This is a genomic window from Hymenobacter norwichensis DSM 15439, assembly GCF_000420705.1.
In the GTDB taxonomy this organism is placed as follows: domain Bacteria; phylum Bacteroidota; class Bacteroidia; order Cytophagales; family Hymenobacteraceae; genus Hymenobacter; species Hymenobacter norwichensis.
Genome location: NZ_ATVL01000009.1, coordinates 633,341 through 691,011, shown reverse-complemented (window position 1 = coordinate 691,011; position 57,671 = coordinate 633,341). Strand labels below are relative to the sequence as shown.

Below are 57,671 nucleotides of genomic sequence, written 5' to 3'. Positions count from 1 at the left end.
AAGAACTAGCCGCGCTGGCGGCAGTTGATGACCGGCCCAAACCCACTAACTGGAAACTCTCGCCGTGGGCGGTGGTGACCTACCTGCTGGGCGGCAAGCTGGATAACGGGTTTGAAATCGAGCCGAAGTACATCGGGCAGCGGCGGCTGATGGAAATTGCGGTAGCCACCCTCGCCACCGACCGGGCGCTGTTGCTGCTAGGAGTGCCAGGTACGGCCAAAAGCTGGGTTTCCGAGCATCTGGTGGCAGCCATCAGCGGCCATTCCAACCTGCTGGTGCAAGGCACGGCGGGCACTTCCGAAGACGCCATTCGCTACTCCTGGAACTATGCTCGCCTCATTGCCGAGGGTCCGTCGTTGGGCGCCTTGGTACCCTCGCCGCTGTTCAAAGGCATGCAGGAAGGCAGCCTCGTGCGCCTCGAAGAACTCACCCGCATCCCCTCCGACGTGCAGGATACGCTCATCACTATGCTCTCGGAAAAGGTGCTGCCCATCCCCGAGCTATCCACCGAAGTACAGGCCACGCGCGGCTTCAACGTCATTGCCACCGCCAACGACCGGGATAAGGGCGTAAACGAGCTAAGCAGCGCCCTGCGCCGCCGCTTCAACACCGTGGTGCTGCCCCTGCCCACTGATTTGGCTGAGGAAGTACGCATCGTCCAAACCCGGGTAGCCAAGCAGGGCAAGTCGCTGCAACTGCCGGTAGAAGCGCCCGCCGTCGAGCAGATCAACCGCCTCGTGACCATCTTCCGGGAGCTACGCAGCGGTGTGACCGAGAACGGCAAAACCAAGCTCAAAAGCCCCAGCGGCACGCTTAGCACCGGCGAAGCCATATCCGTCATGAACAGCGGCCTGGCCCTGGCCGCCTACTTCGGCGACGGCAGCCTCCGCGCCCACGACCTAGCCGCCGGCCTCACCGGCGCCGTACTCAAAGACCCCGTGCAGGACCGCGTGGTGTGGCTGGAATACCTGGAAACCGTAGTGAAAGAGCGCGACGGCTGGAAAGATTTGTACCGCGCCTGCCGGGAAGTAGTGGAGTAGTATATGGAATTTTACTCCTAAACGCATCTTACCCGCAAGGCTGTACTATCGCCCTCATCGAATTATGCACGCTAAGGCTTCTGTACCCTCATTGCGCTGGCTGGTCCTTGTTGGATACCTCTTATTCATCTATACCCCTTATACCAGGGCACAGCTACTTTCGGATGGTTATCGTGACCTAATTGTAGTCAAAAATCAAGTATGGGGGTTGACTGAAAGCGGCCACATAAAAGTCTATAAATCAACTGGGGAAGAAGTGAAAGTTGACTCAGTGTCAGATGCCTCAGCAGAGCTTATCACAAATGCTGGCAATGATGTAGTAGTCCAGACAGGAACAAAGATTCAACAGTGGAGTAGCACAGATTCCACTTGGCGCGTCATTGGTAGCTTACGCTCCAAAGCGTTTGCCTTAGTGGTCAATAGCAAGCATCATGTTTTTGCTATTACAGACAAAGGCGTTCTTGATGTGGCTACGAATAAAACATTACTGCCTGCCTCATCCCCAAATGATCAGCTTACTAAGCTCACGTCTTTAAGGAAGCCAACGACTTGGTTTCTTGATAGACAAGATAACCTCTGGCTTGGCTTCGGTTACGGTGAATGGGGTGGTAACGTCTTCACTTACGACACTCAAAATCACAGGTTTATTGATCTAAAATTCCACGACTTTCAGATCAACCTGCATCCGATCAAGTCGTTCTTTCACCTCAAATCTAGTGTGGGGTTCTCTTCGGGCATGCAACACATGATGAATTCAGGAGCAATTGGTGAATTCAATAATTTCAATGCACGTACCCTTTATGATACGCGGGCTGATAGGGATACCAGCACAACTAAACAACCATTTGTCATACATCCAGTTCCTTACATTGGACCAGCGGTCTACGAACCAGAGACGGACCACATATATTTTTATTCAAGCTTGGGCGTGTTTGAGGGCAAGTATAGTGGTGATCTTAGCAGACTTACGAATTGGAAGAAGTTGTTCGAACCTAAGCTTCATTGGCGAATTGGGCAGCCTGACGCTGTAGGCTCACCAATGAACGTGCTGAAGATGCTTTCCCTTGGCAATGGTAAACTAGTCTTGCTAACTCAGAATGACGGAGTAGGCATCTGGGATGGACAAGCATTCAAACTACTTTAAGCCAATACCTTCTGCCTCTTAGGTGTCCGCCACCACAGGCCCGCCAGCACCACTAGTCTCACTCCCACCGCCAGCCATGCAATTCCAGGACTTACTTCATCGTCTCGATACGCTGCTCCAACAGCACCGGCCCGACTACTATGCTGCCCTCAACCCACCCGCTACGGCCGCCGAAATAGCCGCGTTTGAAGCGGAAGTCGGGTTGCAGCTGCCGCCGGAGCTGCGCGCGTGGTACCACTGGCACAATGGCCAAAACGCCGGGTGCTTCGATACCCTGGAAGCCAACCACGAATGCGCCAGCCTGCGCGATATGGCCGACACCATGCGCATCAACCGGGAGCTACTCGAAGCCGGCGACTTTGTGGCGAACTGGTGGCGGCCCCGCTGGCTGCCGTTCCTCACTAACGGCAACGGCGACCAAGTGTGTCTAGACCTGGAAGGCACCTTCACCGGCCAGCCAGGGCAGCTGATTGAGCACTGGCACGACTGGGAACAGCGCGACGTCCTGTTTCCCGACCTGACCGCCTGGCTGGCCGCCGTGGTGCAGGCCTACGAAACGGCCCTCACCGCAACCCCCAACCTGACCGCCGAGCAGGTATTCGACCTGGAGCTGGAAGCCCCAGCCGGCTTTCCTCTCGAATTTCAGGCGGGCTAACACCTGGCTTTCTGCCGTTACTTAGTAACTCATTTATTTGCCCCACTGTATGGATTCGACCTTACGCGCCATCGAGGCACATTTCCGAGTGCCTTTGCCGGCGCTCTACGTGCAGCTTTATCAGGACGGCATGCTGGATTGGTTTCTGGATGGCGGGCTTCCAAACCCCAACTGGTACCGCGACATTTACCCGCAGCTTCGGCAGCGCCCACCCGTGCTGCTCTACGCCCAGGATTTCGAGCTAATTGCGCCATCGGAACTACTGGAGCAAGACCTCATTTGTGAGCCCTCGCCCGAACGCCTGTTCATCCCGTTTGGCACAACCGGGGCGGGCGACTTGTACTGCTTCTACCCAACGCTAGCTGAAAACGGCCAGTACCCCGTCACGCTGACCTGGCACGACGAAGACAAAACCGAAGTCCTGGCCCCTAGCCTTGAGACCTTTATTTTCCGGGAAATGCTGGCCAAAGTCACCGCCATCGACGAATATTCTCTGGAAGGCTACCCCGACTTTGAAGCCCTGCGGCAGGATTTGTTACTCGCTGCCGACTCCATCCGGCCCTACCTGAAACCCGCTTGGAACAACATTCTGGACACGGTATACCGCCTGCCCTTGCGCACCGAAACCGTGGTACTGCCCCGCACGCAATACACCATTCAGTGCCTGCTTACCACAACCGAACTACAGGAAATTCTAACCAAGGAAATGCCTTTCTCCTACGGCAGCCACACCTTTTCCTGCCATCCGGAGTAGCGCGGGCTTGCGTTGCTGCCTAGGTTTTTAGTTGACGTATTTCACTTATTTCCGCCAGTATGCCCCACGATTCTCTGACCCGTATCACGCAATGGCTAGCCGCCCACGCGCCACGCATCTTGCACGAGTCGCTGAACCCCGGCGCTACCGACGAGCAGTTAGAGGAGCTAGAGGCAGCGGTGGGCAAGCCCTTGCCGGACGACTATAAGGCCCTGTATCGGTGGCACAATGGGTTGAACGAGGAGGCCGAGAATTGGGGCAGCTTGTTCTATGGCATGAGTCTTTTGCCGTTGGCTGAAGTGCTGGATGCCTACCTCTACCAAGCCCCACAAACCCTGACCTCGCCCTTACTACAGGCGGCCCCCACCCTGAAAAGCGCGGTAATGCAGAATCCGTATTGGCTGCGGCTCGGCTTTGATGGCTCGCATAGCTGGCTGCTCCTTGATCTTGACCCTGCGGAAACCGGCAGCTATGGGCAGGTGCTTTACGTGTACGAACTAGATGAAATCGGCTTTCGGGTGGCCAGCTCGGTAACGGAGCTTTTACGCACTTTCGCCCACGACCTAGAACACGACTTATACACGCTCGACGAAGGAGCGGCCGACGACGGAAACGAGTTTCTGGTGCCGGCTGCGCCCATCGACCCCGGCAATTACAACCAGCCCGGCCGCTGGCAACACGCCCTTTCCCACACCGCCTAATCTTCGCCATGCTGACGCATCCTTTTTGGGGAGCTGTAGAAGAAAGTTGGGCGGGCCTCTCGGCCGAGCACCCGGTTTCGGTACCTGGCTTCGAGAAGCAAGTCGAGGTTTTCTTGGGCGACGAACTCTTCGAGGAAGACGAGGAGTACGACCTCACGCCTACGCAACTCGACGAGTACGCCGCTACTTTCCAGAATTTTGTGGCCGACGCTCCGCGCGTGCTGGCCCAGCTAAAGCAGCGCGCTTTCGAGCAATACCAGGAGCTTTACGCCGCTTTCTACGACGACCCCGCCCAGTCGGGGGCGCCGCCTCTGCACCTGACCACCCCCGACCAGCACTTCGCCTACATGCAGAACCTGGGCTACCTCCGCATTTCCGATAGCCACACGCTCCGCCTCATCATCCACTACGACCTCGACCCGGAACACGGCCTGGAAATCAAGTTCGTGGACAATGCGCTGGCTGACTTGGGAGGCATTGCCGAAACCTAAGCTGTAACGTTGCCATTGAGCCCGTTGCTGCGCTACCTACTTACTGGCTCAGGGCCGGCCGCCGGCAGAGCCCGGTCCCTGCTGATTTTTCGCTTATCTAAAATTCGGGTTTTGGAGCTTATTTTTCAAAAAGCAAAATATAAGCTCCAAAATCAGTAGCCTATTTTTCGCAAGTAAAAAGTAGGCTACCGCCATCTATACCGCCGCTCCTATGCCCACGCCTGACCTCCGCCTCTTCGGTATCCGCCACCACGGGCCCGGCAGTGCCGCCAGCCTGCGCCACGCTCTTAGCGAGTATCAGCCCGACATCGTGCTGCTGGAGTGCCCTGCTGATGGCGAAGCGGCCGTGCAAACCATCATTCAGCACCCCGATTTGCGGCTGCCGGTGGCGCTGCTGCTCTACAACCCCAAGCAGTATCAGCAGGCCTCATTTCTACCCTTCGCCACGTTCTCGCCCGAAACGCAGGTGCTCCGCTACTGCCACGAGCACGGCACCCACCTACGTTGCATGGATTTGCCGGCCGCGCTACGATTCGCCCTGCCCGATGCAGTAGAGAATGTGCCGGCAAGCGCCGTACCTCCCATTATTCCAACGGAAGAGGATTCGGTTGTTGGCACCAACGCTGAATTGGAGGCGCAAGAAGAAGTAGCGGCACTCGTAGCGCCCGAACAACAGCCAGAAACCAGTTCCTCCCCTCTTTTAGACGAGCCGCAGGAAGTGCCTCCCGTTGAGCAAGTCCGCCGCGACCCTATTTCCTACCTCGCGGAGCTGGATGGCTACGACGACGGGGAACGGTGGTGGGAGCTGCGCTTCGAGCACAGCGCCGGCCACGCCGATACGTTTGGGGCGGTCCTCCACATGATGACGGCCCTACGGGAAGAGTTGGCGCTGCCGGAAAGTCCGGAAACCTTGCTCCGCGAGGCCTTCATGCGTGAAACCCTGCGCAATACACTCAAGCAGGGCTACCAGCGCGTGGCAGTGGTATGCGGCGCCTGGCACGCGCCCGTGCTGCAACCCGACCTACTCAAGCGAGAGGACAAAGCTCTACTCAAGGGCCTGAAGAAAGTACCCATCGAAGCTACCTGGATTCCGTGGACCTACGAGCGGCTGTCGTACAGTTCGGGCTACGGGGCGGGCGTGTTGTCGCCGGCCTGGTACGAGCTACTGTTCACCGAGTCGCACACCGAAGTGGTAACGCATTGGATGGTACGGGCGGCGCGGCTGTTGCGCGGGCAGGACCTGGATGCGTCGTCGGCGCATGCTATTGAGGGCGTGCGGCTGGCCGAAACGTTGGCGGCTGTGCGGGGCCGGGCGCTGCCGGGCATCGAGGAGTTGCAGGAAGCGGCCGTGGCTATTTTGGGGGGCGGCTACGAGGAAGCACTGAGTTTGGTGCATCGGGAGCTGGTGATTGGGGTGTGCATGGGCGAAGTGCCGGCTGAGCTGCCCGCCACGCCCTTGCAGCAGGATCTCACGCATCAGCAGCGCCTCACCCGCCTCAAGCCCGAAGCCGCCGCCCGCACCCTCGACCTGGATTTACGCAAAGAGCTGGACCTCAGCCGCAGCCACCTACTGCACCGCCTGCGCCTACTGGACGTGCCGTGGGGCCAGCCGCGCCGCGCCCAGGGCAAGGCTGGCACTTTCCATGAGCTATGGGAGCTGCAATGGCAGCCCGACTACGCCCTACCCGTGCTCGACGCCGGCCGTTGGGGCAACACCGTGCTGGATGCCGCCGTAGGCCGCGCCCGCCAGCGCGCCACCGACGCTCCCGACCTGGAAACCGTCAGTACACTGCTGGAAGAAGCCCTGCAAGCCGACCTCGGCCCCGTCATAGCCGCGCTGGTAGCCCGCTTGGAAACCCTTTCGGCCGGCACCCGCGACGTGACGCACCTACTGGCTGCCCTGCCGCCGCTGGTGAACGTGCTGCGCTACGGCAACGTGCGCCGCACCGAAACCGCCCAAGTAGTCCAGGTAGTGCACCACCTTGTACCGCGCATCTGCATCGGACTACCCCAAGCCTGCACCGGCCTCGACTATGATGCCGCCCGCCAGTTCTTGCCCCGCCTCGAGGGCACGCACCAAGCTATTCGGCTGCTCCAGAACGATGCCCAGGAAGCGGATTGGTACGCGGCGCTGGCTGTGGTATTGCGCAACCCGGCCAGTTCGGGCCTACTGGCCGGAGCTGCCGGGCGCCTGCTTTTCGATGCCCATCAGCTTTCCTCGGAAGATGCCGGCACTGCCCTTGGCCTAGCCCTAGCGCCCGCCCAGCCCACCGCCTATGCCACCGCCTGGATAGAAGGTTTCCTGAGCGGCAGCGGCCAGCTTTTGCTACATCATCGCCCTCTCTTCGCTCTACTCGACCAGTGGCTAGGCGAATTGAACGAAGACACTTTCCGCGAAATCGTGCCCCTGTTACGCCGCGCCTTCACCGACTTCAGCCACCCGGAACGTCGCCAATTACTGGACTTGGCTGTGCAAGGCGGCCAACCGGTAGCTGCCGTGGCAGTAGCGGAAGATTTCGACCTAGAACGAGGCCAGCGGGTGCTGCCGTTGCTGCGCGAGCTGCTGGGGTTTGCGGTATAAGCTGTTTAGAAAGCCCTCGGGCCGTCATGCGTTGCGGGGCTTGGCATGCTGGTTCGGTCACATTCTCACCAATTTCGCCTGCCCTTTACTTGACCAGCTTTTCGGCCCGAAACAAATCGTCGGCGGCTTGTAGGAGCTTGGCGCGCAGCTTGGGGTTGTAGTGCGGGTGCGCAGCCAGAAACTCCCGCACGGTGCGGGCGGCGGCGGGCGTTTGGTAAGCGCCTAGGGTGGCTTGCAGCCAGGAAGAGGGAAAGAAAATGTCGCCGGTCTGCTGGATTTCTTCGAGTAGCGCCAGGCTTTCGGGTAGGTATTTCTCGGAAGTAGCGGCGCGTAGCGGATGGTGCAGATAGCCCAGCGCCGACACCACCCAGGCTTCTTTCTCGCGGTTCTCTTCGGCTTTCAAGCCCGCAAAAAAGGCGTCACGGGTGGCTGCGTCGGGGGCCAGGGCGGGCAGCAGGAACTGCATGCGCTTTTGACGGTCGGGGTTCTGGATGCGGGCGAGCTGCCGGGGCAGAATGGGCTGCGTGGCCGGATAGTCGCGCACGGCCAAGGCCAGGGCCAAGTCGGTGTAGTCGTCTTCAGTGAGCTTGACGCGGGCGGGCGCTTTCTGCGTTTCCCAGATGCGGTAGAGCCGGGCTTGCGCCGCGCTGGTCAGGGCCACCGACTGATAGGTTTTGAACAGTAGCTTTTGGGAGTTAGGCGCCGACGTTTTCTGCATCGCAGCCCATAGGTCCGCCTCCAGCGTCGGGCCCACGGCCAGACGCTGAGCGGGGCTAAGAAAATGCCAGAAGATGGCGCTGGCCTGTCCTGTGAGTAGCTTCAGGTTCAACTCCTCGGGCTCCCGGGTGAGGGCTGGGCGGTAGGCATTGAGTAGCGCCAGAGGCGTAATGGCCTGCCCGTTGAGCATGTTCTCGTACAGATTGACGTAAGTGGCCGCCCGAGCTACCGAACTCTTCAGACTCGTTACACTAGTAAGCAGCTCCGGCGCAGTTGGGAACACGCCGTAGCCAATTCCGGTGACATTGAACACGATGCGCTTGGGCAGAAACGCTATCCGGGTTCCCTTCTCTTGGCCGTCCATCTTCACCGTCACCTGCTGCTGCTCGCCGCTGGCCGACTCTACCAGCACATCGAATTCCTGGGGCCACAGGCGGTCGGAGCCGTCCTCGGCCGTTTGGGTGACGTAGATGCCGTAGCGTTGGTCGTGGCCGCCGCTGATACGGTAGCTGAACACCGGCCGGCCGGGCTGGTTCACCCACACCTGGTTCCAAGCTTGCAGGTCGGCGGGGGTGCGGGCGTCGAGAATGGCAATGAGGTCGGGCCAGGTGGCGTTGCCGAAGCTGTATTTTTTCAGATACTCCTGCAACCCCTGGCGGAAAGCCTCTTCCCCCATCAGGCGCTCCAGCTGCCGCATCATAATGGGTGCCTTGTGGTAGATGATGTTGCCGTAGAGCGAGCCGGCATCTTTCAAGTTGTCAAGGTTTTGCCGAATGGGGTTGGCGCCCGCGGTGCGGTCCACGCCGTAGGCGGCCGGGTAGTGGTCCACCACGAATTTGAGGTCGTAGTTGGAATTGGGCACGGCTACCTGGGTGATTTTGTCGGCCATGAAGTTGGCAAACACCTCTTTCATCCACACATCATTAAACCACTGCATGGTCACCAGGTCGCCGAACCACATGTGGGCGGTTTCGTGGCTGATGAGGTTGGAGCGAGCAATTTTCTGGTCCTGGGTGGCGCCCTCGTCCAGAAACAGAGTGCTGGCTTTGTAGTCGATGGCCCCAACGTGCTCCATGCCACCGTACTGAAAATCGGGCAGCGCCACGAAATCAAACTTGCGGAAAGGGTACGGAATGCCGGTGTACTCCTCCAGAAACTTCAGCGCGTCGGCGTGAACTTGGAAGATGGGGTTTAGACTGAGCTTCAGCTTGTCCTGGTCGGTTTCGCGGTGCAGAAATTGCATGTTGCGGCCAGCCAGGGGGCGGGATATCCGCGTGAACCGGCCAGCCGCAAACGAGAACAGGTAGGTGCTGATGGTGTCGGAGGGCGCGAAGCGGAGCGTCTTGCTTTCGCCCACAACGGTGGAATCCTGCAACGGGCCGTTGGCCAGGGCCTGCCAAGCTTTCGGGAGCGTGAGGCTGAGCGTGAACGAGGCCTTGAGGTTGGGCTGGTCGAACACCGGGAACACCGTGCGGGCGCGGTCAGGCACCAGCAACGTGTACAGGTAATCGTCGTTACGGTTAAGGCTCTGGTTGCCGGCCACAAATTCGATGCGTACCTCATTGGGGCCGGTTTTCAGGCTGGCGGCCGGCAGAACTAGGTGCTCTTCCCGAAAATCAGGTGCCGCGAGCTTGCCATTAATAGTGAGACTTTTGAGGTGGTCGGCCTGTTCCTTGAAATCGAGCTGCACGGGCTGGCCGGCATCCGTCAGATGAAATCTGATAGTTTCGGTGGCAGCAATAGGGTCGGCCTTGCGGGGCGGCACGGTTAACGCCAGCTGATAGCCCAGCCGAGAGATACGCCGGGCCCGGTCTTCGGCCAGCGCTTGGCTCACGCCCGGCACCACCGCTACGGCAGCCACGGGCGGGGCAGGCGGCACGCTGTCGGGGGTAAGTGCCAGCGGTTTGGAGCAGGCCAGCAGCGCCAGCAACAAGGAAAAACGGGCGCCGTGTGCGCAAATGGCCGAAGTAGTCATGCCCCGGCAAGGTCGGGCGAAAAACGTCCCTGGCCAACTAACGGCGGCCGCAGGCTACACTAAAAAGTTGAATACTTTGGAGGGAGCGGCGGGAAATTCTTTCCGGTAAATATTCAGTTCTTCAGTTCTACTTCTGTATTTTTGAGGGTTAACCCGGCCAAACTAAACCGTTGCGCGGCTTATACCATCCGTTGGCGTTTTGCTGTCCAGCTTTCGATTACTTGTTTTCTTTTTGTGCACTTTTTCCAGACGAGGATTCTGTTAGGCGTATTACTGCTGGCTGGCGGGCTGCTGGGCAGCCGTTCAGCGCAGGCCCTTCCTCGCAACTACTGGAACACCAACTACGACTCGCTACGCCGCACTCTGCCGCAGCAGCCAACTGATACGGCCCGCCTCCGCACCCTGGTCCAGCTGCTCGATATCACCGAACTCAGCGACGCCCAGCGCCGGGAGCAGGCTTTGCCCTTGCTGGATGAGCTGCTGGCCCTCAACCAGCAACTGCCGCTCCTTGATGCGCGGCCACACCGCCACCTGCGTACCGGCCTCGGCCTATGGATGCAGGGCGGAGCTGATGAGCAGGCCCTGAAGGAGTTACACCGCGCTATTGTACTCTTCGACCAGGCCCATCACCCCGTGCCGAAGCTGCTCATCGACCTGGCCCCGCTCTATAACCGCATGCACCAGTCGGCAGCCCGGCTAACGTATTTCCGGCGGCAGCTCGCCTACTACCGCCTGCACGACTACCGCGAAAATGCGGCGGCCTGCTACCTGGTGCTAGGTGGCAGCTACCGCCACCTCGGCGACTTCAACCAGGCCATCAGCTGCTTTCTGCACGCCGCCGACTTATTCCAGCACTTCGACCGGCGGCTGTATGCCAATGAGCTGATGGTAGCCGGCAACACGTATGCCGAATGGGGTAACCACACTAAGGCCGTCTACTACCTCCAAAAGGCCGGCCGGCTACTGCGCCATTACCAGTTCAAGGGCTTGCAGGAAGTTTACATTCTCAATGCCCTGTCCCGGCTGTACCGGCAGCTAGAGCAGCCAGCTCAGGCCCTGCGTTACGCCGAACTGGCGGTCCAGGCCGCCCGCCACGACTCCACCAACCGCCCCACCTACACGGCCTACGCGCTGCTACTGAAAGGTGCCGCCCTGTTGCAGCAGGGACAACCGGCGCAGGCGTATCCGCTGCTACGGCGCAGTCAGCAGCTCGCCGATTCGCTGCACATGGACATTTCGGGGCGGCCTGGCGAGTTTATGCTCGATGAAGCCTGGGCCCGCTACTACGTGGTGCGGCAACAGTACGGGCAGGCCGAAGTGCATTGGCGCACCGCACTCCAAAAAGCCACGGTCAGCCAGTTGAACATGTTGCGTCCCAGGCTGCTACAAGAGCTTATCCGGTTCTATGACGCCCACCAACAGCCCGAGCAGGCGCAGCAGTACACCCGAGTGTATCTGGCCCTCACCGACTCGCTGGTACGCACTCAGGGGCGTTTCTCAGTGGCGCAGTACGAAGGCGAGCGACTAGAACAAGCTCAAAACACCCAGATTGCCAACCTGCGGCAAGCTCAGTTGGTACAAACCTTACGCTTGCGCCAACGCAACCTGCTGCTGGGAGTGGCGGTGGGGGCGCTGCTATTGCTGGTGGGCCTTGGGGCGGTGCTTTACAGGCAGCTACGCCGCAACCGGCGTACGTTGGCGCAGTTGCGGGCCACGCAGCAGCAGCTGGTAGCCGCCGAAAAATGGGCGTTTGTGGGGGAAGTGTCAGCCGGTATTGCGCACGAATTGCAAAATCCACTGCACTTCATGAAACGCTTTGCCGATGTCAGTACCACTATGCTGGAGCAGATGAAGCAGCAGAACCAATACAGCCACGCCCCCGCCGGATTGGAGCACGATATAATGGCGGGGCTAAAGCAGAACTTGCAGGAAATTAGCCAGCACGGTACCCGCGCCTCGTCCATTATCCGCGACATGTTGGCCCACTCACGCGCCGGCACCGGCCCCCGCCACCCCACCGACCTAAACACGCTGGTAGCCGAGCAGGCCTACCTGGCGTATCAAGGTTTGCAGGCGCAGGACTCCGCTGCCCAGGTTTCCCTCACCCTCGACCTGGCCCCTGAACTGCCTCTCCTGGAGCTGGCGCCCCAGGACATGGGCCGGGCCCTCCTGAATTTGCTTACCAATGCCTTCTACGCGGTACAGCAGCGCGCCCAAACCGCCGAGTTGGGCTACCAGCCACAGGTGCTGGTCCGGACCCAGCAGCTGGGACGCACCGTCGAAATCAGCATCCGCGACAACGGCCTGGGTATAAATGAGGAAGTCCAACAGCAAGTTTTTCAGCCCTTCTTCACCACCAAGCCTGCCGGCGAAGGTACCGGCCTCGGCCTTTCGCTCAGCCACGACATCATAGAGAAAGGCCATGGCGGGTTGTTACAAGTGAAAAGCCAACCGGGCGAATTCACCGAATTCGTGGTGATGCTGAAAGCATAATCAGCCCTACCAGCGGGTATTTTGCGCTACCTTGTCCGCATGAGTTCTACCTTTCCTTTCGTCGTTTTCAACGTACCAGAGCCCACGCCCGAACGCCAGTACCGTATTGTAGTGGACCTATCGGAGATGGACGACTACTACAACGTGTTTGAAAAGCACGGCTACAGCGGCAGCGGCGCCTCCTGGGTGGAGCACATCGAAACCATCCTGGAAGAGCACGCCCCCGAAATATTGGACCATATAGAGCTGGCCGGCGAGGGCGAAATCTTCCGGGCCTACACCGACAGCCGCGCCACTACCGAGCACTTCCTGCGTCTCATCCACCCCATATTCGGCAACCTCGGCAGCCTCAACAAGTACCTCAGCCAAACTGACCCCGGCGACTTTTTCGAGTAGGAGATTAGCTGTACCTACCTACGTAGTCTTGAACTATCCAGAGCAATAGGTCTGGATGTTGCGGCTTCTTCTGCGGCTGGTTTTGCTCATCGCCCACACTGACGAAAAACAAAGAATTGCTTTTGCCCTGCAAAGTCGCCCGCAGTTGGCCACGCTTCGGTATCTCGTTGAATTACAGTCAGGCCTTCCTGCCACGGCTCGTTATTTAGCATGCACTCTCCAATGAATTCTCCATCAGGCAACTTGCTGGCGTACACCTTCAGCCACTGAATAGGCTGAGAAGTTAGATGCTGGAGTAGATAAGGCTTAAGCAGGGTTAGAAAATGATGGTCATCTGTTTGGTCTATTTGTCGAGCCCAGACACCTTGTAGCTGTAGCTCACTTACTAATGGATGCCACAGCACCTCGTTGGTAGCTGAGACAATATCTAAATTAGGTATATGGCATCCTTCTAACGCCTCTATTACTACGTGCAGCACACTATGTAAGTAGTTTTGAACGCCCCTGTTTATGGCGTCAAAATCATTTTCTCCAATGCCAGCCAAGCATTCCACTATAGCTCCCGGGAAAAATTCTGGGTGCCTTAGCCGCATATCTAGCCCCAGCACGATGATATCAGGATGCTCCGTTCGCTCTATTACGCTGGCTTCTAGCGTCAGCATATAAGGCCTGAGGACAAACTCGTCGCCCTGTTTTTCTATTTGCAGGTCTGGGAAAAGGACAGGCAGTTGAGTGAAGATTTGTTCATGCAGTAGATTATCCAGTGTAGGTGCATCTGGTTCTGGATTGGCTACAACAGGGGCACTAGGAGCATCACTACGGAGTACTTGACGCAATTTTCTTAAGAATTTCATTAGGATAAGCTTATGTAATTATAGGTTTCCTTTAAAACCCTTCACAGCCGGTGTCGCCGATGGGGGCGCCGTCGGGCATGGGGAGGGCGGGTGCGGGCTGGAACTTGTCGGGGGCGGCTTCAAACTGATTGATGGTGCGCAGCGCGGCGAAAAGGGTGGCTTTGCGGGCTTCGTCTTTGGTGCGCTTTTCTTCTTTTTGCAACCAGGTTTTCAGCTCCTCTACTTTCAGAGAGGTTAGAGCCCGCACGTTGGCGGGAGCTTGCGGGGCAGCGGCCAGCGCCAGCATATTGCGCAGCGTGAGCGTGTTCACAAGCAGTTGCAGCTGAGCAGTATATCCGGCTTCAGGCTTGCTCTGCCAGGTGCGTTGCACCAGCTTATCTAGCACTTCGGCCAAGCCGGGCTGGGCGGCATGGCGGGCGTGGTATTCTTCCAAGCGGGCCGCCCGCTGCGGATTCAGCAGAAACTCCAAGGTGGTAGCCGCCGCCGATTCGGCCGCGCCAGTAGGGTCGAAGGTGAGGCCAGTGCGGGTGGGAAAGGTTTCGCGGCTGCGGTTGTAGTTGACGGGGCGCGGCGGAATCTTGGCTAGCAGTTCCTCGGAAAGTGCCAGCTCCTGCGGCGAAATCGTGCGCATGAGGGCTTCGAAGGCCTTCCATTGCTCGGCGGGCTCGACTAGCTGCGTGATGGTTTGGCCGTCGCCTTTCACGGCATAGGTGTAGTAGAGGCCGCCTATTTCCTTGGACGCCGCCTCCACTTGGTAGCGCTGGAGCAGGTAAATCGGGACCAGCACTTCTTCCAGCATGGCCATCGGCTGGCCCGGCGCCAGGGCTTTTTCCGAGAACCGAGCCAGCAGCTTCTGGCGGATATCCATCAGGCGGTTCAGCTCATCGGCGGCGTTGGCGCCTTCGTCCCAGAGGTGCGCGGCGGGGTGCGCCCCGCCGGCCGCACGGGCATCGGCATCCGACATGAATACGTAGCCTTCCTTGAGCGTCTGGTTGATAATAGCCTTCAAGCCAGCCACTTCGTCGGCTTGCGGACCGAAATCCTGGTAGCCGTAGAGGATGGCGCGCTTGTCCCAGCTGCCGATGCCCACGGCGTAGGCGTCGCTCAGGTCGATGGTGCCATCGGGGCGCAGCTTGATGCGGGGCATGGGGTAGTCCATCACCGACGACCGGTCTTTGCTGCTCGCCGAGTAGTTGTGGTAGAGGCCCAGGGTGTGGCCGACTTCGTGCGCCGCCAGTTGGCGCAGGCGCGCCACGCCCATTTGCAGCATTTCGGGGCTGGTGGGCTTGCCGTCTTCGTAGGGCTGCAACAACCCCTCGGCAATCAGGAAGTCTTGCCGCACCCGCAATGAGCCCAACGACACCTGCCCTTTGATGATTTCGCCGGTGCGCGGGTCCACGATGGACGAGCCGTATGACCAGCCCCGGGTGGAGCGGTGCACCCACTGAATGAGGTTGTAGCGGATGTCCATGGGGTCGGCGTCTTCGGGCAACAGCTTCACCTGAAAGGCGTTGCGGTAGCCGGCCGCCTCAAAGGCCTGGTTCCACCATGCGGCCCCTTCCATTAGGGCCGAGCGCACGGGCTCGGGCGCGCCCCGGTCGAGGTAGTAGATGATGGGCTCCACCGGGTCACTCACGGCGGCGGTAGGGTCCTTTTTCCGGAGCCGGTGCCGTTCGAGTTGCCGCTTCATGATGGGCTGGTCGATGGGCGTGGCGTAATCCATGTACTCGTTGGCGTAATAGCCGGCGCGCGGGTCGAAGGCGCGGGGCTTATACTGCGCGTCGGGCAGCTGAATTAGGGAGTGGTGCATGTGCACCGTCACAGCATTCGGATCGGGCGTTACCGAGCTGATTTCCCGTCCTTTGGCTTTGCCAATCAGCGTAATAATGGCTTCAAACTCGGTGTTTTGCGGAAACGCCTTGGTGTTGGGCATGAATACTGCCGAGCGACTTTCTTCGGCTTTGAAGCTGCCTTGGTTGAGGGCTTCCAACTTGTCGCCGATTTGGTGACTATCGCGCAGCAGAAATGGGGTCAGGTCCACCAGCACGCGGTTACCTTCCTGCGCTTCCGCCTTGAAACCCCAAAGTACCGACTGCGCAAACGCCTGCTCCACCGATTTCCGCTCGTCGGTGTTGTCGCTCACCGCGCGGTAGCGGTAGTTAGGTTGCAGCAGCAGAATCTTCGGGCCGCTACGCACGAATTTCACAATGCGCGTCTGCCCGATCTGGCCCCGGTCCAGGCCTAAATCGTTGGAGCCAACCCCGTTGGGCAACGTGCTAACGTACAGCACCTCTTGGTCGAGCTTGTCGATTTCCAGCAGAATCCTCCCGCCTTTTTCGTCCCAGTAAAACGGAAAGAAGCCTGCGTATTTCTGGAGGCCCTTGGTTTTTTCAGCCAGGGTTTGGGCGGAAGCCAGCTGAGCGCTGAACGTCAGAAGCAAAAGAAGCCAGTAGTATTTTTTCATGCACAGAAAGGATTACAGAAAGCCAAGGTAGAAAGCTAACCGAGTACTTCAGCAACGGACGGCTCTTGTTATTCATGAGGCGGGGTGAAAAATGATAAAAGGCCGTCAGGCAGAGGCGCAGCCGAAGCATCTCGCTTGCTGACGCGGAATCACTAACCTGCCATCAGCAGGCGAGATGCTTCGCGGCGCTCTGCATGACAGCCTTATTTGCTTGGCGGCGGCTCACTCCTCAAATAGCGCACCCAGCCTGACGTTAGCCAGAACACCCGGCAGCAAGTCGGCACCTTGGGTAATTGCCAATTATGCCGTTACTTGACCACCTATCCTGCTCCCTCACTTATGCTTGAATCTGCTGCTGCTCGCTGGAAACTGGTACTCGGTTCCGCCGCCGACGCCGACAACCACACGCCCTTCTCGCCCGACTACCAGGGCATGGACCAAGTGCTAACCGCCCTCTACGACGAGCAGGAAGGCAAAGAGCGCCGAGCCGGCCTCGGCGGCTCAGCCCCGCGTGTGAGCCGCTGGCTCGGCGACATCCGCACCTACTTTCCTGCCGACGTGGTGGCCGTGATGCAACGCGACGCCATGGACCGCCTGGGGTTACAGCAGCTCCTGATGGAGCCCGAAATCCTGCGCACCGTGCAAGCCGACGTGCAATTAGTGGGTACGCTGCTGTCGTTGAGCCGGGTGATGCCGCAGAAAGTCAAGCACACGGCCCGCGAGGTGGTGCGCAAAGTGGTGCAGGAGTTAGAGCAGAAACTCTCGAATCCGCTGCGGCAAGCCGTGCAGGGCGCCCTTAGCCGCGCTGTGCGCAACCCCCGCCCCCGCTACCGGGAAATCGACTGGGGCGCGACTATTCGGGTGAACCTGAAGCACTACCAGCCGGCGCAGCGCACGATTATTCCGGAGCGGCTAGTGGGTTTCGGGCGGCGCGGGCAGGCGCTCAAAGAAATCGTACTGTGCCTCGACCAAAGCGGCTCGATGGCCTCGTCGGTGGTGTATGCGGGTGTGTTTGGGGCGGTGCTGGCGTCCATCAAGGCGGTGAAAACGCACATGGTGGTGTTTGATACGGCGGTAGTCAACCTGAGTGAAAACCTGCAAGACCCGGTGGATTTGCTGTTTGGCGTGCAACTTGGCGGCGGCACCGACATCAACCTAGCCCTCACCTACTGCCAGCAGCTCATCACCCGCCCCACCGATACTATCCTAGTCTTGGTTAGCGACTTATACGAAGGCGGCAATGAAGCCGAGATGATTAAGCGCGCCGCTGCCTTGCGCGCTGCTGGCGTCACTATAGTGGCGCTACTCGCCCTCTCCGACGAAGGCGCCCCCAGCTTCGACCGGCGCGTAGCCGAAAAGCTCGCCGCCCTTGACATCCCCAGCTTCGCCTGCACCCCCGCCCAGTTTCCGGAGCTGATGGCCGCGGCTATTCAGGGGAGGACATTGGCTGTTAGCTCTTAGTTGCTAGCTATTAGCTTTACCGTTGAACAGAAAGCCAATAGCCAGCAGCTAAGAGCTAATAGCTAAAGAGACTGGCTATCTAACTCGAACCGCTCGAATGTGGCGGTGGCGGTAACTGGGCCTTTGGCCAACACCCCGGCCCGTACGCCCCGGTCCCAGGGCGGCAGGTAGGTTCCGTTGATGGCGGTGGCCCCGGCGGCGGGCATAGCCTGCCAGGTTTTGCCGTTGTCGGTGCTGTAGTCGAAGCGGAACAGGTTGCCGTTTTCCGCTTTCAGGCGGAAAGTCAGGGCAGTAGCGGTGGGCAGCTTGGTTTCGCTGAGGATTTTCTGCTTGCCCTTTTCCATTTGCCAGAGTTGCAGCTTGCCGCCGCCGGCGGTGAGGGCCAACGTGTTTTCCGGGTCGCCGTGGGCGGCAATGCCGGCTACGGTGCCAGCGGGCAAACCGGCGGGGTTCAGCAGGGTGGTGGTGGCGGTGTAGTTGGCGGAAGTAGTGTGCTGACCGAGTGCGGCGCCGCTATGTTCGGGCCGGGCCGTCAGGCGTAGTTGGCCGCCACGCACAGCCACAGTGGGCCGCTCCTGCACTGGCCATTGCCACGACGGTTGCAGCACCGGCCCGTCAAACTCGTCGGTTAGGTTATTGGCCTTGGCTACAGGGGCGGCCTGCACCGGCACGGAGCCATTGTTGGTGAACTCCGGCCACCCTTCGGCAGTCCAGGTGAACTCACTGATTACGCCTTGACGGCCCACAAACTCAAAGCTGCGGGTGTCGTAGGCGTGGTGCAGCATGTACCAGTGGTTGCCGTGGTTGAACACGGTGCCGTGGCCGGGACAGGCCCACTTGTCGTTCTTGGTGAGGATGGGGTTCTTTTCGTACTTCTCCCAAGGGCCTAGCAAACTCTTGGCCCGCGCCACTCCGGTGCCGTAGGTGCAGGTGTGCCCGCAGCAGCCATTGGCGGCGTAAAACGCATAGAAGTAATCGTTGCGCTTCACCATCGCCACGCCTTCCACTAGGTTGCCTTCCCAGGGCGCGGTGTTGCGGAACAGTTCTTTTTTTTCGCCCACCAACGCGGTGTGCTCCTCGTTGAGGCGCTGCGCCCAAATGGGCGTGGGCAGGTTGCGGCTATTGCCATCTTCTTTCCAAATCAGGTACAGCTCACCCTTCTCGTCGCGCATCGGAAACCCATCAATCGAGCCTACCTCCTGCCCTACCAGCGGGCCCAGGTCGCGGTACGGGCCGGCGGGGCTGTCGGCCACGGCTACCCCTACAGCCAGGTTGCCGCCCTTCTTGTGGGCCGTATAGTAGATGTAGGTTTTGTCGCCTTCCTGGCTGATTTCGGGCGCCCAGAAATAGTAGTCGGCCCAAGCAGGCAGTTCATTTGGGAACACATGCCCGGCCAACTCCCAATCCTTCAGGTTAGTGGATTTCAGCAGCGGAAACACTGGCCCCCAATTCGAGGACGTGGCCGTGGCCCAATACGTGTCACCTACTTTGGTGATGGACGGGTCGGGAAAGTCGCCGGCTAGCACTGGGTTGGCAATGGCAAGCGCCGGCTCGTTGGTTTCCACCTGGGTTTCGGCGGTGCTGGACGTAGGTGTGGTAACGACCGTGCTTTTGGTTTGCTGGCAGGCGCCAAGCAGACTCAGCGCCAAGGCTACGGTAAAGGTGCGGGTTCTTAGCATGTAGGAAGTTTAAAATTCTATTGCGGGCGGCGTTTACAAGCTAAAATCTAGTTCCTCTCCTTTTTTGAGGGGTTAGGGGTGGTTGACTAGAAAGCCAGAGCTAGTAACTATTCTGACGTTTTTACCACCCCTAACTCCTCCTTAAAAAAGGAGGGGAACTAGCTTCTAGTTTTTAGCTATAGCATCATGCAGCCGTTTGCTATTCGCCCGCTGGCTCGGGGAGGGCGACACCGACGGGGGCGGGCGTTTCGAAGTTGGGGGTGCCGTCGGCGTTCCAGGTGAACTTCTGCATCCGGGGGCTACGGGCGTTGCCGCAACCTTTGCCGGGTTCGGCGTTGGCGTGATACAGAATCCAGTCTTCCTGACCGTTCTTCGACTTGAAGAAGCTGTTATGGCCCGGCCCGTAGGCGCGGTCAGCGGGGTCTTTGGTGAATACCGGAGTAGCGGTTTTCGTCCAGGAAGTAGGCAGCATGGGGTCGGCGGTGCCGCTGGCCGTGAGCAAGCCCAGGGCGTAGTCGTCGGTGCTGCAATGGCTAGCCGAGTACACCAGGAAGGTTTTGTCGTTGTGCTTAAGCACTTCCGGGCCTTCGTTCACTTTCGGGTCGCCGATGGTTTCCCAACTCAGCTGCGGACGGCTTAGTTCTGCGCGTGCGCCGGTTAGGGTCCAGGGGTTGCTCATCTGGCAGATATACAAGCGTTGCTCCACCGAATTTGGCTCCTGCCCCGACCATACCAAGTAACGCCGGCCGTTCTGCTCGAGAATAGTCCCGTCGATGGCCCACAAATCCTGGCCGGGCACGGCAATCTGGCCTTTCTCCACCCAGGTGCCGGTAGTGGGGTCGGCGGCGCTATTTTCCAATACCCACATCCGTTGCCCACCGCAGCAGTTGCCTGGCCCGGCCGTGAAGTACACGTACCACTTACCGTCGAGGAAGTGAATTTCCGGCGCCCAAATATCACGTGAGGTGGCGCCGGTGGCCTGGGGCGTCCAGATTACTTTACTTGGTGCCGAACCCAACTCCGACATCTTGGCGGTTTTCCAGAGGGTAAGGTTGCCGCCGGTGGTGTGCATGTAGTAATAGAACCCGTCCTTTTCGTACACCCACGGGTCGGCGCCAGAAACCAGCAGTGGGTTGGTGTACGTGGTAGTAGCCGTGGGCGGCGGCGGCACCGGCGGGGTATCAGGCGATTTTTTGCAACTCAGCACCAAGCCAAGCAACAAGGCGGGCAGCACCATACGGAAGGAAGTTGATTTCATGACAAAGAAAGACGGATGGAAACAGTAATTGCTGAATTATTGAATAGCTGCTTGTTAATCCTCAATGCTACACGCTTCGCAATGAGAGATTAACAAGCAGCTATTCAACAATTCAATAATTCAGTGAATTAATACCCTGTATTCTGCGTAAGCTTGCCTAGGTCCACATCAGTTTGCACCAGGGGCAGCAGGCGCGAACGGTCCAGTCGGAAGGTGTTGAAATCCGGGTCGCGGGCTTTCAGCCGGTCAATGTCAGCCTGGTTGGAAAGCATGCCCCACCGTTGCAAATCAAACCACCGCACCCCTTCGCCAGTTAGTTCGGTAATACGCTCGTGCATAAGCTGGGTGCGCAGCGTTTCGCGAGTGTAGCTACCCGTGAGCGGAGCCAAACCGGCGCGCTCCCGCACCTGGTTGATGAACGGCAAGGCAGCTGCCTGATTATTTTGCTCGTTGAGCGCTTCGGCCTGCATCAGCAGCACATCGGCAAAGCGCATCACCCGCTGGTTGATAGGCGAGTCGAAGTCCTCGAACGTGCGGTAGTAGTCGGTTTGGTATTTGCGCCAGTACACGCGGGCCCGATTGCGGGCGTCTTTGCCGTAGCGGGTCAGGAAGCCAGTGCCGTAGGCCAACGTGTCGGCATCCAGAGGCAGCGTGCTAGGAAACTGGGTTTGGTCGCGGCGGTTGTAGAACACGGTGGCGGCCAAGCGGGGGTCGCGCTGCCCGGTGGCCGTGGGTTCCTGCAAAAACTCGCGCACCACCCAGGGCCGCACCTCGCCATCGTTGAACCCAAAGCCCGGTACGCCCCAGAACTGCGAGCGTTGCCCACCCTGCGACGACGTGGCGTCAGGCCCGCCTCCGGAGTCGTTGCCGCCTTTCTTCTCATCAGAAAACTGCACCTCAAAGATGGATTCCGGGTTGTTTTCGGTGGTGTGGCGGAAGTTGTTAACGTAAGGCACGCCGGTTACCCGGTAGATATTGAGTCCGATTACCTGCGTGAATTGCGCCTGTGCCTCAGCCCAGCGGCGGTTTTGCATGTACGCCTTGCCCAGCAGCGTGAGGGCAGCACCTTTGGTGGCCCGGCCGACGTCGTTGCCGGTGTAGGTGGTCGGTAAATCGGCTTGCGCGGCCTGCAAGTCACTGATTACTTGCTCCCATACCTGCGCCTCATTGCCCTGCGGAAACACGATGTTCAGGTCGGTTGGCGGGGTTAGGGCCAGGGGTACGTTGCCGTAGAGCGACACCAGGTTGAAGTAGCTGAGCGCCCGTAGAAAACGCGCTTCGGCCAGTACCCGCTTCTGCAAGCCAGCTTCCATGCCCTGAATATTGGGCACGTTGACCAGCACTTGGTTGCAGCGGTAGATGGTGCGGTAATGGTCGCGCCAGATGTCGCGGGAAACCTCGAAGTTATAGTTGGTTTGCAAGAAGCGGGTGAAGTCAGCCAGCTCGCCCCAGGGGCTCTGGCTGAAGCCGGTATCATCGCGCAAGTCTAAAGCGAAGTTCAGCCAGCGGCGGTACATACCCAGGCCCTGCAAACCGGCGTAGCAGGCGGTAGCCCCTTTCACGGCGTCGTCGCTGGTGCGCCACGAGCTTTCCACGGTGGGCAGGTTGGGGTTAACCTGCTCCAACAGGTTGTTTTCGCAGGCGGCCAAACTCAGCAACATCGCGCCAGCCAAGCCTAAACGGGTTATAAACGAAGATTTCATATGAGGTAAAAACCTAAAAGTCAGAGAATAAGAAACACCTACCTAGAAGCCGGCCTGAATGCCCAGCGTGAACGAGCGCAGGTTGGGGTACGCGCCATCATCAACGCCGCGGGCCAGGTTGTTGCCCAGCGTGTTGAAGCCGCCACTGCCCACGGTTTCGGGGTCGTAGCCGGAGTAGTCGGTTACCGTAAACAGGTTCTGGCTCGTGGCATACACGCGCAGGGAGGCCACGTACTTAGTGCGCTCTAGCAAGGTTTTGGGCACTGTGAAGCCGATTTGCAGGTTTTTCAGGCGCATGTAGGAGCCATCTTCCAGCCAGCGGGTGCTGTTGAACCGGTCATTATAGCCAGGAGCATTGCCGGCGTTGCCACCTGAGCGCAAAGCGCGGGGCGTGGTGTTGGAAGGGTTGGTGGGGCTCCAGGGGCTGAGGTCGGCCCGGTAGTTGGTGTTGTTGTTGGTTTGCTCGTACCAGGTTTTGGCCACGTTGAACACGTCGTTGCCTTGCACGCCTTGCAGGAAGGCCGTCAGGTCGAAGGCGCCGTAGCCTAGGCTCAGGTTGAAGCCGTACTGGATTTTGGGGAATACTCGGCCTACATGCGCCCGGTCCTGGTCGGTAATCTGCCCATCGCTGTTCAGGTCCTTATAGCGCACGTCGCCGGCCTGCAAACCCGCCGGAATGTTCTCACCCGTCTGATAGATACCATCAAACTGCAACAGGTAGAACGAGCCGATTTCGTGCCCTACTTCGGTGCGGGTGATGTCCTGCGGACCGCCGTTGAAGAAGTTGGCGGCGCCCGTGGCTTCACCGGCTGCCCGGCCCAGGTCAAGCACCGTATTCTTCAAAGTGGTCAGGTTGGCGTTGGCCCCGTAGCGAAACTTGCCTTTGGTGTCGGCGTAGCCCAGCTGCACCTCGAACCCCTTGTTTTCCAACTTGCCCAGGTTGCGAAACGGGTTAGGCCCTGCATTACCGAACAGAATGGGCAAATCGGGGTTAATCAGCGCGTTATAGGTCTGCGACACGTAATAATCGGCGGAGAGGCTTAGCTTATCCGTCAGGAAACTGGCATCGAAGCCTACGTTGGTGGTGCGCCGGTCTTCCCACTTGATGCCGGTACTGGAATACGCCGTCTGGATAGCCCCGTTCTGAATAGAGCCGCCCAGCACGTAGTTGGCATTGGGGTTGATGAAGCCCTGCGACAGGTAGGAGCCGCCGTAAGCTCCGTTGAGCTGCTCGTTGCCCAGGCGGCCGTAGGAGGCACGCAGCTTCAGGTTGGAAACGGCTGTTACGCCCTCAAAAAATGCTTCCTTCGAGATGCGCCAGCCTATCGAGGCCGCCCCAAAATTGCCCCAACGGTTGTTGGGGTCAAAGCGCGACGAACCATCCCGGCGGAAGGCGGCCGTAGCTAGGTACCGCTCGTTGTAGTCGTAGGTCACTTGCCCAAACAACGACTGCTTGGCCCAAGTGAATTGCGAACCAATGGCTTGTGGGGTTTGGCTGCCGGCATCCAAGGCCCAATAATATATCGGTCCGCGGCCGTACTCGAAATTCACGCCCCGCGTGAATTCCTGCTGGAACCGCTGCTGGCTGTAGCCGGCCACCGCCGTCAGGTTATGGTCGCCGAAGCTCTTGTCGAAGGTCAGGGTGTGCTCGGCCATCCCAAACAGCTCATTGCCTTGGTTTTCAGCGTACGACGACGGCGTGGTGGCATCGTTGAGGCGCCACACCCCGTACTTGCGCTTCTCCCGGTCGTGGAAGCCGTGGTACTCAGTTGCCAAATTGAGGCGGTAGCGCAGGAAGCTGAAAATGTCTACTTCGGCGTATACGTTGCCCTGCAAGCGGTTGGAAACGCCGGTGTTGTTGAACAAGTCTTGGAGAGCAATGGGGTTGGTGGCAAACGTGCTGGCGTTCAGGTTGCCGATGCCGTAGCCCCCCGCTACCGATTCGTCGCGCACGGGCGTTACGGGTAGCAGCTGCGGCAGGTTGATGAATGGCGAGCCGGTAAGCGGAGCGTAGTTGAGGCGGGTTTGGTTGGTGCGCGTGAGCAGCAAATTCTCCCCAATGCGGAACCGCCCCCGGTTGAAGCCGGTATTCACCCGGAAACTGTACCGGTCGAACTTGGGGCCTACTACGGTACCATTCTGCCGGAAGTAGCCGCCTGTCACGTTGAAGTTGGAGTTGGGCCCGCCGCCCGAAAAGCCCAGGTTGTAGTCTTGCACCGAGCCCTGCTTGAAAAATTCGTCCTGCCAGTCGGTATCAATACCGGCCGGGAGGTTGGCGGCGTACGGCTGGCGCGCCTGCCCAGTGTTGTCGTACGCTTGGTTGTTGATGTTGGCCCACTGCGCGGCATTGGCCAAATCGAGCCGCTTGATGATGTTCTGCACCCCACCGTTGGCGCTAAAACTCACTACGGGCGGACCTGAGCGGCCTTTTTTGGTGGTAATAATAATTACGCCATTGGCCCCAGCCGCCCCATACGGTGCCAGCGAAGCCGCATCCTTGAGCACCTGCACCGATTCCACGTCGGCGGGGTTGAAGTCGCGCTGGCCGCTCTGATTCTGCACCCACAGCCCGTCAATTACATACAGCGGACCGCTGCCGCTGGCAATGGTGCCCAGGCCCCGGATATTGATGCTGGGCGCCTGGCCCGGCTGGCCGGAGTTAGTTACGGTCACGCCCGGCACCCGGCCCTGAATAGATTCGCCCACGCTGGCCACCGGCGCCCGGCGTACCTCCTGGGCACTCACCGACGATACCGAGCCGGTTACGTTCTGGCGCTCCTGGGTGAGGTAGCCCACCACCACTACTTCGTTGAGAGCTTTGGTGTCAGGGGCCAGATTGATATCTACAGTTCCGCGGCCCGATACGGGCACTTCCTGAGTGGCGTAGCCCACAAACGAAAACACCAGCGTGGCGCTGCCGCTAGCTACGCTGAGCGTATAGCGGCCGTCGGTGTCAGTGGTAGCGCCGTTGGCCGTGCCTTTTTCCAGCACGGTTACGCCGGGTAGGCCTTGGCCTTTTTCGTCGAGCACCCGGCCGGTTACAGGTACGGCCACCGCAGCAGCTTCGGCCGTGGTAGGCAGGTTGCCATGCAACATTGGGTTGGCTTGCACAGCAGCGGGCAGACAGCAGAGCAAGGCGGCCGGCAACGCCAGGCGGCCGGACTTAGGTACAGGGTTTTTCATGGGAGGTGGGATTGAAAAAGGAAGGAATCTGTGCGGCAATGTGCAAACGTTTGCAGGAGAAATCAAGTCGTAGCTCAGCAGTAGAAGCACAAAAAACCGACAGGAATACTTGCGCTATTACCTCAAACTCAACAGTAAAGCCACGTTTTTCATCATCAAACGTCGGCCGATACCGGTACGTATTACTCCAGTATTTGCCTCTCGCTGCATATATGTCCATTAGCCAGATAAGATTTAATAGGATATTGATTTATTTGAACTATTTCTACTAATAATATCATTAAATCATCAAGATAATGCTTTTAATTATAATTATACCGCTAGTTAATTTTACAACAACACACTTCCTACGCCAATAAACTCAGCAGTTAAATTGCAAACGTTTGCGCCAACTAATACAACAATTCGCTTACTTACCGTCCGCTTCATCTTGCCCACTTTTGGGGCTCCTCTGTGCCTTTACTATTCACCTTCCCTGCCCCTATGCCCTACCCGCTTTCCACCTCTCGCCGGTTGTTTCTGCGTACTTCCGCCCTCGGTCTGGCCTCTCTGCCCCTGCTCCTAGATGCCTGCACTTCCAATTCTGCGGCCGCCGGCGGCACTTACACTAACCCGGTATACCCCCACTCCTTCCCCGACCCGTTTGTGTTGCAGCACGAGGGTGTATACTACGCTTTCGGCACCACTGGCCAGGGCCGCACCACCCCCGATAACCGCATTTTCACGGTGCTTTCCTCGCCTGACTTGGTAACCTGGAAGCCCGTGGGTGGGGCGCTGGTGCCGCCGGCCGGGGCCGAGGGGGCCGACTTCTGGGCACCCGAGGTGGTGTTTCACGAGGGCACATTCTACATGTACTACTCGATGGGTGGCGGGGCCATTGCCGCCACTGTGGGCCACCGCTTGCACGTAGCCACCAGCAAGAACCCGGCGGGGCCCTACGGAATGGCGGCCCTACTCGACGTACCCGCCAGTAAGTTCACCATCGACGCCCACCCCTACCGCGACACCGACGGCCAGTGGTATCTGTTCTACGCCCGCGACTTCATCGACACCGACAACGGCTACCTTCCCGGTACTGGCTTGGCCGTGGATAAGCTCGTTGGCATGACCCGCCTGGCTAATGAAGCCCGCACCGTTATGCGGGCCCGCCACCCCTGGACGGTGTTCGAGAAAAACCGCACTATGCCGCTCTACGATAACCGCACCTTCGCTGAGTGGCACACGCTGGAAGGCCCGTTTCTGCGCCAACACGACGGTAAATACTACTGCTTCTACAGCGGCGCCAACTTCCTCACCGACCGGTATGGCGTGGACTATTGCGTGGCCGATTCCATCCTGGGGCCCTACTCCGATGCTGGCGCCGAAGACGGGGCGCGGGTGTTGCACCAGGTGCCCGGCAAAGTGCGCGGCCCCGGCCACCATTCCCACATCATGGCCCCCGATGGCAAAACCGAGTTTCTGGTGTATCACGCCTGGGATGCCGGCATGAAGGAGCGCCAGCTCTGCATCGACCGACTTTCCTGGACACCACAGGGCCCGCGTGCCGTGGGCCCCACCTACACACCCCAGCCGCGGCCTTAACAAACGGTGTATCACTTGGGGTACAATCAGGTTAATGGGCGCCTAGCACAAATTGGCACGTAGCTACCGGTATCGTTTACGATAGCAAGTCGTTAAGTAATTGCACAATAAGAGTTGAGAGGTAGCTCAACAAAAGACACCGTAGGCTAGAGAAAGCCTTGCTTTTTCCCCGTTAATTTGTGCATTCCCAATAGGTAGGTCCGTTTATTTTTAACTGAGAAATCTGCACGGCCAGAATCGACTAACCGGTTCAGCAGCCTGCCCGTTGGGTCACAATTTGACTGTAAACTCTTTATGATGAGGATTAAAAAGGCCGTAATTACGGCAGCGGCCCGCGGCGTGCGGCTTTATCCGGTAGCCGATACCATTCAAAAATCTATGCTGCCCGTGGTTGATGTGGATGGCCTCCATAAGCCAGTCATTCAGATTATTGCCGAAGAAGCCTTTAGCAGCGGTATCGAGGAGCTGTGCATTGTGTGCGCGCCCGGCGACGGTGACCGATACCTCGCCGCATTCCATTCCCTGCGCGACAACCTGTTGAAGTCGTACCAGGGCATTGACTGGGCCAAGCAAGAAGCCGAAAAAATTGACCACCTGCTCAGCCGCACGCAGTTTGCCGAGCAGCAGGAGCCCCGTGGCTACGGCCACGCTGTGTATTGCGCCAAGGAGTTCGTGAACGGAGAGCCGTTCCTGCTCCTACTCGGCGACTACCTGTATGTTTCCGACGTGCCACGGCAACGCTGCGCTGCGCAACTACTGGCCTTGGCTGCCCAGGAAGAGTGCGCCGTGTCAGCCGTGAATCCTACCATTGAGCACCAGGTAAGCCGCTATGGCACCGTTACGGGCAAGCACGCAGCCGGTCAAGTAGGTATCTATCAGATTGATAAGATCATCGAGAAACCTTCGTTGAGCCTAGCCGAGTTGGAACTGCAAACGCCGGGCCTACGGGCAGGTTACTACCTCTGCTTCTTCGGGATGCATGTGCTGACGCCCGCCATTTTCACTATTCTGGAAACGCAGGTAGCCCAAGGCAGCACCAATGTTCTGCTCACGCCTGCCTTGCAGGAACTGGCCACTTCCGATAAGTATTTGGCCCTGGAAGTACGCGGCAGCCGCTACGACCTCAGCCGCAAGCAAGGCCTGCTCCGCGCCCAAATTGCGCTGGGCCTCGCCGGCGAAGCCCACGACGAAACCCTCACCACGCTGGTAGAACTGCTAGCCGAAGCCAACGCTCGCAAGCCTCAGCAGAACTAGAGCGAAAACTAGCTCCCCTCCTCAGATGAGGAGGGGTTGGGGGTGGTTGATTGGCCTAGAACGATAACTAGCTTTAGTTTCTAACTCTAGTGTTTCAACCACCCCCAGCCCCTCCTCATCTGAGGGGAGCTAGTCTCCAAGTCTTGCCTATGGGCCATAAAACTTACGCTTCATCATGAATGCATTCATAGATACCATTACCTCCACGGACCCAGCCGTGCGGAACCGGTCGTTTTACGACTTGAGCCGTGGACTGTCGGCGCGGACGCTGCTGCTGCATTTGCGGGAGCTGGACGAGTTCCGGAAGGCCACGCCCAACCTGTATGATAAGGTGCGGGCCATCCTGTTTCTGTACGCGGGCTTCCGGTTTTTCCTGCAGGAGTCGCCGGAAATTGCGCCGGTGGGCAAGATTCCGTACGCGGGCTTCGAGGACTTGCTGGGCCGCCGGTTCGAGCACGCCATCAGCACGTTTTTGAAGGAACTGGATGTGCACGGGCCCAACGCCACGCTGTTCAGCGCCCTGGCCGAAAGCTACCACCACCTCTCCTTCCAGATTCTGGCCGACCAGGTGCGCAAGAGTGTGCGCTCCAGCAAGGGCAACCAGTGGATGTTCCGCGTCGGTCACCAGGAAGAACACCCCATCCGCATTCATCCGGCCCTGCTCCAGCGCCAGGAAGGCAGCTTGTTCTACCCCGTCCTGCACGAAAGCACCTCGGTGCGCATGGACCTTACGCACAGCGGCTGGTCGGATATCTTCTTCCTGGGCATGGACTACCCGGAGGGTGCCCGCGTGGTGAACCTCTCCATCGACCTCGGCATGTTCGGGCGCGACAAAGACATTCTGCCGCCCCTGCACGCCTACGTGCGCGTGATTCCGGACCCGGTGCTGCGCCTGACTAGCATCGACCTGAACACCACCAAGGACATTCACGACCTGTCCGACCTGTTCAACTTCGGCAACGACTACCTGAGCTTGGTGAAGGCTGGGGTCATTGCCTCGGGCCTGATTCCGCCTTCATTCGAAGGTACCAACCAGAGCCTGCCCGATATTCTGGCTCGCATGGTGGCGCCAGGCATGGGTATCGAGCTGGTAACCAAGGTAAACGACATTCCGAAAGGCTCGCGCTTCGCGGTGTCTACTAACCTGCTCGGCTCCATCATCAGCTTGCTGATGCGCGCCACCGGCCAAACTCAGCAGCTGACCGACGGCTTGCTGGAAAGCGAGCGGCGCTTGGTAGCATCGCGCGCTATTCTGGGCGAGTGGATTGGCGGCTCGGGCGGCGGCTGGCAGGATTCTGGCGGCGTGTGGCCGGGCATCAAGGCCATTCAGGGCACCTTCGCGCAGCCCGGCGACCCGGAGTACGATATCAGCCGCGGTACGCTGCTGCCGCGCCACCGGGTGTTGGAAGGCGAGGAAGTGCACCCCGAAATGGAGGAGCGCATTATGAAGTCGCTGGTGCTCATGCACGGCGGTATGGCCTCCAACGTGGGCCCCATCCTGGAGATGGTGACTGAGAAATATCTCCTGCGTGGCGAGCAGGAAACCGCCGCCCGCCAGCAAACCAACGAGGTATTCGACAACATCCTGGCTGCCATCCGGGAAGGTGATATTCAGAAGCTGGGCGCCAACACGGCCCGCAACTTCGAGGGTCCTATCAAAACCATTATTCCCTGGGCCACCACCTACTTCACCGAGCAGCTGATTGCCAAGGCGAAAAAGGAGTTTGGGGCTGATTACTATGGCTTCCTGATGCTGGGCGGTATGTCGGGCGGCGGCATGGGCCTGTTCGTGAACCCCGACAAGTACGAGCACTACAAGGTGCGCGTGCTGGAGCTGTTGCGCCAAACCAAGCAGGAGCTGTCGGCGGCGCTGCCGTTTGCCATGGAGCCGGTGGTGTACAACTGGAGCATCAACAAGCGCGGCACCTGGGCCAGCCTGCACCAAGGCGCGGAAGCGCTGATGCCCGAGCAATACTACGCCATTCACGTGTCGCAGTTGGTGAAGCAGGAGCCCGAAACCATTGCCTACATCCGACGCGCAGAAATCGACTTCTTCACCACCCACTGCGAGCAGAACAACCTGGCCTATCCCCTGCTGCGCACCATCGTCAGCAACCTGTTCAAGGTGTCGGACCCCACGGCCCAGGGCAACCGCAGCGTGGAAAACGAGAAAGCCGAGCGTATCAAGCAGGAAAACGGCTTCGATTACATTCAGCACGAAGATATCCGGGAGGAGTTGCAGAAAGGCCGCATCGGCCTCTCCCGCAACCGCCTCTCCGACGATACCACCATCGAGGACGTGCAAACGCCCGACGTGGTGCAGTTTGATACCCTCGGCCAGTATGAGGCCGCCGGCGCCGAAGCCCTTCAGGCCGGCAAAGTGGCCGTGCTGAGCCTAGCAGCCGGCGTAGGCAGCCGCTGGACCAAAGGCGCGGGCGTTATCAAGGCCCTGAACCCGTTTGTGGAGTTCAACGGCCGCCACCGCAGCTTCCTGGAGATTCACCTGGCCAAAACGCGCCGCGTGGCCGAGCAATACGGCGCTACCATTCCGCACGTAGTAGCCACCAGCTACCTCACTCATGAGCCCATCCGCAAGCAGCTGGCTTCCACCAGCAACTTCGGCTATTCGGGGCCGGTGTATCTCTCCGAAGGACGCAGCATCGGGCAGCGTTTCGTGCCTACCGAGCGAGATTTGCGCTTTATGTGGGAGGAAATGCCCCAGGAAACCCTCGACGAAAACAAGCAGAAAGTGCGCGACGCGGTGCGTGGCAGCATGATCAACTGGGCCAAAGGCAAGGGCGAAGGCACCGACTACGTGGACAATATTGCGGCGCAGCGCTTCTCGCCCCTCGGCCACTGGTACGAGGTATCGAACCTGCTGCGCAATGGCACGCTGGCCCAACTGCTGCGCGAAAACCCGCAGGTGGAAACCCTTATGCTCCACAACATCGACACGCTGGGTGCCGACGTGCACGCGGCGGCGCTCGGCTACCACCTGGCTTCCCGCAACGTGCTAACCTTCGAGGTGATACCGCGCCGCATCGAGGACCGCGGCGGCGGACTGGCCCGCGTAAACGGCCAAGTGCGCCTGCTCGAAGGCCTCGCCCAACCCCACGAGGAGGACGAGCTGGCCCTGAGCTACTACAACACCATGACCACCTGGATTCAGGTGGACGCGCTACTAGCCCTTTTCGGCCTCACCCGCCAAGATCTGCAAGTGAACGACGAAGCCCAACTGGCCCGCGCCGTGCGCAGCGTGGCCCAGCGCATCCCTACCTACGTCACCATCAAAGATGTGAAGTACCGCTGGGGCCACGGCCAAGAGGACATCTACCCCGTAGCGCAAATCGAGAAGCTCTGGAGCGACATGTCGGCCCTGCCGGACGTGCAATGCGGCTACGTGGTAGTGCCGCGCAGCCGCGGCCAGCAGATGAAGGACCCCGCCCAGCTCGACTCTTGGGTAACAGACGGCAGCAAAGCCCACGTGGAGTCGTTGGGTACGTTTTAAGTGAAAATGCAACCGTAGCATCCCGTATGCGCTAGAAAACCAGGCCAGCAGAACAGCATTATTTAGCTGTTTCGCTGGCCTGGTTTTGTGTAGGGAGTTACTATTGAGGAAGCAACAGGACCGTCATGCAGAGCGCCGCGAAGCATCTCGCCTGCTGATGCAAGGGTACTAACCTGATGTCAGCACGCGAGATGCTTCGCGGCGCTCTGCATGACTGCCTTTTAAATAGAACTAAATATGTACTGGGCATTATGAAGCTACTCACTAGGTTCTGGCTGGAATTCTCTGTTTCTCGCCCACCAGATGCAGATAGTATCATTTTGGATGGCGGCCCGTACTACTTCGGCGTCACTGCCTATTCTTACGAAGATGCCCTGCTTATTCTGCGGCAGAATCTTACCATACCGGCCGATGCAGAATTAGTTCGCGTGACGGAAGACGTTGATATAAGTTCGCTCGACGTCAGGCATATTTTACCTAATATACCAGTTTCTCCTTCCTGGCGCGGCATCTGGTATCCGTCGGGCTATCAGGTTCATAAGCTGTATTAATAGCCGTTTCCTCATTCACGCAATGACTAACTACTTTCCTTTCGAAGTTCGTTTTATTAACGGTGCGCTGTATGGTTCTCCTGAACAGATGTATCAGATTGTTGTAAATTTTCAATCATCCGAGTTTACAGGCTATGAAGCTCTGTTCAACAAATATGGCTTACAGGAAGGAGCACTATCTCTAGTTGATTTAACAGCTCTAATAATTGAAAGTACTTCTCCTGATTTGCTTGATAATATGGATTTCGACGAGGAAGGCTATCAGTTAGATATGCATATTGACAGCGAGGTTAATCTGCAACAGCTTCTATCCGTCATTTGCCCTGTTTACCGTGACTTGGCAGAGCTGGAAAGATATATACGACGCGTGACTAGTAGATAGTGTTCACCTTACGTTCCAAAATTTCTCCCCGACCTTCGGCCACCAATTTGCCGTTTTCGTTGTTATCAGCGAATATCTAATACCACTCTGTTGACTGAACAACCGACCTATACCGACCCCTACGCAGTAGAAAAAGAACTGCGTAAGGTGCAGGCCCTCATGAAGCTGGAACAGCAGGAGGACCTGGAGCAATTCAAACTCAAGAATGCCAAGGCCAGCATTGCCGAGCGCCAACAGCGCGGCCTGACCTGGTACCCCGTCACCATCATCAAGGAAGACATCGGCTTCGGTGGTAAGCTGGTGCTGGAACTGGAACGCCCGGCTTCGCAGAAGGGCCTGCACCTGTTTCAGGTGGGCAAGAACGCAGCCTTGTTTGGCAACGTGCCCGGCCGTTCCGGCTCCGACCGTCCCACGCTCAACGGCGTGATTACCAGCGTCAAGCGCAATAAAATCCTGCTAGCCACCACCAAAGAAGACCTCCCCGACTGGGTGGAGGAAGGCAAACTCGGCGTGGACCTGACCTTCGATGAGGTGAGCTACCGCGAGATGGAGTACGCCTTGGGCAAGGTGATGGGCGCTTTCGATGGCCGCTTAGCCGAGCTACGCGACGTGCTGCTGGGTGCCAAACCCGCGCAGTTTCGCCCCGAAAACGAAGCCACGCTCTACTACCCTTCGCCTCTGAATGAGTCGCAGCTAGCAGCCGTGCGGCACGTGCTGGCGGCCAAGGACGTAGCCATCATTCACGGCCCGCCCGGCACCGGCAAAACCACTACGCTGGTGCAGGCCATCATGGAAACCACCCGGCGGGAACGGCGGGTACTGGTGTGCGCGCCCAGCAATACGGCCGTGGATTTGCTGACCGAGAAGCTGGCCGAGCGCGGCGTGAACGTAATTCGGATGGGCAACCCCTCCCGGGTGTCGGACTTGCTGCTGGAGCACACGCTCGATGCTCAGATTATGACCCACAAGAGCTACCCTGAGCTGAAAAGCATGCGCCAGACCGCCGAGCAGTACCGCGAAGCAGCCGGCAAATTCAAGCGTCATTTCGGGTGGGAAGAGCGGGAAGAGCGCCGTCAGCTCAAAGAGCAGGCCCATTTGATGCTGCAAGATTCCGACAATCTGGAGCGCTACATCACCGAGGATTTGCTGGACAAAGTGCAGGTGATTACCGCCACGCTGGTGGGTGCCAGTAACCGCGCCATCCGCCACCTTACCTACGAAACCATCTTCATTGATGAGGCCGCGCAGGCGCTGGAACCGGGCTGCTGGATTCCGATAACCAAAGGCAACCGCGTAGTGCTGGCCGGCGACCACCAGCAGCTGCCGCCCACCATCAAGAGCGAAAAAGCGGGGGCGCTGCGCGAAACGCTGTTCGAGAAGTGCATCCGGCGCCAGCCCGAAACGGCCCGCATGCTGAAAGTGCAGTACCGGATGCACGAGCAGATTATGGAGTTCAGCTCCGAGCAGTTCTACGACGGCAAGCTGCTGGCCTCCCCCACCGTGGCCCACGCCGACCTGCCCGACTACGACATCCGTTTCGCGCCCGATCAGGCCGTGGAGTTCTTAGATACGGCTGGCTTCGGCTTCCAGGAGTTGGGCATTGCCGAAAGCCGCTCCATTGCCAACCCCGAGGAGGCCGACCTGCTGCTCAAGCGCCTGGCGCAACTTCTGGAGCCCTACGACGCCGCCGACCACACCGAGGACCTGCTGACCATCGGGGTAATTGCCCCCTACCGCGCCCAAATAAATTATTTGAAGGACGCTGTAGAAGGCAACGACGAACTGGCTGGCCTTATGGAGCACCGCATGCTGAGTGTGGGCACCGTGGACTCGTTCCAGGGCCAGGAGCGCGACATTATTGCCATCAGCCTCACCCGCAGCAACACGCAAGGCGAAATCGGTTTCCTGAGCGACATTCGCCGCATGAACGTGGGCATGACCCGCGCCCGCAAGAAGCTGCTCATCGTCGGCGACTCGTCCACGCTCGGCTCGCACCCGTTCTACAAGGCCTTCCTTGACTACGTGGAAAGCATTGGGGCCTACCGCACGGCTTGGGAGCTGCAATAGAGCATTAGTTCCTGCAAAGAAGCCCCGGTTTCAGATTCGGTTTCACCGAGTTTGAAACCGGGGCTTCTTTGTTGACTAAAGGTTATGGATAGTCATAGTCAGTAGCAAAAGTCTTATGCCGGTCATGCTGAGCTTGTCGAAGCATCTCGCTGAAATCGTTGAGTAGCTAATCCAACATCAGCACGCGAGATGCTTCGACAAGCTCAGCATGACCGGCAAAATAGATTACTAAACACGTTTTTACCGCACCGACAAACCCCGGCCGGCGGCTAGGTTGCGTTGGCGGAGCAGAGCTTCCAGAAAGTAATAATCAGCGTAGATAAGTGGTACGTCTATTTCGCTGTTCATTGGTTTCGAGCCGGTGCTGTGCAGCAACAGGAAACCTTGGCTGCCGCCGGGCTTGGCGGTGTAGCTGCGGGCTAGGTTGGCCATCATTTGGTCGGCTTTGCTGCGGTAGAGCACCCCGTGCGCGGCGCTGAACGTGCTGAGCTCATACAGCCCCGAGGCAATAATGGCCCCGGCGGAGGCGTCGCGCGGCTCGTTGGGGATGTTGGGCGCGTTGAAATCCCAGTACGGAATCAGGTCTGGGGGTATGTTGGGGTGATTGAGGATGTACTGGGCCACTTTTTCGGCCTGCGCAAGGTAGGCGGGGTTCTTGGTTTCGCGGTAGCACATGGTGTAGCCGTACAGCGCCCACCCCTGCCCCCGCGCCCACGCCGACCCATCGGCGTAGCCTTGGTGCGTCATTTTCTTTACCGGCTGGCCCGTTACGGTGTCGTAATCCACTACGTGGTAGGAGCTGAAATCGGGCCGGAAGTGGTGGCGCAGGGTGGTATTGGCGTGGCTAACGGCAATTTTGTAGAACGACGAGTCGCCGGATAGCCGGGTGGCGGCAAAGAGCAGTTCCAGGTTCAGCATGTTGTCGATGATGACCGGGAAGCCCCAGGTTTCGCGGTGGTGGTCCCAGGACCGCAGGGCTCCCACCGTGGGATTGAAGCGGGTGCACAGCGTGCGCGCCGACTCCAGCAGCACCGCCCGGTAGGCGGCATCCTGGGTGAGGCGGTAGCCCTGCCCGAAGCTGCAGTACACCTTGAAACCCATATCGTGGGTGGTGGCGTTGGTTTTTTCGGGCTCGATGCGGGCCGTGTAGGTGCGGGCGGCCGTTTGCCATTTTGGCTGCCCACTGGCTTCGGAGAGCAGCCACAAGTAGCCCGGAAAGAAGCCGCTGGTCCAGTCGCGCGAGGGCACCATCACCAACTCCCCGCTCTCCGACAACGTGCGCGGCGACACCGGCGCGGGCTTGCCGGAGGCCGCTGGTTTCTGCTGCACTGCTTTGGGGGCTTGTTTGAGCAGGAGCCCGGCCTGGGTTTCGGCTAGCTTCAGGGTCTTTTTATACGGGGCCTGCCCCAGCGCCTGCGTGGCCAGTAATACCAGGCCCAGGTGGAAACACACGGTCTTTCTGTTCATTGGAATAAGGTCATGCGCCAGGCAACGCACCGGCCCGTTGCGGCAACGCGCCCGGCCTGCTGGCTCAGTGGTGGGTAGGTAGGAGAAATCAGTTCAGCCAAATCAGGGGGTTGCGGACGGGCAGGTTGCGTACCAATTCTTCCACTTGCGGCGCGTGATCGAGGCGCTGCCAGACCGCAAACCAGGCAGGTTGGTTGAACTGCACGGCGCCCAGCACCAGAAAGGGCTGTGCCACCGGCCAGTTGTCCCAGTACATCACGTCCTTGGCGAAAGGCCAGGCGTTTTTATTGGCCACAAATGGATACAGAAACTCAATGCCCCGCCGGATGCTGCGGCCGTCAGGCGTCTGGTACGCCCACAAATTATCTTGTGGGCTGCTGAGCATCTGGCAAATCATGGTCATGGCATCCAGGTTGAAAAGCGAGTATCCGTAGGGCTTGGTGCGCTTGGTTTCCAGCGGGAACGAGCCGTTGGCCGCCATTTGGGTCGGTAGCAATACCGTTTTGTACCGCTCCCGACAGAAATTCAGCAGCTCTTGGTTGCCAGTCAGCCGGGCAAAAGCCGCCACTTGCATCACCCAGCAGGTGCCGTGGTTGTTGGTGGCCTTCATTTCGTCCTGGCCGTATGGGTGCGTTGTCAGCCAGGTTAGGTACTGCGCAAACCAGGTCTTGATGCCAGTTAAATCAGAGGCACTGAACTGCTTATCTGCCTGCATCACCAGCACGCCCTGCGCCACTTCCATCAACTGAATGGTGTCAATAATGCCGATGCCCCGCCCCGTGAAGCGGCCGGTAATGGCCTGCGCATACAGCAACGACGGGTTCATAAGCGTGGCTGGATCAAGGAACCACGCCCGCAGATGCACAAGGGCGTGGCGTACGTACTGTGCATCGTGGGTGAGTTTGTAGGCCGAAGCCAGCGCCCCCATGATGCGGCTAAACCGAATCATAGCTTGGCGGTGCGCCACGAAGTTGGCAGGGTTGGTTTCACCGTCGCGCTGGAGGTAGGGGCCAGTGGGGTTGGCGGGGTCGGGCCACCAATAGTCGCCTTCAGAGAAGAAGTCGTGGGGGCCGCCGGCACTGCGTGGCGAGGTGCTACTGGTTACCGTAACCGGTGCCTGCTGCAAAGCCCACGCGGCTTCGGCCAACACCTGGCGGCGCAGTACCGCCTCAACCTGCCGCTCTAGCTTGCGGGCCGGGCGCCCGGCCTGCCCGGCAACAGCCCCAAGCAAAAGCAGCAACAGTACAAGCGTTTTCCGATTCATAAGAAACCAGGCAAAAATCCACACGAAACCAAATTCAGAGACGTGCTTTCTAGGCACACAATCGAAATTCAAATCCTTATCAAACAATTGATTAACCCTTGCAATCCTTGTTAGCGGTAGGCACTCAGTACAGCCGTTTCACTTGAATTCCATTAAGAAAGGCGTCGCCGGTTTTGGCTTTAAAATCAACGACAATACCGCGCTGGCCGCGCACTGAAACCGGCACGGTGTATTTTACTGCCTGCAAAGGCGGCAGGGAAGTAGCGGTATCCATCTCCGGCAATTCTTGCTCGTTTACTAGCACCGAAAACGCGCGACTCTGCATGATATCCGTCGTCTTCGTGCTCCCAGCAGCCAGATTATACACCAGTTGCTCACCCTGTGGGGCGGCTTCCAGCTCCGCGAAATGCAGTGTCACTTCGTACTCGCCATCAGGCACATCAAGGCGGAACTGGCTGAGGCCCAGGCGCTGGGTTTCATAAATAGCATCGTAGTCGGTGCCGAGGATGTTGCGGTCGGAGCCGTAAGGCAGCCGGTCGCCAGCCTGTTGGTACACTCGGCCGCCCACGTAGCCCCAGCCGCCGGGCGTGTAGGGTTGCTCGGGCACCCACACTTGGTGTAGCTTGGTATCGGTGAACGTCCGCTCGTCACCGAGGCTCACATTCAGCTCCGTAAAGGGCAGTTGCGCCGAGCGAAGATTGGTAGGCAGCAGCTGAAACTCGATGTCAACTGCGTCTTCCACAGTCACCTTAGTTGCCTGAGCCCGTAGTTGGTTCACACCATTACCAAACGGCACCTGAAAGCGGGCTACCCCAAACACGGCGGGTTGGGTGCCCAAGCTCTTGCCATTGAGGGAAAGCTGCACCGCGGGCTGGTTGGTATACACCTCCATAGGCTGGCGGCAGAACAGCGAGTCGGGATGGGCGGCGGGGCCGGCGCGCAACGTCCAGGCACGGGAGCCAATGCGCAGAAAGGGCGTTTTCAGCAAGTGAGCCTGGTAGAACAGGTAGGCGTCTTTGGGTTGCCGGTCGCCAGTGAGTAGGCTTTTGTTGTTGATATGAGGCGTAGCTTCTTGCCGGGTTTCCGAGTTGAACTCGGCTAGATTCCACACCATACTACCCGCCACAAATGGCCGGTCGAGAATGGCTTTCAGATAGAACTGGTGGTAGCGGTTGGCGTATTCGGTGGTTTTGTCGAAGCGACGCGGCCGGAAACTGTGTAGGCGCACATCGGAGTCGGCCCCGTACTCGGTAACCAGCAGAGGCTTGTCGGGCAGTTCGCGGTGGTGGCGGTCCAGAAAATCCGGAAAACCTTGTAAATCACCGGAATACCAGCCCGCGTATAGGTTCCAACCAATTAACTGTGGAATGCTCAGCAGGCCGGCTTGCTGGTAGAGGGCAAAGTCGCCGTGGTTGACGAGCAGGGTGTAGCGGGCCGGGTCTTCGTGGCGGGTGAGGCTGTCGAGTTGGCGGGCTAGGCGGTTCACCTTGGTCAGATAGGCACGGCCGGGCTCGTTGTCGCGCTTTAGGCCGGGGGGCAGCCGCAGTAGCACCTCGTTCATGTAGGCCCAAATGATAACGCTGGGGTGATTGAAGCCCTGCCGAATCATCTCCGTCTGCATCGTCAGGCAGGTGCTCGTGAAGGCCTCGGAGTCGGTAATAGCATTGACCACCGGAATTTCCACCGACGCCAAGATGCCCAGCCGGTCGCAGGCCGCTAGCATGGCGGGGTCTTGCGGATAGTGGGACACGCGCAGGAAGTTGCCGCCCAACTGCTTGATTAACTGCACATCCTGCTCGTGCAGGGCATCGGGCAGAGCATTACCAAGGCCCGGAAAATCCTGGTGGCGGTTGGTGCCAATGAGCTTAAGCGGCCGGCCGTTCAAAAAGAAGCCCTGCGCGGCATCGAACCGGAACCAGCGCAGCCCCACCGGATTCGTTACCTCATCCAGCACCGTTTGGGCGCCAGCCGCTTCCTGCACAGTGGACACCACGCGGTACAAGTACGGGTCGTCGGGCGACCATAGATGCGGCTGGTTCAGGCGCGGCAACTGCTGCCGAAACGGCCGTTGCTCGCCGGCTGGCAGCGTGAGGCGCGTTTGCTGCCGCGCTAGCAGCTTACCCTGCCGGTCCAGTAGCTGCGACACTACCACCAGTTTCTGCGCCTTGCGTGTCTCGTTGCGCAGCTGGCCCGTTACCACCACCTCGGCAGCGGCCCCCGACACGGTGGGCGTCGTCACGAAAACCCCAGTGGAAGCGTAGTTGTCAAGGTCGAAGTGAATGGGCTGAGCGGCCACCAGGTGCACGTCGCGGTAGAGCCCCCCATAAAAGGTGAAGTCGGCCGTCAGGGGCGGAATGTCGGGGTTGTGACGATTGGTGAGCTTCACTAGCACTTCGGCGGTAGCAGAGCCAGCGCCGTTGAAGGTCAATAACTTACTGATAGGCAACCGGAAAGCCGTGTAGCCCCCCGCGTGCCGGCCGGCGAGTTGACCGTTCACGTACACTTCCGCCTCTTGGTTGGCTCCTTCAAAATAGAGGTATAGGCGGCGGTTTTGCCACTCAGCGGGCACGTGCAGCGTTTTCTTGTACCAGCCCACACCCCGGTAGTAGCCCGGTTCGTCGTCGAGTACGTCGGTGGCGTTCCAGGTGTGCGGAATGGTTACGTTCTCCCAACCGATGGTTGGGGCCACCGCGTCGGCGAATTCCTGACCGGCTGCCTTGGCAAACAGCCAGCTAGTGTTGATGGATTGGGTGATGCGCTGCGCTATTGCGGTGGGTACCAGGAGTACCCACAGGAAAGCAAGGATGATGAGTCTTGCCTTTTTCATAAGGCTAATACTACGGTGGCTAGGCCGGGTGATTGAACGGCCACGGCAGTCTGGCCAGGCTGGGCTTCCAGGCGGATAATAGCCCTGCCATTGTAGGCCTGCACTTTGCGCGAGCCGCTGCTGGTGCCCAGGTCATCGTGGAGCTGGCCGGCGCCGGCTAGTGAGAATTCCACCCAATTGGCGGCATCCAGGCACTGCACGCCTTGGGCGTCGTAGAGCTTTACTTCCACGGTGGTTTGGCCGTTGGTATCAGCTACTTTGCTTAGCGTCAGCTTGGCGGGTTTGCCCCATTTCTGGGTTTGGTAGCGGAAGCTAATATTGTCCTGCACCGTTTGCTTGCCTTGGCGGGCCACCACGCGCACCTGGTTTTCGCCGGCCACGAAAGGCACGTTCCAGTGCAGGCCGGCCGCCGGGAAGTCCTGAGCGTTGCGCTTTTTCACGCCGTAGCTTTTACTGTTCACGAATAGCTCAGCCTCGGCGCAGTTGGAGTATACTTTCACCATTTTCAGCTCACCATCTTCTCCCCAGCGCACCGGCCAGGAATGCCCGTAGAGGTGCACCATGGGGGCGGCAGTCCAGTAGGATTGGAACACGTAGTAGGCTTCTTTGAGTGTGAAGTCGCGCTCCACTACACCCTTTTGGTTCATGTAGGGCACGGGGTTATCGGGGCGCACGGGGGTCGAAAAGTCCTTGAAGGGCCAATAGGCGGTGCCGCTCAGCCAGGGCATGGTTTCCTGCTCTTTGAGGTGCCAATCCACGAGGTTGCAGAGGTAACTTTCGCTCCAGTCGCCATCTTTGGAAACCCGGGCGCTGCCCCCAAACAAGGAGGCGTCGCCGGCCCGCTCGTCGGCGCCTTGGCCAGCGGTTATCTTGGCCAGGGCGTTGTCGGGAGTTTCGGAGTGGCGGCCGGCGTGACTGTCGCCACCCCATTCCACGTGCAGGAAGCGCTTGACGCCAGCAAATTCCTTTTCGGTAACTTCCTTGTAATCGGTGTAGATGCCGCGGTACCAGCCGGCCCAAATAGAGGGCGAATACACGTCCACAATGTCCTTACAGAAGTCGCAGCGACGGATGGCGGTGTAGCGGGAACGGTCCAACTGGTGCGAGAGGTCGTTGAGTTCGGTCATGAAGGCGCGAATCTTCTGCTTGTCGAACTCGGGGAAGTCGCCGGGCCAGTCGTTTTCGTTGCCCAGGCCCCAGATGATGATGCTGGGGTGGTTGTAGTGCTGCTGCACCATGTTGCGGAGCATGCGTTTGGCCTGCGCCTGGTACACCGGCCCACCCAGCCCGCCGCGGCACCACGGAATTTCCTCCCACACCAGTATTCCCAGCGAGTCGCACAGATTCAGCACGATGCGCGACTGTTGGTAGTGCCCGAGCCGGATGAAGTTGACGCCCATACGTTTCATCAGCACCATTTCCTGCCGAATCATGGGTTCGGTCATGGCAGCAGCTACGCCGGCGTGGTCTTCGTGGCGGTGAGTGCCGCGCAGCAGCAGGCGCTGCCCGTTCAGTTTATAGGGGCCGTGCTCCACAAATTCGCTGTGCCGAAAACCCACTTTCTCGCTTTGCTGATACGCCTGCTGCCCGCTGCCCACCGTCAGCTGCACCGTGTAGAGCTGGGGACGGTCCGGCGACCAAAGCCGGGGGTTCTTCACCGCAAATCGGTGCAGCTCCATCTCGCCGGCTTTCACGGCTAGCGTGCTTCGGTGTTGCGCCACCTGCTTGCCCTGCGGGTCGAGCAGACGTATTGACACTGGCGTTTCGGCGTTTAAAATGCTGGTTTCCAGAAAAGTGGCCTTCAGCGTGAGTGAGCCGGTTTTGCCAGCGGCATCCACTGCCACCTGGGCCGCCAACCGCTCCACCGCCACGGCCGGCAGGTATTCCAGGTTCAGGTAGCGGTAGAGGCCACCGTACACGTTGAAGTCCGACAAATCAGAAGGTATCATTTCCAGGTCGCGGGAGTTGTCGCACCGGATGCTGAGCGGGATTCGGCCTTGGAACTGCTTCTGGTAGGCCTCAGTCTGCTGAAACGCGGCTACTGCCTCCGTAATATCCACGGTCCACTCGTCGTAGCCGCCCACGTGGCTACCTACTTTGGTGGTGTTGATGTACACGTCGGTTTTCTGGCCCGCGCCCTCGAAATGCAGGCGGGTGCGGCCGTTGGCGTAGGGGTTTTGCACAGCTAGCTGGGTGCGGTACCAGCCTGGGCCTTGGTAGTAGTTCTGGTCGGGGTCCACGGCGTCGCGGGCATTGAAGCAATGCGGCAGCGTCACGGATTGCCACAGTGGCACGCTCTCGGGGTTGCCCGCTACCACGGGCCGCACCGCCTCCCACACGCCGCCCAGGTCCTGCTGCACAAACTCCCACCCGGCAGTGAGCCGTGTGTGCCGCTGAGCCAGCGCCACATGGGTTAGAATGAGTAGAAGGGCAATTAGCTTTACTTTCATGTAGTTTCTGATACAACAGACACGGACCTCCTCCCCGGCTCCCTCTCCCGTGGACAGAGGAAGCCGGGCGTTAGGAAGGGAGGGCAAACGGGTAGGAGCTAATATTTGCCTTATAATGAGCGCATTGCGCCTATATCTCCCAGGGGGCCGACTTGAAATCGGGATACAGGGCCAGCACCTGGCTGGCGTTCAGCGACGGATACTCCTGCGCGGCGCGCTGGTAGAGCATGAGGGCCGTGGTGTTGGATGTGGGCGTTACGTCGGCGCGGTCCATCTGCTTTTCACGCATCAGATACGGCTGCAACCACTCCACTCCTTTTTGGAGGCTGCGGCCGTCGGCGGTGCGGTACTGCCACAGATCCACCCCGGCTTGACGGGCCAGAACAGCGAGCTGCACCCAGCCTTGCAGGTTCATGGAGGTGTAGTTCCAGGGGCGGGTGCGGGCCAGTTCCAGCGGCTGCGCGCCATCAGGGGCGAATTGCAGGGCCACGCGCGGCAGGGTTTGCTTTTCCAGCGTGGTGCGGGCCAGGGTTTTGTTACCGGTGAACAAGGCAAAATCCACCACTTGCAGGTCGTAGAAGGTGCCGTGGTTGTTTTTGGTGTTACCCTCGGCCACGCCCAGCTTGCTGGTGGTCAGCCAATCGGTGTACTGCGTGAACCAGGTTTTGAGGCCGGTTACCAGCTTTTCATCCACGTTTTTGCTGCCGTTCATCAGCGCCAACGCCTCGGGTATTTCCACCAAGTGGCGGGTCTGGATGATGCCGTAGCTGCGGCCCTCCGTGGTGCCCGGAATCCCCTGCCCGTAGTTTAGGTTGGGGTTCATGCGGGTAGCAGGGTCCAGGAAGAAGCCACGCAGCTGGCGCGCCGCCTGGGTGGCGTATTTCTCGTCACCCGAGAAGTAGTAAGCCAAAGCCAGGGTCTTCACGTCTTTGCAGACGCCAGCCACGGCGGCATCGTCTTTCATAGCCTTGGCCTCCGGATTTACCAGGCCATCCTTCTGGATGTAGGGTTTGCCGTCGGGCTTGCTAGGGTCGGGCCAGAAGTACGGCGCCTGCGACATAAAATCGTGCTTGTCGCCGCTAGGAGGCAGTTTGGTCTTGCTCGTGACGGTGTACAGGTCGTGTTGCAGTGCCTTGTCGGCTTGGCTCAGCACGGCTTTCACTTGCTCCATTTCCGGCGCGCTGCCACGCTTGTAAGCGGCCTTGTAGGCGGCCATGCGGGCGGCGTCCAGCAGCAGGAAAGGTTGCGTTGGGGCGGCTTGTGCTGCCCCGGCCGTAACCAATATTACCCAGAACAGAACTCTACGGAGACTTTTGTTGACAGTACCCATTAAATATGACCGGGATTCTGGGTGAGGTTGGGGTTGAGCAGCAACTCGGGCTGAGGCAACGGGAACAGGTAGTATTTGTCGTCGACTACGCGGGTGGGCGTGCTAGCTTGCACGGCCTGACGCAGGCGCTTGAGGCGCACCAAATCAAACCAGCGGTGGCCTTCCTGGCACAACTCCCAAGCCCGCTCCCGCACCAATAAATCCACAAAAGCATCCTTGGTAGTAGTGCCCGAAAGCGGCGCCAAACCGGCGCGAGTGCGCACCGCGTTGATGCCCTGGCACTTGGTGGCGTCGTTGGCGTTCAAGTTGTTGAGGGCTTCCGACTGCATGAGCAGCACGTCGGCGTAGCGGGTAATCAGGTAGTTGGTGCGCGAATCGTTAACGATTCGCTTGGGGTCTCGGAACTTGTTGAAGTAGTAGCGCGGCAAGGTGGTGGTACCGGCCTGGTTGCTGATGTTCCAAGCGCGGCGCACGTCGGTGGCGGCGAAGGAAGCTACGAAGGCATCTTCCACCGTAAATGTGCCCAGCCCGCTCAATTGCGAAGGCAAAAACTGCCGCACAATGATGCTGCCCGTATTCGGCGGCAAATCGAACTGGATGGAGAAGATGTGCTCGGGGCCGTTTTCCTTGTCTGGGTCGAATACGTCGCCGTACACGGGCAGCAGGCGGTAGGTGTTCGAGGCCATCACCCGGTTGCAGGCAGCTAGGGCATCCTGGTTGTCGGTGGGTTGCACGGCGGCACTACTGGCGCGGGTTAGGTACACCTTGGCCAGCATGGCCGTGGCGGCGCCGCTGGAAACGCGCCCTTTTTCGCCGGCGGCAATCTGGCTTTCCGGAAAGCAATTGGCTTCAGCAAATTTCAAATCATTGATAATCTGCTCGTACACCTGCGCCAGCGGGGCGCGCGGCGGCCGGATGTCATCGGAAGGGCCTTTCACGGTGGCTAGCACCAGCGGCACGTCGCCGAAGCAGCGGGCCATATCGAAGTAGCCCAGCGCCCGCAGAAACCGCGCATTGCCGATGATGTTGTTTTTGCGGGCCTCGTCCATGCTCACGGTCGGCACCTTCTCAACAACGTCGTTGGCCCGGTTGATCATCCGGTAGGTGTTGGTCCACCAGCTGTTGATTTCGGTGTTGGTGGAGGTGTAGGTGAAACGTGAGAGTTGGGCCCGCTCGTCGGTGGCCGAGCCCACTCGAATAAGGTCGGCAGGCAGCTCCGTGATTTGCCAGCCGGTGCGGCCAAAGTAGGTTTGGGGCAGCAAAGCGTTGAACACCCCATTGAGGCCCGCCACCGCGTCACCTTCGCTTTTGTAGAAGTTCTCGGCGGCAATAAAATCGTAAGGCTTTTCTTCCAGAAACTTCTCGCAGGAAGCCAGGCTCAACGAAGCCAAACCCAGTAAGCAGATATATTTTTTCATGGTAGGTACAAGTTGAAGAGGAACCGTCATGCCGAAGCCAGCCGAAGCATCTCGCGGGCTGAGGTTAGGTTAATAATCCGGTGTCAGCACGCGTCATGCTTCGGCTGGCTTCGGCATGACGGTCTGGCAGCTCAACACTAGAAACCCAGCTTCAGGCCGGCAATGAAGGTGCGAGTGCTGGGGAAGGCGTTGTAGTCGGTGTTGAGGCTCAGGTTGTCGGAGCCGAACGAGTTTACCTCCGGGTCGTAGCCGGAGTAGTTGGTCCAAGTAACCAGGTTTTGGGCCGTGATGTACACACTGGCCGACTTCACCACCTTGCTGAATTTGGGCACGGTATAGCCCAGGGTCACGGTTTTGAGGCGCACGAAGCTGCCATCTTCCAGCACGTCGTTCACGATGCCGGTGGAGCGCCGGATCGTGCTGCCGGCCCGTGGAATGTTGGTGTCAGTGTTGGTGGGCGTCCAGCGGTTCACCACGGTTTTCAGCTTGTTGGTACTCGTCAAACCCGATTCCAGCTCGTAGCGGTTCAGGTTCAGCACGTCGGTGCCTTCCACCCCTTGAATGAACACGCTCAAATTGAAACCTCCGTACTTGAAGTTGTTGGTTACGCCGTAGATGAACTGCGGCTGAGCCTGCCCGATGATGGTACGGTCGAGGGCCGTAATGGCGCCGTCGCCGTTCAAGTCGCGGTAGCGCGGGTCGCCGGGACGTACTACGGTGCGGGTACCACTGGCCTGGATTTCTTCAGTTGATTGCCAGATACCGTCGAACTCGTAGCCGTAGAACGAGCCAATCGGCTCCCCTACCCGCAGCACGCTGGTTTGGCCCAGGCCCGAGCCCACAAACAAGCTGGAGCTGGAAGCACCCACGTATCGCTCATACTCGCCGTTGAGGTCTAGCACCTTGTTGCGGTTCAGCGAAACGTTGAGGTTGGTGTTCCAGCCGAATTTTTCGCCGTTGAAGTTGGTGGTGTTCAGCGCAAACTCCACCCCCTTGTTTTGCACGCTGCCCGCGTTCAGGTAGATGTCGTTGTAGCCCGTGGTGCGGGGCGTTGACACGCGCAGCAGCAAGTCGGTGGTTTTCTTGTAATAGGCGTCGGCCGTAACGGAAATGCGGTTTTGCAGGAAGGCCACGTCGATGCCTACGTTGCTGGCCGCCGTGGTTTCCCAGCGCAAGTCGGGGTTCACAATGTTGAGCGGCACCAAGCCTACCAGCCGGTTGCTGCCCGAGGCGTAGGAGCCCACATCGTAGCGCGCCAACGACTGGTAGTTGCTGATTTCCTGGTTGCCGGTTACGCCGTAGCCCACGCGCAGCTTCAGGTCGCTGAAGGCGGTGAGGTTCTTCATAAACGGCTCATCAATAATCCGGTACGCAAAGGCCGCCGACGGGAAATAGCCCCACTTGTTGTTCTTACCGAAGCGCGACGAGCCATCGGCCCGCATCGTAAACGTGAACAGGTACTTCTCGAACAGCCGATAGTTGACGCGCCCGAAGTACGAAGCCAGCGTGTTGGTATAGCGACCCGAGTTGGGCGTCAGGATGTTGGCGCCCAGCGCCAGGTTGTCGGAGCCGAGCGTGTTGGTGAAGAAGTTGTTGGCCGAGGCCGAGAAGTCGTTGCCGTAGAACTGCTGGAAGGTGAGGCCGCCCACCACGTTCAGGGCGTTGTTTTCGTTGATTTTGGTGTCGTAGGTGAGCGTGTTTTCGTTGAGCCAGCTGTAGCGGTTGGTTTCCGAGCGGGAGCCGGAACCGTTGTTGAGGCGGCCCAGGAAGATATCGTTCGGGCGAAACACGTCGGCCTGAATGGTGCGGTAGTCGAGGCCGGCCGTCAGGCGCAACGTCAGGCCTTTGAGTATCTCGTAGTTGCCGGCCACGTTGAACAGCCCGCGCCCGGTGGTGCGGTGGTCTTTGGCTTTTTCGGCGTAGGCCACCGGGTTGCCTACGTCTTCCACGTACGGCAAGGGGGTGTTGGAATAGGTGTACTGCCCAAACTCGTCGCGCACCGGAATGATGGGGCTAATCCGCAGGGCATCAAGCAGAACGCCCCCGTTGCTACCCCCCGAGGAATTCACGAAAGCCCGCTTCTCGAAGGTGCCCGCCACTTGGCTGGAGAGACTGAAACTGAGCTTCTGGCTGATTTTGCGGTCCAGATTCAGGCGCACCGTGCCGCGCTGGAAACCCGAATTCAGGATGATGCCCTGCTGATCAAAGTAGTTGAAGCTGAGGTTGTAGCGCGTGCCTTCGTTGCCGCCGTTGAAACTCAGCTGGTAGTTGCTCATGCGGGCCGGCCGCAAAATCTCATCCTGCCAGTTGGTGCCTTCGCCCAGCGCATCAATCTGCTCCTGGGTATAGGGCAGCGGCAGCGGACTAGTGGAGTTTTCGTTGCCCTGCTCCCGCACGTCGTTGAGGTACTCGGCAAACTCGCGGGCGTTCATTAGCTCGTACTTGTTGCGCACCATTTGCACGCCGGTATAAGCCTCGAAGTTGATGTTGTTGCTGCCAGCTTTGCCTTTTTTGGTGGTGATGAGCACCACGCCATTCGCGCCGCGCGAACCGTAAATGGCTGTGGCCGAAGCGTCCTTGAGAATCTCCACCGACTCGATATCCGAGGGGTTGATGGAGTTCAAGTCCCCCGCGCCGGGGAAACCATCCACTACAAATAGCGGCTCGTTGCCGGTGTTGATGGAGTTGGTGCCCCGGATGCGGATAGACACGTTGCCGCCGGGCTCGGAGTTGGTTTGCGTCACTTGCACGCCGCTCACCCGGCCTTGCAAAATCTGGTCGGCGCGGGCAATAGGTGTTTCGGCCACCTGCTCTGCCGAAATGGAAGCCACGGCCCCGGTTAGGTCGCGCTTGCGCTGGGTGCCGTAGCCGACCACCACCACTTCATCTAGGCCGGTAACCTTCTCTTTCAGCTGCACGCCATCGATTGCAGAGCGGCCGGCAACGCGCACTTCGGTAGGCTCAAACCCAATGAAGGAGAAGATAAGCACGGCGTCGTTGTCGGCGGCGGCTATGGGCAGCGTGAACTTGCCGTTGGGGTCGGTGGACGTGCCGGTGGTAGTGCCTTTGATGATGACCGAAACGCCGGGCAGCGGGCTCTTGTCGGAGGCACTGAGTACGGTGCCCGTTACCGTCCGGGTTTGGGCGTGTGCAGATAGGCTTAGCGCTAATGCGGCAGGCATCAGCAGGTGGGTAAATTTTTGCATAGTGCTCGGAGCTAAGTGGGAAATCAACGGGGGAAATCTTGGCAAGCCTAGCAGGTTGAGGCAGCAGGCATACTCACTAGGAGCGGTGGTTTCTACAAATGTTCACTCCCAATTGCCTTTCCTATTTGCTGGATTCTTTCAAATGCTGTTCAAAAATCATTTTATTGCAACATCTTATTTATCAATAGTATATAAAATAAAAAACGAGCCCAACGGGGGCTCGTTTGCAAATTTGTAACGCGGCTTTCAAGAAATCTTTCAGTTGGGCGGAGCGGTGTGCAGGGCCCGAAACTCGGAGGGCGACACCTGGTAGCGCGCCTTGAAGCTGGTAGAGAAATACGACAGCGAGGAGAAGCCTATTTCGTAGGCCACATCCGTAACGGTAAGGGTATCGTTGAGCAGTAAGTCGCGGGCCTTGGTGAGGCGCACGCTCTGAATGAAATCGGTGACGCCGGTGCCGAGCACGGCCTTCACTTTGCGGTAGAGCTGCATGCGTGAGATGCCCAAACTGCGCGCCACATCTTCTACGCTCAGGTTGGCTTTGGTGAGGTTGGCTTCCACAATGGCCGTGAGTTCAGCAATGAATTTCTGGTCGGCGCTGCTGGCGGGCGTGGTGTCCGGGGCCACCGAAAGTTGCCGCCGAAAATGCTCGCGCTGGCGGCTGCGGTTGGCCAGCAAGGTGCGTAGGCTTTCCAGCAGAAAAGTCGGGTTGAAGGGTTTAGTTAGGTAGAGGTCGGCGCCGGCTTGCACGCCTTCCACCTGCTGCTCGGGCGCGTTGCGAGCCGTGAGCAGCACCACCGGAATGTGCGAGGTGCGCCAGTCGTCTTTGAGTTGGGCCACTACTTCCAGCCCGGTCAGGCCCGGCATCATCACGTCGCACACAATCAGGTCCGGAATCAGCTCGGTGGCCAAGCGGAAGCCGGTGTGGCCGTCGGTGGCAGTTTCCACCCGGAAATCCGAGCGGAGCTTGCGGGCCAGAAAGTCGTTGACCTCGGGGTTGTCTTCAATCACCAGCACTAACAGCTCAGTGTCGGGGCTGGGCTGCGGGGTTGTATCCGGGAAAGAGCCTTTGATGGTTTCCAGCTCGTCGAGGGCAAAATGCACCGGCGCGGCCTCGGCGTGGGTGCGCAGGGCCTCTGGCAGCTCGCGGGGCAACTCTACCGTGAACGTAGCGCCCTGGCCGGGCACGCTGCTGAACGTGAGCTGGCCCTGATGCAGCCGCACCAAGCCTTGCGCCAGCGCCAGCCCCATGCCCGAGCCCTTGCCAGCCGCCTGCTGGTTGCCTTGGTAAAACCACTCGAACACATGCGCCCGGTCGTGCTCCGAGATGCCCGGTCCGGTATCGGCCACACTCACGCGCAGGTGCTGGCCGTCAGGACTGGCCTGGAGGCTGACGGTGATGCGGCCCTTATCCGGCGTGAATTTCAGGGCGTTGCTGAGCAGGTTGAAAAACACCTTGTCCAAGATGTTGCCATCAAACCAAGCCGTTATAACCGGCTCGGCCACTTGAAACAGCACCCGGATGCCCCGCTGCCGAGCCGGCTTCTCGAACAGGTCCACAATGTCCTGCACGAAGTCCACCACGTTGCCTTCGGTGGCGCGCACCGTCATCTTGCCGACTTCTATCTTGCGGAAGTCAAGCAATTGATTTACTAACTGCAAGAGCCGCTGGGTGTTGCGCCGCACCAGTTGCACGTCTTGGCGCTGGGGTGCCGTGAGGTTGGCACTGCCCGCCAGCAGTTCTTCCACCGGACCCATAATCAGGGTGAGCGGGGTGCGCAATTCGTGCGAGAAATTGGTGAAGAAGCGCAGCTTGGCCTCGGTATCAGCGCGCGACTGAGCCGACAGCTCTTCCAATTGGTTGCGCTGGAAGCTGATTTCCTCGTTTTTGCTCACGAGTTGCCGGTTGATTTTCTCGTTTTCGGCGTTCTGCAAGGCCAACTGGTGGTTGATCTGGCGGTTTTTGCGGGCCGAGCGCCACGCCACAGCTCCTAGTACTATAGCGCCGAGCAGCGTGGCCAGCAGGCCGTTGAGCACCGTTTGCTGGCTGGCATAAGTGGCGCGCAACGTTTGCAGCAGCCCGCGCTGCAACTCAATGTCGTTTTGCTGAGCCAATATTTTCTCGTGCTGCTGCATCATGGTCAGCACGTTGGTCGAGTCGATAACGATGGTACTGAGCTTGTTTTCGCGCTTGTAGGGCTGCTTATGCAGGATTTTCAGAGCCAGCCGGATGGCGTCTTCCCCGGCCGGCGAGTACAGCAACGAGGCCGTGAGTACCCGCTGCTGCACCAGTTCCAGCACCACCCCATCCACCCCGATGATGCGCACTTGCTTGCTACGGCCCAGTTCCCGGAGCACCTCCCGGGCGGCGCGGCCCATGTTGTCGTTGTGGGCAAAAATCAAGGACACCTCGGGGTGCGCCTGCAAGGCCAGCCGCAAAGGCCGCTTCAGAGTGGTGGCGTTCCAGTACCCGGTCACCTGAGCGGCGAGACGCATGTTGGGGAAGGCCGTCAGGCCCTGCGTGAAGCCCTGGTGCCGGCCCGCCGTAGCCGACGAACCCGGCGCGCCCAGCAGTTCCAGCACGCTGCCTTGCTCGTGGAGCAACCGAGCTGCGTAGGTGGCCGCTGCCTGCCCCACTTCTAGGTTGTCGCCGCCCACGTAGGCGGTGTAATCCTGGGAGGTGATGCGTCTATCGAGCAGTACCACTGGGATGCCGCGGCGGTAGGCTTCTTGCACGGCGGGCGTTACAGGGCCGGCCTCGTACGGCGACACAATCAGCAAATCGAGGCCGCCGCGCAGCAGCTCCCGAATCTGTTGCTGCTGGCGCTGGCTGTTGTCTTGAGCATCGAGCATGCGCAACTGCACTTCGGGGTGAAAGCTCAGTTCCCGCTCCATACCCGCCAGTACCGCCTGCCGCCACGAGCCGGTGGTGCTGCACTGCGAGAAACCGATGCGGTATTTAGGCTTTTCGGGAGTTGTGCAGCTTTGCAGTAGCCACAGTACGGCCAGCAGCCAGAGCGGCCATTGACTATATAACCTAAGGATGTTACCAGAAAACGTTTGCACAGTGCGAGAGTGAGAAAGCCTATCTACCTATTAAAGGTAAAACATTGCGGCATGCAGTGCACAGCAAACTTGGCGGCAGCCTAGCCCGGCTCAACAATACCGCCCGGCAGATTTGGCGGTGAAGTTCCATTTAGAGCCCTCGGCCACTTTCTCAAAACCCATTTGCTTTGGTTTCAGTATCACTCGGGAAGGGGCTGGAATTACAAGCCAATTCCGTAACTAGCCGCCCTAACCCTATTTTCCAATCCACACCGGGACTTCCCCGTCCTCCCCGCAGTATGGCTCAAATCAGCGAAAACAAAGTCGTCACCATCACCTACGACCTGAGCGTGACCGACGAAAACCAAGAAAAAGTGCTCGTAGAATCGGCCGAAGCGGATGCTCCTATGGTGTTCCTGTTTGGGCAGAGCGGCTTGCCCGAGGAGTTTGAGCGCCAGCTCGACGGCAAACAAGCCGGCGACTCGTTCACTTTCTCGCTCACGCCCGAGCAGGCCTACGGCGAGTACGACGACCAAGCCGTAGTGGACATTCCGAAGAACGTATTTGAAGTGGATGGCCAAATCGACCAGGAAATGCTGCAAGTAGGCAACTTCCTGCCCATGGCCGACAACCAGGGCCACCACATGCAAGGCAAAGTGGTGGAAATCGGTCCCGACAGCGTGAAAATGGACTTCAACCACCCCTTGGCTGGCATGGTGATGCACTTCGACGGTAAAGTAGCCGAGGTGCGCGAAGCTACCCAAGAGGAAATGGACCACGGCCACGTGCACGGTGAAGGCGGCCACGACCACTAAAAATTACGTGCTTGACCAAGTGGAAAAGCGGAGCTTCACGGCTCCGCTTTTTTGTTGCCCCGTATCATTGCTTACTTAACCAAGCCCATAAACAGCGCTTAGTCTTTTCGTTACCGGCTACTAACTCAACAATGGTCAAGCAACTCCACCTCATGCTGGATGGTCCTGGCATAGCTATTTTCGACCCGCACCTTCTGGCTGATTTCCTTGCGCAGCAAGGCATTGCAACGGCAAACTTATTCCAACTATTCCAGCGTGATACCACTATAGGCGACGCTGTTATTCAACAGGGACTTGTCTTACCGATATACACCATCCCTCCCCTAGACTACCAAATCATCCTCAATGACTCGGGCAGCAGTATTGTTCGCACTGATTGGGTACGGCTTACCACGACTCCCTTCCCGTTGGTAGTAGGGTGTCATAATAAACTAGTAGTGGCTGATATCTATTCACTTATGGAATGGGATGCAGCTTTTTACCAACAAATGCCATTAAATGAAACGCTAGCTCCACAAGTTGCTGCTACAGTTGCCGCAGGAAACTATGCCGTAACTATCAAAGGGTTTGCAGAGCGTGCGTATGCAGGGCGCGGCCCAACCAATATAGGATATGAGCTATTGCTTAATTCGGTGGCTTCGCTACCTTCTATAATGGCGGAGCAGGATGTAGAATCCTTCGATTTTGTGTTATGGCAACCAGGTCAAGCCAAAGCATAAGCAGTGCCATAAAAAAGGGCCGCACAGCCCTTTTTTATGGCACTGCTGTTCCGCCCCGAAGCAGTAATTGCAACGGATTTCAACGCTACTGTTCAGGTTGTAGTTGGTAGTCGGTGGAGGGTATGAGCGCTTGATTTATCGAACAGCCACCCAGAATAGTCGTACCAGAGGGCGGTAGCCCAACGGTACTATGGCGCTTTTCTCCCCTGTCAACCACCTACTACATGCAAAAAATCGTCTTATTTTCGCTTGTGCTCCTGCTCGCAACAAGCTGCCAAAACCAGGAGCGGGAGCGGGAGTTACGGCAGAAGGAAGCAGCCCTCAACCAGCGCGAACAGGAGCTGGTATTGCGCGAAAATACCCTCACCCTACGGGAGCAGCGCCTCGCTAAAGCCACCCAGGTACTCGACAGTGCCCGTATGCAGCAGCCCACCGACTCGGTGCAGGCCGGCATGCTAGGCACCTGGGCCACACGCATGGATTGCACCGAAACCTCCTGCCCCGGCTCGGCCATCGGTGATAGCAAAAACGAGCAGTGGGAGATTTCCTACGAGCAGAACGCCGTGCTGGTGAAGGCCACCTTCAACGACAAAGTGCAGCGGGTGTACTCAGGGGCCTTCAACGGCAATACGCTGGAGCTAACCGCCCAGCACCTCACCAACGAAACCCTGCCCGACGCTACCATTACCGTCCGGCTTCAGCTGGCAAGCAACCGCCGGTTAGAAGGCGTGCGGGAAATAGACCGGCCCGGCCACTGCCGCATCGTCTACGCCCTTCAGCTCACCAAAGACACGGCTGTGCTGGCTCCCTAACCTTGTTGCTATGATTCTACTTAACACGCTGGATTTCTCGCTACCGCTCAAAAACCCGGTTATCATTTTTTCGCTGGTTCTGTTCATCATTCTCTTCTCCCCGATTCTGTTCCAGCGAATCAAGGTTCCCCACATCATCGGCCTCATCATTGCCGGGGTAGTAGTTGGGCCCTACGGCCTGAATTTGTTGCAGCGCGACAGTAGCATTGTGCTCTTCGGGACGGTGGGGCTACTGTACATCATGTTTCTGGCGGGGTTGGAAATCGACCTGAGCGAGTTCAAAAAGAACCGCAACAAGATTCTGACATTCGGGCTTATCACGTTTCTGATGCCGTTTACGTTCGGGGTGCTGGCCAGTCATTATGCACTGGGGTTTAGTATTTTATCGTCGGTGCTGCTGGCTAGTATGTTTTCCACGCACACGCTGGTATCTTACCCCATTGCCAGCCGCTACGGCGTTACGCGCAACTTGGCTGTTACGCTCACCATCGGGGCCACTATGGTTACCGATATTATTGCGCTGGTTATTCTGGCGGCTATTTCGGGCCTGGCCAAAGGCAGCGCCGATACGGCGTTCTGGGTGCGGCTGGGCGGGTCGTCGCTGGTGTTTGTGGGTTTGGTGTTCTTCGGATTTCCGGTGGTGGTGCGCTGGTTTTTCAAGCGCTTCACCGACAGCGTCTCGCAGTACATCTTCGTGCTGGCCATGGTGCTGCTAGCCGCCTTCCTGGCTGAAATGGCGGGCCTCGAAGCTATTATCGGGGCCTTCTTTGCGGGGCTGGTGCTCAATGAGTTTGTGCCCCACTCCTCACCTCTCATGAACCGCATCGACTTCGTGGGCAACGCGCTGTTTATCCCGTTTTTCCTGATTGGGGTAGGCATGCTGGTCGACGTGAGCGTGCTGGTGAAAGGCACAGGCGCCCTGAAAGTGGCCGGCGTTATTGTGCTCATTGCCATTGTCACGAAATATATAGCCGCCAAAATCACGCAGCGGGTGTTCCGGCTTTCAGCGGTGGAAGGCGACCTGATGTTCGGGCTGAGCACCTCCCACGCGGCGGCCACGCTGGCCATAATTCTGGTGGGCTACAACATCATCATCGGGGAAGCTCCCAACGGCGAGCCGGTGCGCCTGCTCAATGAAGACGTGCTCAACGGCACTATCCTGCTGATTCTGGCTAGCTGCGCGGTCAGCTCGTTTCAGGTGGAAAAATCGGCCCGCACGCTGGCCCAACTCGAAGAAAGCAACAACGCAGCCCCCACCGAGCCCTCCGGCGAGCGAATCCTATTATCGTTGGCTTACCCCGATACGGTGGTGGACATGGTGGACCTGGGTTTGCTGATGCGGCCACGCAGAAGCCAGGTACCCGTGTACGCCCTGCACATCGTCAGCGACGACGAGGAAGACGCGCAGGAGGCGCTGGGTGTGAAGATGATGGAGCAAGCCCAGAAACAGGCCGCCGCCACCGAGCGGGAAATCGTCCCCCTGATTCGGCACGACGCCAGCCGCAGCAACGGCATTGTGTACACTATTAAGGAGCAGAAAATCACTAGCGTGCTGATTGGGCTGCACAAGGGCTACAGTCCCGCAAGCTTCCTGGGGCCAGTGGCCGAAAAGATTCTGGCCAGCACCACCGAGGAAATTTTCGTGTATCAGTCGCGGCAGCCGCTCAACACGCTGGCCCGCATTGTGGCGGCCGTACCCCCGCAGGCCGAATTGGAAACCGGCTTTGCGCACTGGCTGGGCACGGTGCAGACCATTGCCAAGGAAGCCGCCCTGCCCCTGGTGTTCTACGCTTCGGCCGCTACGTTGCAGGCCATTCAGGCGCTGAATGCCCTGGATAGCAGCCTGCACAACGTGAAGTACGTGGGGTTCAATGAGTGGGACGACTTCCTGATTTTCAGCAAAGAAGTGAAAGCCAACGACCTGTTCCTGATTGTTTCGTCGCGCAGGGGGCACACCTCCCACGTTCGGCAACTGGAGAAGCTGCCGTATTACCTCTCCAAGTATTTCCAGGACAACAGCTTCCTGATTCTGCTGCCCCAGCAGCCCCTGGCCCCTGAAGCCGCAACCACCGCTCCGGAAGTTTCTTTCGCCGGAACCGAAACCGAGCCACCAACCCGGGGCGTTGGGCGGTACCTGCACCGCATATTCCGCAAATAGTTTGGCGTAAGCACTGTCCAGCTGGCATAAGTGAAAAGCCCGTTCCGACTAAGCGTTTTACTTATGCCAGCCTATCGGCACCTGTCAACTCCGCAGCGGCCCGCAGTTCCGGCCAGAACTCTCGAAAATCTGACTCATACGCCGGCAGTTCTGCCAGAAACGCGGCGGCTCCGGTAGCCAGCACGGCACCTGAGGGCGCGCGACGGCTCAACCCCAGCAAGGCCCGTTCCAGACCTTGGGGCTGCGCGTAGCCGGTTAACCAATCGTCGCGGCGCATGTAGTGGAGCATATGTTGCAGGCGCTCCGGCAGCTCTTGGCGGCGGGCGTGGAGCAGGGCGTAGTGGCGCTGGGCGAAGGCCGCTAGCGGCTCGGTAGCATCTTGGTGGTAGCGGGCAAAGTTGCGGGCCAGCAGGTGGTCGAAACCCACATCTGAAACGACGCCGGCCCATTTACCGAGGCCTGATTCGCGCAGGCGGGCTGTAGTGCGGCGCACGAGCGGGTGCGCATCCGTAAACGAGTCGATGAAGCGGTGCAGTCGGATGCCGCGCTGCACGGCGGCGGGATACGCCTCCAAACCTGCCCGCCCACGCACGGCTTCGGCCGCGAAGTTGCCTACCACAATGTCAGTGTAGTTAGGAGTGGTAGCGGGCGAGCCGGAAAGCAGCAGATGGGCCAGGAAGTTCATTTTCAGGTTGCCAGTTGTTGGTTATCAGTTGCCAGGCGAGTGTAAGCTAGCAACACATGGATAATAACAACTGAAAACTCGCAAGGGACAACCCGCAACTGGCAACGCAATAACCTTCGCACAGCAGCGCCGTATCCTGTAGCTCCAATCTACCCTACTAAAATTCTGAACTTATGGCCGAGCAAGTTGCCGTTAGCCACGATGTCACCGAGCTGATCAAGCGCATTAAGGACATCAAGATTGCCATGCTGACCACCGCTGAAGAAAGTGGTCTTCTCCATAGCCGCCCCATGTACACCCAGGAGCCAGAAGAAAATGGCACCCTGTGGTTTTTCACCGAGAAGGATTCAGCCAAGGTATACGAGGTCAAGAAAGACCAGCACGTAAACCTGGGCTACTCCAAGCCTGAGGACAACTTGTATGTATCCATTTCTGGCACAGCCTCAGTTTCCACCGACCCCGCTTTGATCAAGAAGTATTGGTCGGAAGGCCTGAAAGCGTGGTTCCCCAAAGGCTCCGACGACCCGAATATTGCGTTGCTCCGCATTGATATCGTGCGTGGCGAGTATTGGGACCAGCCTAG

The 57,671-nt window shown here is 58.9% G+C and carries 37 protein-coding genes (2 of these 37 running past the window's edge); 21 read left to right on the top strand and 16 right to left on the bottom strand.

What is annotated here, in order from left to right:
• The 7 genes from G536_RS0117805 to G536_RS0117775 all read left to right on the top strand — a co-directional run.
• A protein-coding gene (locus tag G536_RS0117805; RefSeq protein WP_022824960.1) for an ATP-binding protein crosses the window boundary here: on the top strand, window positions 1–1,040 show its 3' portion. The gene continues 58 nt to the left of window position 1, outside the view; 1,040 of the gene's 1,098 nt are visible here — the last part of the coding sequence; the start codon falls outside the window, past its left edge; the stop codon is at window positions 1,038–1,040.
• A gap of 64 nt (window positions 1,041–1,104) precedes the next feature.
• Window positions 1,105–2,184 (top strand): hypothetical protein, encoded by a 1,080-nt coding sequence (locus G536_RS0117800; protein ID WP_022824959.1) that lies wholly within the window; start codon window positions 1,105–1,107, stop codon window positions 2,182–2,184.
• A gap of 76 nt (window positions 2,185–2,260) precedes the next feature.
• A complete protein-coding gene (locus G536_RS28625; RefSeq protein ID WP_022824958.1) occupies window positions 2,261–2,839 on the top strand; it encodes an SMI1/KNR4 family protein in 579 nt (192 codons plus the stop codon).
• 49 nt (window positions 2,840–2,888) lie between these two features.
• A complete protein-coding gene (locus G536_RS30875) occupies window positions 2,889–3,593 on the top strand; it encodes an SMI1/KNR4 family protein (RefSeq protein WP_022824957.1) in 705 nt (234 codons plus the stop codon).
• A 59-nt stretch (window positions 3,594–3,652) separates the two neighbouring features.
• Entirely contained in the window at window positions 3,653–4,294 is a 642-nt protein-coding gene (locus G536_RS0117785) for an SMI1/KNR4 family protein (RefSeq protein WP_022824956.1), read from the top strand.
• An 8-nt stretch (window positions 4,295–4,302) separates the two neighbouring features.
• The gene (locus G536_RS0117780) at window positions 4,303–4,785 is read left to right on the top strand and encodes a DUF6985 domain-containing protein (protein WP_022824955.1); all 483 of its coding nucleotides are present in this window, start codon (window positions 4,303–4,305) and stop codon (window positions 4,783–4,785) included.
• 211 nt (window positions 4,786–4,996) lie between these two features.
• The gene (locus G536_RS0117775) at window positions 4,997–7,366 is read left to right on the top strand and encodes a DUF5682 family protein (RefSeq protein ID WP_022824954.1); all 2,370 of its coding nucleotides are present in this window, start codon (window positions 4,997–4,999) and stop codon (window positions 7,364–7,366) included.
• A gap of 85 nt (window positions 7,367–7,451) precedes the next feature.
• Here G536_RS0117775 and G536_RS0117770 read toward each other — a convergent pair whose 3' ends face one another.
• Window positions 7,452–10,058 carry a M1 family metallopeptidase gene (locus tag G536_RS0117770; RefSeq protein WP_022824953.1) on the bottom strand — a complete coding sequence of 869 codons (2,607 nt, stop codon included), beginning with the start codon at window positions 10,056–10,058 and terminating at the stop codon, window positions 7,452–7,454.
• 234 nt (window positions 10,059–10,292) lie between these two features.
• Here G536_RS0117770 and G536_RS30870 point away from each other — a divergent pair, with 234 nt between their 5' ends.
• Together G536_RS30870 and G536_RS0117760 are read left to right on the top strand one after the other, a co-directional pair.
• A complete protein-coding gene (locus tag G536_RS30870; protein ID WP_022824952.1) occupies window positions 10,293–12,551 on the top strand; it encodes an ATP-binding protein in 2,259 nt (752 codons plus the stop codon).
• A gap of 39 nt (window positions 12,552–12,590) precedes the next feature.
• Window positions 12,591–12,947, top strand: coding sequence for an Imm51 family immunity protein (locus G536_RS0117760; RefSeq protein WP_022824951.1), 357 nt, complete (start codon window positions 12,591–12,593; stop codon window positions 12,945–12,947).
• Between the two features lie 86 nt (window positions 12,948–13,033).
• Here the strand turns inward: G536_RS0117760 and G536_RS0117755 are convergent, their stop codons facing one another.
• Both G536_RS0117755 and G536_RS0117750 read right to left on the bottom strand, forming a co-directional pair.
• A complete protein-coding gene (locus G536_RS0117755; protein ID WP_022824950.1) occupies window positions 13,034–13,801 on the bottom strand; it encodes a DUF6348 family protein in 768 nt (255 codons plus the stop codon).
• 31 nt (window positions 13,802–13,832) lie between these two features.
• Complete coding sequence (locus G536_RS0117750) at window positions 13,833–16,265, bottom strand: zinc-dependent metalloprotease (protein WP_022824949.1); 2,433 nt, start codon at window positions 16,263–16,265, stop codon at window positions 13,833–13,835.
• A 339-nt stretch (window positions 16,266–16,604) separates the two neighbouring features.
• Here G536_RS0117750 and G536_RS28610 point away from each other — a divergent pair, with 339 nt between their 5' ends.
• Entirely contained in the window at window positions 16,605–17,726 is a 1,122-nt protein-coding gene (locus tag G536_RS28610) for a VWA domain-containing protein (protein ID WP_022824948.1), read from the top strand.
• A gap of 62 nt (window positions 17,727–17,788) precedes the next feature.
• Here the strand turns inward: G536_RS28610 and G536_RS28605 are convergent, their stop codons facing one another.
• The 4 genes from G536_RS28605 to G536_RS0117725 all read right to left on the bottom strand — a co-directional run bounded on the left by G536_RS28605 (window position 17,789) and on the right by G536_RS0117725 (window position 25,549).
• The gene (locus G536_RS28605; protein ID WP_022824947.1) at window positions 17,789–19,405 is read right to left on the bottom strand and encodes a family 43 glycosylhydrolase; all 1,617 of its coding nucleotides are present in this window, start codon (window positions 19,403–19,405) and stop codon (window positions 17,789–17,791) included.
• 199 nt (window positions 19,406–19,604) lie between these two features.
• A complete protein-coding gene (locus tag G536_RS0117735) occupies window positions 19,605–20,663 on the bottom strand; it encodes a glycoside hydrolase family 43 protein (protein WP_026880324.1) in 1,059 nt (352 codons plus the stop codon).
• A 128-nt stretch (window positions 20,664–20,791) separates the two neighbouring features.
• Entirely contained in the window at window positions 20,792–22,366 is a 1,575-nt protein-coding gene (locus G536_RS0117730; RefSeq protein WP_022824945.1) for a RagB/SusD family nutrient uptake outer membrane protein, read from the bottom strand.
• A gap of 42 nt (window positions 22,367–22,408) precedes the next feature.
• Window positions 22,409–25,549 carry a SusC/RagA family TonB-linked outer membrane protein gene (locus tag G536_RS0117725; protein WP_022824944.1) on the bottom strand — a complete coding sequence of 1,047 codons (3,141 nt, stop codon included), beginning with the start codon at window positions 25,547–25,549 and terminating at the stop codon, window positions 22,409–22,411.
• 483 nt (window positions 25,550–26,032) lie between these two features.
• Between G536_RS0117725 and G536_RS28600 the strand changes: the two genes are divergently transcribed.
• The 6 genes from G536_RS28600 to G536_RS0117695 all read left to right on the top strand — a co-directional run bounded on the left by G536_RS28600 (window position 26,033) and on the right by G536_RS0117695 (window position 34,892).
• A complete protein-coding gene (locus G536_RS28600) occupies window positions 26,033–27,130 on the top strand; it encodes a glycoside hydrolase family 43 protein (protein ID WP_022824943.1) in 1,098 nt (365 codons plus the stop codon).
• Window positions 27,131–27,424: 294 nt separating this feature from the next.
• Entirely contained in the window at window positions 27,425–28,384 is a 960-nt protein-coding gene (locus G536_RS0117715) for a UTP--glucose-1-phosphate uridylyltransferase (protein WP_022824942.1), read from the top strand.
• Window positions 28,385–28,559: 175 nt separating this feature from the next.
• Window positions 28,560–31,892 (top strand): UTP--glucose-1-phosphate uridylyltransferase, encoded by a 3,333-nt coding sequence (locus tag G536_RS0117710; protein WP_022824941.1) that lies wholly within the window; start codon window positions 28,560–28,562, stop codon window positions 31,890–31,892.
• A 176-nt stretch (window positions 31,893–32,068) separates the two neighbouring features.
• Entirely contained in the window at window positions 32,069–32,443 is a 375-nt protein-coding gene (locus G536_RS0117705; protein ID WP_022824940.1) for a hypothetical protein, read from the top strand.
• Between the two features lie 22 nt (window positions 32,444–32,465).
• The gene (locus G536_RS0117700) at window positions 32,466–32,825 is read left to right on the top strand and encodes a hypothetical protein (RefSeq protein WP_022824939.1); all 360 of its coding nucleotides are present in this window, start codon (window positions 32,466–32,468) and stop codon (window positions 32,823–32,825) included.
• A 90-nt stretch (window positions 32,826–32,915) separates the two neighbouring features.
• On the top strand, window positions 32,916–34,892 hold the full coding sequence (locus G536_RS0117695; RefSeq protein WP_022824938.1) for an AAA domain-containing protein: 1,977 nt from the start codon (window positions 32,916–32,918) through the stop codon (window positions 34,890–34,892).
• A gap of 240 nt (window positions 34,893–35,132) precedes the next feature.
• Here G536_RS0117695 and G536_RS0117690 read toward each other — a convergent pair whose 3' ends face one another.
• The 8 genes from G536_RS0117690 to G536_RS0117655 all read right to left on the bottom strand — a co-directional run bounded on the left by G536_RS0117690 (window position 35,133) and on the right by G536_RS0117655 (window position 51,920).
• The gene (locus tag G536_RS0117690) at window positions 35,133–36,359 is read right to left on the bottom strand and encodes a glycoside hydrolase family 88 protein (RefSeq protein ID WP_022824937.1); all 1,227 of its coding nucleotides are present in this window, start codon (window positions 36,357–36,359) and stop codon (window positions 35,133–35,135) included.
• A gap of 88 nt (window positions 36,360–36,447) precedes the next feature.
• Window positions 36,448–37,623 (bottom strand): alginate lyase family protein, encoded by a 1,176-nt coding sequence (locus G536_RS0117685; protein WP_022824936.1) that lies wholly within the window; start codon window positions 37,621–37,623, stop codon window positions 36,448–36,450.
• Between the two features lie 124 nt (window positions 37,624–37,747).
• Entirely contained in the window at window positions 37,748–40,450 is a 2,703-nt protein-coding gene (locus G536_RS0117680) for a glycoside hydrolase family 2 TIM barrel-domain containing protein (protein WP_022824935.1), read from the bottom strand.
• A complete protein-coding gene (locus tag G536_RS0117675; protein ID WP_022824934.1) occupies window positions 40,447–42,900 on the bottom strand; it encodes a glycoside hydrolase family 2 TIM barrel-domain containing protein in 2,454 nt (817 codons plus the stop codon). Before G536_RS0117675 ends, G536_RS0117680 begins: the two co-directional genes overlap by 4 nt.
• 130 nt (window positions 42,901–43,030) lie before the next feature.
• Complete coding sequence (locus G536_RS0117670; protein ID WP_169515125.1) at window positions 43,031–44,182, bottom strand: alginate lyase family protein; 1,152 nt, start codon at window positions 44,180–44,182, stop codon at window positions 43,031–43,033.
• Window positions 44,183–44,229: 47 nt separating this feature from the next.
• Window positions 44,230–45,648: a RagB/SusD family nutrient uptake outer membrane protein gene (locus G536_RS0117665; RefSeq protein WP_022824932.1), complete on the bottom strand. Its 1,419-nt coding sequence runs from the start codon at window positions 45,646–45,648 to the stop codon at window positions 44,230–44,232.
• Between the two features lie 137 nt (window positions 45,649–45,785).
• Entirely contained in the window at window positions 45,786–48,854 is a 3,069-nt protein-coding gene (locus G536_RS0117660) for a SusC/RagA family TonB-linked outer membrane protein (RefSeq protein ID WP_033370386.1), read from the bottom strand.
• 258 nt (window positions 48,855–49,112) lie between these two features.
• Window positions 49,113–51,920: a substrate-binding domain-containing protein gene (locus tag G536_RS0117655; protein WP_022824931.1), complete on the bottom strand. Its 2,808-nt coding sequence runs from the start codon at window positions 51,918–51,920 to the stop codon at window positions 49,113–49,115.
• Window positions 51,921–52,198: 278 nt separating this feature from the next.
• Here G536_RS0117655 and G536_RS0117650 point away from each other — a divergent pair, with 278 nt between their 5' ends.
• The 4 genes from G536_RS0117650 to G536_RS28595 all read left to right on the top strand — a co-directional run bounded on the left by G536_RS0117650 (window position 52,199) and on the right by G536_RS28595 (window position 56,403).
• A complete protein-coding gene (locus G536_RS0117650) occupies window positions 52,199–52,714 on the top strand; it encodes an FKBP-type peptidyl-prolyl cis-trans isomerase (protein WP_022824930.1) in 516 nt (171 codons plus the stop codon).
• A gap of 131 nt (window positions 52,715–52,845) precedes the next feature.
• Window positions 52,846–53,433 (top strand): hypothetical protein, encoded by a 588-nt coding sequence (locus tag G536_RS0117645; RefSeq protein WP_022824929.1) that lies wholly within the window; start codon window positions 52,846–52,848, stop codon window positions 53,431–53,433.
• Between the two features lie 224 nt (window positions 53,434–53,657).
• A complete protein-coding gene (locus tag G536_RS0117640) occupies window positions 53,658–54,245 on the top strand; it encodes a hypothetical protein (protein WP_022824928.1) in 588 nt (195 codons plus the stop codon).
• Window positions 54,246–54,255: 10 nt separating this feature from the next.
• A complete protein-coding gene (locus tag G536_RS28595) occupies window positions 54,256–56,403 on the top strand; it encodes a cation:proton antiporter (RefSeq protein ID WP_022824927.1) in 2,148 nt (715 codons plus the stop codon).
• Between the two features lie 61 nt (window positions 56,404–56,464).
• On the opposite strand, the gene G536_RS28590 is transcribed toward G536_RS28595, so the two are convergent.
• The gene (locus tag G536_RS28590; RefSeq protein ID WP_022824926.1) at window positions 56,465–57,088 is read right to left on the bottom strand and encodes an acyl carrier protein phosphodiesterase; all 624 of its coding nucleotides are present in this window, start codon (window positions 57,086–57,088) and stop codon (window positions 56,465–56,467) included.
• Window positions 57,089–57,261: 173 nt separating this feature from the next.
• Between G536_RS28590 and G536_RS0117625 the strand changes: the two genes are divergently transcribed.
• Window positions 57,262–57,671, top strand: partial view of a pyridoxamine 5'-phosphate oxidase family protein gene (locus tag G536_RS0117625; protein WP_022824925.1) — the 5' portion only. It continues 97 nt past the right edge of the window; 410 of the gene's 507 nt are visible here — the first part of the coding sequence; it begins with the start codon at window positions 57,262–57,264; its stop codon lies off the right edge, out of view.

Bases quoted from the DNA above. Each gene is read 5' to 3' on its own strand.
- G536_RS0117685 (WP_022824936.1), bottom strand. From the start codon at position 37,623: ATGAATCGGAAAACGCTTGTACTGTTGCTGCTTTTGCTTGGGGCTGTT.
- G536_RS0117760 (WP_022824951.1), top strand. From the start codon at position 12,591: ATGAGTTCTACCTTTCCTTTCGTCGTTTTCAACGTACCAGAGCCCACG.
- G536_RS0117770 (WP_022824953.1), bottom strand. From the start codon at position 10,058: ATGACTACTTCGGCCATTTGCGCACACGGCGCCCGTTTTTCCTTGTTG.
- G536_RS0117725 (WP_022824944.1), bottom strand. From the start codon at position 25,549: ATGAAAAACCCTGTACCTAAGTCCGGCCGCCTGGCGTTGCCGGCCGCC.
- G536_RS28610 (WP_022824948.1), top strand. From the start codon at position 16,605: ATGCTTGAATCTGCTGCTGCTCGCTGGAAACTGGTACTCGGTTCCGCC.
- G536_RS0117705 (WP_022824940.1), top strand. From the start codon at position 32,069: ATGTCAGCACGCGAGATGCTTCGCGGCGCTCTGCATGACTGCCTTTTA.
- G536_RS0117650 (WP_022824930.1), top strand. From the start codon at position 52,199: ATGGCTCAAATCAGCGAAAACAAAGTCGTCACCATCACCTACGACCTG.
- G536_RS28595 (WP_022824927.1), top strand. From the start codon at position 54,256: ATGATTCTACTTAACACGCTGGATTTCTCGCTACCGCTCAAAAACCCG.
- G536_RS30875 (WP_022824957.1), top strand. From the start codon at position 2,889: ATGGATTCGACCTTACGCGCCATCGAGGCACATTTCCGAGTGCCTTTG.
- G536_RS0117690 (WP_022824937.1), bottom strand. From the start codon at position 36,359: ATGAACAGAAAGACCGTGTGTTTCCACCTGGGCCTGGTATTACTGGCC.
- G536_RS0117665 (WP_022824932.1), bottom strand. From the start codon at position 45,648: ATGAAAAAATATATCTGCTTACTGGGTTTGGCTTCGTTGAGCCTGGCT.
- G536_RS0117715 (WP_022824942.1), top strand. From the start codon at position 27,425: ATGATGAGGATTAAAAAGGCCGTAATTACGGCAGCGGCCCGCGGCGTG.
- G536_RS0117675 (WP_022824934.1), bottom strand. From the start codon at position 42,900: ATGAAAGTAAAGCTAATTGCCCTTCTACTCATTCTAACCCATGTGGCG.
- G536_RS0117640 (WP_022824928.1), top strand. From the start codon at position 53,658: ATGCAAAAAATCGTCTTATTTTCGCTTGTGCTCCTGCTCGCAACAAGC.
- G536_RS0117780 (WP_022824955.1), top strand. From the start codon at position 4,303: ATGCTGACGCATCCTTTTTGGGGAGCTGTAGAAGAAAGTTGGGCGGGC.
- G536_RS28590 (WP_022824926.1), bottom strand. From the start codon at position 57,088: ATGAACTTCCTGGCCCATCTGCTGCTTTCCGGCTCGCCCGCTACCACT.
- G536_RS0117680 (WP_022824935.1), bottom strand. From the start codon at position 40,450: ATGAAAAAGGCAAGACTCATCATCCTTGCTTTCCTGTGGGTACTCCTG.
- G536_RS28605 (WP_022824947.1), bottom strand. From the start codon at position 19,405: ATGCTAAGAACCCGCACCTTTACCGTAGCCTTGGCGCTGAGTCTGCTT.
- G536_RS0117645 (WP_022824929.1), top strand. From the start codon at position 52,846: ATGGTCAAGCAACTCCACCTCATGCTGGATGGTCCTGGCATAGCTATT.
- G536_RS0117755 (WP_022824950.1), bottom strand. From the start codon at position 13,801: ATGAAATTCTTAAGAAAATTGCGTCAAGTACTCCGTAGTGATGCTCCT.
- G536_RS28625 (WP_022824958.1), top strand. From the start codon at position 2,261: ATGCAATTCCAGGACTTACTTCATCGTCTCGATACGCTGCTCCAACAG.
- G536_RS0117700 (WP_022824939.1), top strand. From the start codon at position 32,466: ATGACTAACTACTTTCCTTTCGAAGTTCGTTTTATTAACGGTGCGCTG.
- G536_RS0117710 (WP_022824941.1), top strand. From the start codon at position 28,560: ATGAATGCATTCATAGATACCATTACCTCCACGGACCCAGCCGTGCGG.
- G536_RS0117750 (WP_022824949.1), bottom strand. From the start codon at position 16,265: ATGAAAAAATACTACTGGCTTCTTTTGCTTCTGACGTTCAGCGCTCAG.
- G536_RS0117660 (WP_033370386.1), bottom strand. From the start codon at position 48,854: ATGCAAAAATTTACCCACCTGCTGATGCCTGCCGCATTAGCGCTAAGC.
- G536_RS0117800 (WP_022824959.1), top strand. From the start codon at position 1,105: ATGCACGCTAAGGCTTCTGTACCCTCATTGCGCTGGCTGGTCCTTGTT.
- G536_RS0117785 (WP_022824956.1), top strand. From the start codon at position 3,653: ATGCCCCACGATTCTCTGACCCGTATCACGCAATGGCTAGCCGCCCAC.
- G536_RS28600 (WP_022824943.1), top strand. From the start codon at position 26,033: ATGCCCTACCCGCTTTCCACCTCTCGCCGGTTGTTTCTGCGTACTTCC.
- G536_RS0117735 (WP_026880324.1), bottom strand. From the start codon at position 20,663: ATGAAATCAACTTCCTTCCGTATGGTGCTGCCCGCCTTGTTGCTTGGC.
- G536_RS0117775 (WP_022824954.1), top strand. From the start codon at position 4,997: ATGCCCACGCCTGACCTCCGCCTCTTCGGTATCCGCCACCACGGGCCC.
- G536_RS0117730 (WP_022824945.1), bottom strand. From the start codon at position 22,366: ATGAAATCTTCGTTTATAACCCGTTTAGGCTTGGCTGGCGCGATGTTG.